We start from the raw sequence: 56,107 nt of genomic DNA, 5'->3' as shown, positions 1-56,107 counted from the left end.
GAGTTCCTCGAGCTCCGCAGGACCGCCCCCGTGCACTGGGTCGAGCAGGCGCCCGAGGCGCGTGCCGGCTTCCTGGACACCGGGTTCTGGGCGATCACCAAGCACGCCGACATCCTGGCGGTCTCGAAGAACTCCAAGGAGTTCTCGGCCAACGAGAACGGCGTCATCATCCGGTTCGGCCCGGACATGACCCGTGAGCAGGTCGAGCTGCAGGGTGTGATGCTGGTCAACCAGGACCCGCCGGACCACACCAAGCTGCGCCAGATCATCAGCCGCGGCTTCACTCCGCGCTCGATCAACGCGCTGCACGAGGTCCTGATCGAGCGGGCCAACAAGATCGTCGACGACGCGCTGGCGAAGGGTGCGGGCGACTTCGTCTTCGAGGTCGCCGCCGAGCTGCCGCTGCAGGCGATCGCCGAGCTCCTCGGCGTCCCGCAGGAGGACCGGCGCAAGCTGTTCGACTGGTCGAACCAGATGCTTGCGTACGACGACCCGGAGTACAACGCCGACCCGGAGACCGCCGCCGCGGAGATCCTCGGCTACTCGATGGCCCTGGCCGAGCAGCGCAAGGCCGACCCCAAGGACGACATCATCTCCAAGCTCGTCACCGCGGGTGAGGACGGCGAGGGCCTGACCGACGACGAGTTCGGCTTCTTCGTGATCCTGCTCGCCGTGGCCGGTAACGAGACCACCCGGAACGCGATCACCCACGGGATGCACGCGTTCTTCCAGAACCCCGAGCAGTGGGACACCTGGAAGAAGGAGCGCCCGAGCACGATGGTCGACGAGGTCATCCGCTGGGCGACCCCGGTGACCGTCTTCCAGCGCACCGCCCTGAACGACGTCGAGATCAGCGGCCAGCTGATCAAGAAGGGCGAGCGGGTCGCGTTGTACTACGCCTCCGGCAACCACGACGAGGACGTCTTCGCCGACGCCGGCACGTTCGACATCAAGCGCGACCCGAACCCGCACCTCGCGTTCGGCGGCCACGGTGCGCACTACTGCATCGGCGCCAACCTGGCCCGCCTCGAGGTCGACGTGATGTTCAACGTCATCGCCGACCGGATGCCGAACATCAAGCAGGCGGGGGAGCCGCGCCGGCTCCGGCACGCCTGGATCAACGGCATCAAGGAACTTCCCGTCAAATATTCCTGATCGGGACTCGTACCGGAGCCGCCGTCACCTCACGAGGGTGTCGGCGGCTCCGTCAGTTTCCGGGACGGCTCAGCGCGCGGTGAGCACCAGCGGCCCGTCGGGGGTGATCGCGATGGTGTGCTCGCTGTGCGCCCCGCGCGAGCCGTCGGCGCTGCGCAACGTCCACCCGTCCGGGTCGGTGTAGATCTCGTCGGTGCCGTGCATGAACCACGGCTCGATCGCGATCACCAGGCCCGCCTTGAGCGGCAGGCCGCGACCGGGGCGCCCGTCGTTCGAGACGTGCGGGTCGCCGTGCATCGTCCGGCCGACGCCGTGCCCGCCGAACTGGAGGTTGACCGAGAGCCCGGCGGCGCGCGCGACATCGCCGATCGCGGCGCTGATGTCGCCCATCTTGTTGCCGACCACCGCGGCGGCGATCCCGGCCTCCAGGGCGACCTCCGTCGTACGGATCAGAGCCAGGTCCTCGGGGCGAGCGGTCCCGACCGCGACCGAGGTCGCCGAGTCCGCCACCCAGCCGTCCACCGAGCACGCGAAGTCGACCGACAGCAGGTCCCCGTTGGCCAGCACGTAGTCGTAGGGGAGTCCGTGCAGCACGGCGTCGTTCACGGATGTGCAGAGCACCTTCCCGAACGGCATCGCCCCGAACGAGGGGTGGTAGTCGACGTAGCAGGACGTGGCTCCGCGCTCGGCGATCATCTTCGCCGCGAGCGCGTCGAGCTCGAGCAGGTTGACGCCGACGCCGGCCGCGGCGCGCAGCGCGGTCAGGACCTCGCCGACGAAGACGCCGGCCGGCCGCATCGCGTCGATCTCGCGGTCGTTGAAGAGCTCGATCATGGGAACAGCCTAGGTGCGAAAGTCAGGGCGCCTCGACAAGCCCACCGTCCGGGGTCGGACGTCGAGCTCGTCGAGACGCGGCGCGACTCAGTTGCCGGGCTTCTCCGAGCCGACGATCCACATCGCGAAGAACTGCGAACCGCCGCCGTACGCGTGACCGAGGGCCTTGCGGGCTCCGTCGACCTGGTGCTCGCCGGCGGCGCCGCGGACCTGGAGGGCCGCTTCGCCGAAGCGGAGCATGCCGCTCGCGCCGATCGGGTTGGAGGAGAGCACGCCGCCGCTCATGTTGATCGGCAGCTTGCCGCCGATCGCGGTGTCACCGGCCTCGGTCAGCTTCCAGCCGTCGCCCTGCGGCGCGAAGCCGAGGTTCTCGATCCACATCGGCTCGAACCAGGAGAACGGCACGTAGATCTCCGCGCAGTCGATCTCCTCGAGCGGGTTGGTGATCCCGGCCTGCTTGTAGAGCGCGGCCGAGGCGTCCCGGCCGGCCTGCGGGTTCACCTGGTCGCGCTCGGACGCCGTGGTCGGCTCCGACCGCATCTGGGTGCCGTGGATCCACGCCGGGTTCTTGACCCCGGACTTCGCGACGGCGTCCTCCGAGGCGATCACCAGAGCGCAGGCGCCGTCCGAGGACGGGCAGGTCTCGTCGAACCGGATCGGGTCCCAGAGCATCGTCGAGGCGAGCACCGACTCGACGGTGGTGCCCTCGTTCTGCAGGTGCGCGTACGGGTTCTTCAGCGCGTTGTTGCGGTCCTTGGCGGCCACCATCGCGCCGATGTGGCCCGGGGCGCCGGAGCGCCGGATGTAGGACCGCACGTGCGGCGCGAAGTAGCCGCCCGCGCCGGCGTGCACCGGCATGATGAACGGCACCGGGATCGAGAGCGCCCACATCGCGTTGGACTCGGACTGCTTCTCGAACGCGACGGTCAGCACCCGCTCGTGCACGCCGGACTGCACCAGCGAGGCCGCGACGATCGCGGTGGAGCCGCCGACCGAGCCGGCCGTGTGCACCCGGAGCAACGGCTTGCCGGCGGCCCCCAGCGCGTCGGCAAGGTAGAGCTCGGGCATCATCACGCCCTCGAAGAGGTCAGGAGCCTTGCCGACGACGACGGCGTCGATGTCGGCAAAGGTCATCCCGGCGTCCTCGAGCGCCCGGTCGACGGCCTCACGGAGCAGGCCGGCCATGGAGACGTCCTCGCGGACGGCCCGGTGGTGGGTCTGTCCGACCCCGATCACTGCTGCGGGAACCTTCGCCATCTCAGCGTCCCTCCATCGTGCACACGAGATTCTGCTGGAGCACCGGACCGGAGGTCGCGTGCGCCAGCGCCTTGTCGGAGTCGCCGGCCCAGATCGCCCGGGCGGCTTCGCCGATCCGGTTCAGGCCGGCGGAGAACATCGGGTTGGCGGTCAATGCGCCCCCCGAGGGGTTGACCCGTACGTCGTCCGCGAGCCCGAGCGAGGAGCGCAGGATGAGCTCCTGGTGCGAGAACGGAGCGTGCAGCTCGGCCAGGTCCACGCCGGCGGTACCGGCCGCGGTACCGGCGGCAGCGGTCGAGCTCGACTCCACGAGCGAGCGCGCGTTCAGCGCGATCGGCTCGATCCGGTGCTCGAACCCGGTGATCCAGGCCGGCCGCTGCCGCGCCTGCAGCGCCTTGTCGCCAGCGGCGATCACGATCGCGGCGGCACCGTCGGACACCGGCGCGCAGTCCCACCGGCGCAGCGGGTCGGCGTACAGCGGCTGCGCGAGCACGTCCTCGACGGACGTCGCCCCGCGACGGATGGCCCACTCGTTGGAAGCAGCGTCGGACATCGACCGGGCGACGACCGAGGCCATCGCGGCCTCGTCCCAGAGGCCCTTCTCCAGACCCTCGCGCGCCTGGATGCCGGCCAGCGACACCGTGTCGGGCCACAACGGCTGGGCCGTGTACGGGTCGAGCTGCAGCGCCAGGATCCGGCGCAGGATTCCGGCCGAGGACTTGCCGAAGCCGTACACCACCGCGGTGTCGACCTCGCCGGTCTGGATCTTGACCCAGGCCTCGTACATCGCCCAGGCGGCGTCCATCTCGACGTGCGACTCCATCACCGGCGGCAGGGTGCCGATGGCGTCGACGGCCGAGACGAACGAGAACGACCGTCCGGCCAGGTAGTCGCTCGACCCCGAGCACCAGAAGTCGATGTCGGACTTGGTCCAGCCGGTCTGCTCGTACAGGTCCGCGAGGATCGGGACCAGGATCTCCAGACAGGTCGGCGACCCGTCGAGCTCCTTCATCTGTCGCTGGGCAAAACCCACGACGGCAACGTCACGCATGCGTCTCGCCCTTCAGAGGTGGTGCTTGTAGGTGTCGAAGTCCGCGTCCGGCTCGCCGGTGGGACGGAAGTACTTGATGTTGTCGAGGCTGGTCGTCCACTCCTCGCGGGGCTTCCAGACCGCCTCGACCCGCATGCCCATCCGGACGTCGGCCGCGTCGATGTCCAGGATCAGGTGCAGGAACGCGATGTCCGCACCGTCGAGGAGCACGTACGCCGAGACGTAGGGGATCGGGATGGTCTGGCCCTGGAACGGCACGTTCACGACGCAGTACGTCGTCAGGGTGCCGCGGTCCGGGAGCTCGACCTCGTCGGTGGTGGGGACCCCGTCGACCGGGCAGGCGCCGCGCGGCGGCACGTAGACCTTCTCGCACTTGGGGCAGCGCTGGCCGTAGATCTTGCCCTCGGCCAGGCCGCGGAAGAACTTGGTCTCCTCGGGCGAGGCGGCGTAGTCGTAGGCCAGCCTGACCGGGCTGGTCATGCCGGTGACCTCGGGCGCGCCGAACTCCATCGAGGCCGAGCCCTCGGTGACGGCGTCGCCGGCGGGCTCGAACCAGGCGATGTCGCGGATGGTCCCGGTCGGCTGCTCGGCCCAGCGCACCCGGACGCGCATGCCGGTCGAGATGTCGGCCGGCGAGTCGACCGCGACGGCGTGCAGCAGCGGGGCGTCGGCACCGTCGAGCAGGATCTGGGCGAACGCGAACGGCTTCTCCAGCGGCTGCTGGGCGACCGGCTCGGCCACCCAGGACCAGCTCTGCACGACGCCGAAGTCCGAGACCGGGACGAGCTCGGTCACCGCGGCGTGGGTGACCGGGTCGTACTCGGGCGGCGGCACCACGACGCGGCCGTCGGCGAGGACGCCGCCGAGGATCGAGTGCTGCTTGAGTGCGGACATGAACTGGGAGAGCACGCTGCCGAGCGACCGGGTGTAGTCGAACTCGACCTTCATCGGAGCGTGCAGAACTCGCGATTCCGTAGAGGGGGCCATGGCACAGAAGTGAAACACGTTCTAGTATTCGGATCAAGAACATCCGCGACGCGAGGAGTGACATGAAGCTCGGATTGCAGCTCGGCTACTGGCAGGCCGGACCCCCGACGAACCACGCCGAGCTCGTGGCTGCAGCGGAGGAAGCCGGCTTCGACGCGATCTTCACCGCTGAGGCTTGGGGCTCGGACGCCTTCACGCCGCTCGCCTGGTGGGGCCGCGAGACCAGCAAGGTCCGGCTCGGCACCAGCATCGTGCAGATGTCGGGCCGGACGCCGACCAGCATCGCGATGCACGCCCTGACGCTCGACCACCTGAGCAACGGCCGCCTCGTCCTGGGCATGGGCGTCAGCGGACCCCAGGTCGTCGAGGGCTGGTACGGCCAGCCGTTCTCGAAGCCGCTGGCCCGCACCCGCGAGGTCGTCGACATCATCCGCCAGGTGCTGGACCGCAAGGGTCCGGTCACCAATGACGGCCCGCACTACCCGCTGCCGTACAACGGCCCGGGCGCGATGGGCCTGGGCAAGCCGCTGAAGCCGATCACGCACCCGCTGCGTGCCGACATCCCGATCTGGCTCGGGGCCGAGGGGCCCAAGAACGTCGCCCAGACCGCGGAGATCGCCGACGGCTGGATCCCGATCTTCTACACCCCGAAGTCCGCCGGGATGTACCAGCCCTGGCTCGACGAGGGCTTCGCCCGCGCGGGTGCCCGCCGGACCCGGGAGACCTTCGAGATCGCCGCCACCTGCCACCTCGAGATCACCGCCGACAACGGCCCGGCCCGCCAGGCCGTGATCGACGGCATGAAGCCGATCGTGGCGCTGTACATGGGCGGCATGGGCGCCAAGGAGATGAACTTCCACCACCAGGTCTTCACCCGGATGGGGTACGGCGAGCTGGCCGACGAGGTGCAGAGCCTGTTCCTCTCCGGCCGCAAGGACGAGGCCACCGCGTTGATCCCGGACGACCTCGTCAACGACATGCACATCATCGGCGACGCGGGCTACGTCAAGGAGCGCGTCGCCGAGTGGGAGTCGACCGGCGTGACGACGCTGCTGCTCAGTGCTCGCAGTGCCGACGAGATCCGGACGGTCGCGGAGCTGCTCGCCTGATCCTCAGCGCGGGACCCGGACGGCGATCGCCTTCGCCGTCCCGGTCCCAGCTGCCGTCACGGCGCGGACGGAGATCCGGTGCTTGCCGGCCTTGACACCCTTGAAAACCGTGCGCAGGGTTGCCGCGGAGACGATGCGGGTCTTGGTGTCGATCTTCACCAGGTAGCGCAGCACCGTGCGGCCGTTGCCGTCCGGAGCGGTCCAGGTGACGATGACCTTCCTGCCCTGGCGCTTCGTCCTCGGAGTGACGGTGCCCGGCTTTCCGGCCGGGACGACGGTGTTGCTGAAGGTGCTGGGCTGACCAACTCCGTAGGCGTCGGTGGCGGTCACCGTGAACCGGTAGGCGACTCCGTTCCGAAGGCCCGTGACCTCGGCCGACCGTGCTGAGCCGTCAACCAGGACGCTGCGCCCACCCGGCTGGACGGTGACCTGGTAGCCCGAGACGGGCGCCAGGTTCGCCGGGGTTCCCGCCCAGGTGACCCGCGCACCCCGGTCGCCGTACGACGAGCGCACGCCGGTGACCTGCCGGGCGCCGATCTCCGGATTGCCGGCCGCCCAGCTCAGGTCGACCTTGCGAACCTGGTAGGACTTGTCGCGGTAGACGGCACGCGAAGTGCTAGCGCCGTCCCAGCGAAGCATCTGGTTGTAGGACGCATCGATGGGGCCGTACGCGCGAGTTTCACCGGTGGTCAGCGAGCGGACCTTGAACGCCACCATCTGGCTGCCCGCATTCTCCGGGTCGTCCACGACTGCGTCCCAGATGGCGTAGCCGTAGCCGAGGCCCGCAGTTCCACGGGTGCGGGGCAGGGTGAATTTCGGAAGCTGCCCAGCCACGTCAACGACCACGAACCCACCGTCGCAGCCGAACAGAAGCCACCGTCCACGGACGTCGTTGAGGTTGGCGCTAGCTGTGCATGGGTCGGCAATCCTGACCGTGTGGGTCGGGCCGCCGGCGAGGTCGTCGGCCACCAGAGTGCTGGTGCCGGCTTGGGTCCAGGCGCGACGTCCGTCGACGATCGGAAAGCTTGGGTACGGACCACCGACGACAGCGCCGGTGCGGGTGTTGTCGACGTACCAGCGGTTGCTGTTCCCAGGACCACGGACGGTGTAGGTGCCACCGCGGGCGAGGTAGGTGTCGCCGGTACCGAGTGGGACTGTCCGCTGTCCGCCGGCGAATGTGTAGGTCTTCGGGACGAGGTAGTTGCCATACGTGGTGCCGAGGACACCTCCGCTGAACTCGAAGGGATCGCGGTTGCCGAGTGGATAGAGCGCGTCGCCGTAGGTCTTGGTCCAGGTTCCCCCCACCCAGGGGCGTGTCCAGACGCCAGGAAGCCCACCCCAACTCGCAGCGATCGTGTCGCCGGAGATCCCGAGGTTGTCGACCGCGGGACCGGGACCGTCGCTGGCCGGGACCAGCTCGCCGGCGAGAACAGGGTCGTCGGCGGCCTGGGACGGGACGGCGGTGAGCAGGGTGGCGACCAAGGCAGCCCCGAGCAGGGCAGCCAGAGGATGCGTTCGGTTGCGGCGCACGGTGCGCTCCACCTCCTCGTGTTGAGGTGGCGATGGTACCGACACTCGCTGGTGCTGGAATGCTGGGTGCTAGCCGAGTCGCCGTCGCCCTACCGGGAGGATGCCACCGACCTGATCGATGCCTCTGGGGATCACGATGCGCTTACCGGCACCCTAGTCCAGAGTTGAACATGTTCGAATCGATTGATGATCGTTGCGACGACTTAGAACACGTTCTAGTCTGACGGCATGAGCACCGTCAGCGAGATCGCGAACGCCGGAGACCTGCGCACCGGGACCCACAACGGCCACCTGATGGTCGCGGCGCTGCGCCGGCACCACAACCGCCCGATCATCCACCTCGGCGACGTCACGTTGACGGGGCAGCAGGTCGCGGACCGGATCAGCACCTACATCCAGGCGTTCGAGTCCCTCAACGCCGGTTTCGGTACGGCGGGAGCGTTGCTCGCGCTCAACCGTCCGGAGGTGCTGTTCATCCTCGGTGCCGGCCAGACCCAGGGCTACCGTCGTACGTCGCTGCACCCGCTGGGCTCGGCCGACGACCACGCCTACGTGATCAACGACGCCGCCATCACCACGCTGATCATCGACCCGTACTTCACCGAGCGTGCGCTGGCGCTGCTCGAGAAGTGCCCGGGCCTGACGCAGGTGCTGACGATCGGCGCGGTCCCGGACGAGATCGCCAAGGCGGCCGCCGACAGCGGCCGCACCACGGCCAACCTCATCGAGGCGGCCGAGGGATTCGCGCCCGAACCGCTGGAGGCAAGGCGCCTCCCCGGCGACCACGTCGTGTCCATCACCTACACCGGCGGCACCACCGGCAAGCCCAAGGGCGTCATCGGGATGAGCCAGACGATGAACACGATGACGAGCATCCAGCTCGCCGAGTGGGAGTGGCCGGCCGAGCCCCGCTTCCTGATGTGCACCCCGCTCTCGCACGCCGGCGCCGCCTTCTTCGTCCCCGTGGTCATCAAGGGCGGCACGCTCTTCGTGACGAGCACGTTCAACCCGGCCGAGGTGCTGGCCACCATCGAGGAGAAGAAGATCAACTCCCTGATGCTGGTGCCGACGATGCTCTACGCGCTGATGGACCACCCGGACAGCCGCACCCGCGACCTCTCGTCCCTGGAGACCGTCTACTACGGCGCCAGCGCGATGAACCCGGTCCGCCTCAAGGAGGCCATCGAGCGGTTCGGCCCGATCTTCGCCCAGTACTACGGCCAGTCCGAGGCGCCGATGGTGATCACCTACTTCAACAAGGGTGACCACGTGAACGCCGACGGCACCCCCGCCGAGCACCGCCTGACCTCCTGCGGCCGCCCCACCGCCCTGGCCCGCACGGCCCTCCTCGGCGAGGACGGCCAGCCGGTCGCCCAGGGCGAGCCCGGCGAGATCTGCGTGGCCGGCCCGCTGCTCTCCGGCGGCTACTGGCAGCTGCCCGAGCAGACCGCCGAGACCTGGAAGGACGGCTGGATGCACACCGGCGACGTCGCCCGGGAGGACGAGGACGGCTTCTGGTACATCGTCGACCGGACCAAGGACATGATCGTCACGGGCGGCTTCAACGTCTTCCCGCGCGAGGTCGAGGACGTCGTCGCCGAGCACCCGGCGGTGGCCCAGGTCGGCGTGATCGGCATCCCGCACGAGAAGTTCGGCGAGTCCGTCGCCGCCATCGTGGTGATGCGCGAGGGCCACGAGCTGACCGACGCGGTGATCGCCGAGATCCAGGACATGGTCAAGGAGAAGAAGGGCTCGGTCCAGGCGCCGAAGCAGGTCATCGCGATCGACGCGCTGCCGCTTACCGGACTCGGCAAGCCCGACAAGAAGGCACTGCGGGCGACGTACTGGACGGGCGAGCGCAGCGTCGGCTGAGCCCAGCCTGTTGGGACCTAGGCGCGGTCTCCGGGGAGCAGCGACCAGCTCTGCATGTCGACCCGGTCGCCGTTGCGGTGGTGCAGCGACCGGAGCACGCCCTCGAAGGAGTAGCCCGCCTTCTCGGCGACCCGCTGGGAGGCCGGGTTCTCGACCGAGATCAGCAGGCTGAGCCGCAGCATGCCCTGCTCGAGCGCCCAGTCCGAGAGCAGCCGCAGGGCGTCGGCGGCCACGCCGTGCCCGCGTGCCCACGGCGCGACGGCGTAGCCGAGCTCGACCTCGGCCGCCTCGCGATCCATCCCGAACGCCACGGCGTACCCGACGAACTCGTCGCCCTGCACGATCGCGAAGTTCTCCCGGGTCTCGTCCGCGGCGAACCCGGTCCGCCACGTCGTGATCCAGTCCGGCGGGGTCGGCACCGGCGTCCCGGTGAACCGAAGCACGTCCGGGTCCCGCAGGGTGCGCCCCATCGGCTCGACGTGCTCGTCCCCGAACGGCACCAGTCGAATCACGCGGCCGCTCAAGGGGCCACCCGCGGGACCTGCCGGACGGCGGCGTCGGTGATCTCGAAGAAGTCCCGGGGCTCGAAGTTCCAGATCGACGCGACGAGGTTCGACGGGATGGTCGCGACCCGGGTGTTGTAGGCGCCGACGTTGAGGTTGTAGAACCGCCGCGCCGCCGCGATCCGGTCCTCGGTGTTGGTCAGCTCGGTCTGGAGCTGCAGGAAGTTCGTGCTCGCCTTGAGCTCCGGGTACGCCTCGACCCGGGCGAGAACGGTGGCCAGCTGCCGGGTGACCTGCTCCTCCAGCGCCTGCCGCGGACCGGGCGCGTCGGCCTTGTGCGCCGAGGCAGCCTCCCGGGCGGCGGCGAGCGCGGCGAGCACGTCCTTCTCGTGCGCGGCGTACCCCTGGACGGTCGCGACCAGGTTGGGGATCAGCTCGTGCCGCCGGGTCAGCTCGACGTCGACGCCGCCCCAGGAGGAGTCGATCAGGGTGCGCTGCCGGACGAACCGGTTGTACATCACCACCACGGAGAGCAGCGGCAGCAGGACCAGGGCGACGACGACCGCGATCACGATTTCCATGGCGGTCAATCTAGGCCGAGCTGCTGCCGGACGAACGGCGGGATCCGGTCGAGGATCCCGTCGATCGCGGTCAGCGTCGCGTCCAGCGAGGCCATCGAGTGCTGGCCGGAGGTGATCGCGACCAGGCCGCCGTCGCGGAACGACCAGCTCAGGTCGGGCACCGTGAGCAGGTACTCCATCATCAGCGGGTGCAGCACGTCGGTCGCGAACTTCCGGTCCGGGCAGTGCACCGTGAAGGCGCGGTTGAACTGCTCGGACTCGAGCTCGATGTCGTTGTTGATCAGCCGGCCGACCAGGCGGCCGAAGAAGCCTTCCGGGGAGACCGACAGCTCCGGCAGCGCGACGCCGACGTCCAGCGCGATCACCGAGAACGGGTGGGTGACGGTGCGGGTGCTGGTGCGCCCCTGGGCGTCGGTCGAGGTCTCGGTGGTGGTGTAGCTGTAGTCGAACGCGACCATCGGGCGGCCGTCGTACGGGCCGGTGACGACGTTGAGCGCCTTGCGGTCGTCCCCGGTGCCGAACGGGGACCCGCTGAACCGGTCGACGAAGCGGTCGTCGCGCTCGACCCAGGTCCAGCCGCGGGCGGCCGCCATCGCCGAGAACTCCTCCCGGCGCTTCTTGGCCGCGAGGTAGCCGAAGTAGCCGACGAGCGCGACGACGACCAGGCCGATCAGGAAGATGCCGAAGACCACCACCATGGGGGGCAGCCTACGGTGGATCAGCGACCGGTGAAGTTCGCCGGCCGCTTCTCCAGGAACGCCCGCGGGCCCTCCTTGGCGTCGTCGGACTTGAAGACCTCGGCGCCGACCTTGGCGTCGTCGGCCCAGCAGTCGTCCTCGTGCTTGCCCTCGGAGTCGCGCATCGTCTTCAGGATCGCCTGAACCGCCAGCGGACCGTTGGCGCAGATCATGTCGGCGAGCTCGTGAGCCTTCGCCAGCGCCGACCCGTCCGGCACCACGTGCCCGATCAGGCCGAGCTCCTTGGCCTCGGGCGCCAGCAGCGTCCGGCCGGTCAGCAGCAGCTCGGCAGCCACGGTGTACGGGATCTGCCGGGGGAGCCGTACGGCGGAGCCGCCGAGCGGGTAGAGCGACCAGCGGGCCTCCGCCACGCCGAACTTGGCCGACTCGCCGGCGATCCGGATGTCGGTGCCCTGGAGGATCTCGGTGCCCCCGGCGATCGCGGGGCCCTCGACGGCGGCGATCAGCGGCTTGGTCAGCCGGAAGCCCTTGAGCAGGCCCTTGAGGATGGTCGGGTCGAACTCGCCGGACTCGAAGCTGTCGCCCGGCGGCTTCTCGTTCGCGGTGCTCAGGTCCATGCCGGCGCAGAAGTAGCCGCCGGCGCCGGTGAGGATGCAGACCCGGATCTCGGGGTCGGAATTCACCCGGTCCCAGGCGTCCTCCATGATCCGCAGCATCTCCGAGGAGAGTGCGTTGCGGCGCTCGGGCCGGTTCATGGTCACGACCAGCTTGTGGCCGTCGAGTTCTACGAGGCAGTCCGTCATGCGAGGAATGCTAGCCGTAAACGAGAACGTGTTCTAGTATCGCGCCATGGCCTTGAACATCGCTGACCTCTTCGAGCACGCCGTCGACGCGGCCCCCGACAACCCCGCCGTGAAGGTGGGTGAGCGGACGGTGACGTACGCCGAGCTGGAGGCCGAGTCGAACAAGCTCGCGCACTACCTCCAGGCCCAGGGCGTCCAGCCGGGCCAGCACGTCGCCGTCTACGCGAAGAACAGCATCGAGCACGTCGTCGCCGTGCTCGCGATCGTGAAGATCCGCGCGGTCAACATCAACGTCAACTACCGGTACGTCGAGGGCGAGCTCAACTACCTCTTCGAGAACGCCGACGTGGTCGCGCTGATCGTCGAGCGCACCTACGCCCCGCTGGTCGCCAAGACCAAGCCGAACCACCCGAAGCTCCAGACCGTGGTCGTCGTCCCGGACGTGATCGAGCCCGACGACCAGTCGGACATCAGCGCCTTCGACGGCGTCCTGTACGCCGACGCGATCGCGGGCCAGAGTGCCGAGCGCGACTTCGCCGAGCGCAGCGCCGACGACCTGCACATCATCTACACCGGCGGCACCACCGGCTTCCCCAAGGGCGTCATGTGGCGCCACGAGGACTTCTGGCGGACCCTCGGCGGCGGCATCGACTTCTACACCGGCGAGAAGCTGGACGAGTTCGACCAGTCGAAGCAGGCGGCGCAGGACGGCCGGATGACGACGTTCCCGCTCAGCCCGCTGATGCACGGCGGGGCCCAGGCCGGCCTGCTGATGCACCTGTTCGCCGGCCACCTGACGATCCTGGAGCCGAAGTTCGACGCGCAGCGCACCTGGGAGATCATCGACGAGAACGGCGTGATGCTGATCTTCATGACCGGTGACGCGATGGCCCGTCCGCTGATCGAGGAGTTCGAGCGCAAGGCCGCCACCGACGCGCCGTACACGGGCGCCAGCCTGTTCGCGGTCTCCAGCAGCGCCGCGATCTTCTCCCCGGAGGTCAAGGAGCGCTGGATCGAGGCGCTTCCGAACCCGGTCTACACCGACTCGGTCGGCGCCAGTGAGACCGGCTTCCAGGGCATGGGCATGCAGGACAAGGCGCACATCTCCAGCGACGGCCCGGTCGTCGGCCTCGGCCCCAACAGCGTCGTCCTGGACGAGCAGAACAACATCCTCGACCTGGCCACCAACGTCGGCAAGGTCGGTCGCCTGGGTCGCGGCGGCTCGGTGCCGATCGGCTACTACAAGGACGAGAAGAAGTCCGCGGAGACGTTCCTGATCGTCGACGGCACCCGGATCTCGGTGCCCGGCGACTTCGCGCGGATCGAGGAGGAGGGCCGGGTCACGCTGCTCGGTCGCGGCTCCAACTGCGTGAACACCGGCGGCGAGAAGGTGTACCCCGAGGAGGTCGAGATGGCGATCAAGCGCCACCCGGCCGTGTACGACGTCCTCGTCGTCGGCATCCCGGACGAGAAGTTCGGCCAGGCCGTCGCCGCGGTGATCCAGCCGCGCGAGGGCGAGACCGTCGAGCTGGGGGAGCTGCGCGACTTCCTGCGCGAGTTCCTCTCCGGCTACAAGCTGCCGCGGACCATCACCCTGGTCCCGGAGATCCCGCGCAACGCCACCGGCAAGGCGCAGTACCCGCGTGCCAAGGAACTCCTGCTGGCCGCCCAGAACGAAGGAGCCGCGCTCTGATGCGCACCGAACTCTGCGAACGGCTCGGTATCGAGTACCCGATCTTCGCGTTCACACCGTCCGAGAAGGTCGCTGCGGCCGTGTCGCGCGCCGGGGGTCTGGGGGTCCTCGGAGCGGTCCGGTTCAACGACGCCAGCGAGCTCGACGAGACGCTGACCTGGATGGACGAGAACACCGACGGGAAGCCGTACGGGGTCGACATCGTGATGCCGATGAAGATCCCCACCGAGGGCAAGTCGGTGGACCTCAAGGCGATGATTCCCGAGGACCACATCTCGTTCGTGGAGCAGACCCTGCTCAAGCTCGGTGTCCCGCCGCTCCCGGAGGGCGAGGGCCGCGAGGGCGTGCTCGGCTGGCTGCACAGCACCGCCCGGAGCCACGTGGACGTGGCGCTCAACCACCGCCCGGTGCTGATCGCCAACGCCCTCGGCACCCCGCCGAACGACGTGATCGAGCAGGCCCACGAGCACGGTGTCCTGGTCGCCGCGCTGGCAGGCGCCGCGAAGCACGCCGCGAGCCACGTCGCCAACGGCGTCGACATCATCGTGTCCCAGGGCTACGAGGCGGGCGGCCACACCGGCGAGATCGCCAGCATGGTGCTGACCCCCGAGATCGTGGACGCGGTCGACGTACCGGTCCTCGCTGCCGGCGGTATCGGTTGCGGCCGTCAGGTCGCGGCGTCGCTGGCGCTCGGCGCCCAGGGCGTCTGGACCGGCAGCCTGTGGCTGACCGTCGAGGAGTACGACCTCGGCCAGAGCGACGCCATCCAGCGTGCGCTGCTGAAGGCCAGCTCGGCCGACACCGTCCGCAGCCGCGTCTACACCGGCAAGCCGGCCCGGCTGCTCAAGAACAAGTGGACCAACGCGTGGGAGGAGGAGGGTGCTCCGGCGCCGCTCCCGATGCCGCTGCAGAACCTGCTGGTCTCCGACGCGCACAACCGGATGAGCAACGCCGACGACCCGGACGTGGTCGCGATGCCCGCCGGTCAGATCATCGGCCGGACCAACGAGGTGAAGCCGGTCGCCCAGGTGATGGCCGAGCTGATCTCCGAGTACGAGGAAACTGTGGCGCGCCTGGAGAAGATCCGGGGTTAACCTTCTCGGGTGCTGGTCTCGTTCCTCGCCTTCGCCGGCGCCGCGACCCTGATCGTCCTGCTCCCCGGGCCGGACACCCTGGTCGTGGTGCGCAGCATCCTGCGCGGGGGACGCCGGCAGGGCATCTTGACTGCGCTCGGCAACCTGGTCGGCCTGACCATCTGGGTGACCGCGGCGGCGGCCGGGATCGCGGCGCTGCTGCGGGCCAGCGAGATCGGCTACTCGGCGCTGCGGATCGTCGGTGCCTGCTACCTGGTCTACCTGGGCATCCAGGCCTGGCGGACCCGCGGGACCACGACGCAGACCGAGGGGAAGGCCCTCCTGGGCAGCGGCTTCAAGGCCGGCATCCTGACCAACCTGCTCAACCCCAAGGTGGGCGTCTTCTTCGTGACGTTCCTGCCCGGGTTCGTGCCGGCGGGTGCCTCGGTGGGGCTGATGACGATCGCCTTCGGCGCGATCTTCGTGGCGATCACCGCGTTGTACTGGCTGATCCTGCTCGCGCTCGCGGGCAAGGTCACCGCGTGGATGAACACGCCGAAGATCCGCCGCCGCCTCGACGTCGCCACGGCTGGTGTCCTGGTCGCGTTCGGGGTCCGCCTCGCCACGGAGTGAGACGCGGACAAAAGGCGACGTTCTGCCCTACAGTCCCCTCATGGTCCTCCCGAACGCCTCCGCTCAGCGCGCTGCCGCCGTACGCCGCCTCCTCGCCGTAGCCGCGGTACTGCTCGCCCTGGTCGGCGGCTGGGCGATGAGCGGCAGCGCGGCCCCCGCCCTGTCCACGGCGCCGGTCCCGAAGGCCAAGTGCGGCCCGGGCTCGCTGCCCGAGACCTCGACGCAGGGCCGGGTGCCGACCGCGGACTACCGGTCCGGCCGGGTGAAGAAGGGCTACCTCTGCAACACCCGGCAGATCGGGCACCAGGGCAGCTCGGGCGGGTTCAAGACGCTGCGCTACACCGACTCGAAGGGACGCACCTGCGCGTTCTACGACTCGACGCTGACGGTCCCGCGCGACGTCGTCTCGAACACACTCTCCGGTGACGGCCTCGGCGTCGTCGTCCTGGACATGACCAACCCGGCGAAGCCGAAGAAGACCGCGAACCTGGTCTCGGTCGGCATGCTGAGCCCGCACGAGTCGCTGCTGGTCAACCAGAAGCGCGGCCTGCTGGTGGGCGTGATGGGCACCGCGGTGACGGCGCCCGGCATCCTCGACGTGTACGACGTCAAGACCGACTGCCGCAAGCCGCGCCTGCTCTCGAGCTCGCTGAGCGGCATCCTCGGCCACGAGAGCGGCTTCTCGCCGGACGGGAAGACCTACTACGTCGCAGGCGTCCTGGGCACCTTCACCGCCGTCGACCTGACCAACCCGAAGAAGCCGAAGGTCGTCTACAAGACCGGTGGCGTCGTCTACCACGGCCTCCGGCTCTCCGACGACGGCCGGACCATGTACGTCGCTAACATCGGCCAGGTCGGACCGGCGGGGATCAGCGGTGCCGGGCTGCGGATCATCGACGTCAGTCAGATCCAGGACCGCAAGCCGAACCCGAAGGCGCGGATCCTCTCGACGATCACCTGGCCCAACGCCTCGATCCCGCAGGTGGCCGAGCCGTTCGTGAGCAAGGGCCACAAGTACGTGTTCGAGGTCGACGAGTTCGTCGACCTGTTCAGCTTCAAGGGGCTCTCCAACCTGGTGCACTCGCCGGTCGGCGCCGCCCGGATCATCAACGTCGACGACCCGAAGCACCCGCGGGTGGTCAGCAACATCCGGTTGAAGGTGCACGAGCCGGACCAGCGCGGGGGAGCGCAGAAGAACGACCCGATGGCCTGGTTCCCCGCGCAGGGGTACGCCGCGCACTACTGCGGGATGCCGACGCGGAACAACCCGAAGATCGCCGGCTGCTCGATGATCCTGTCGGGCCTGCGGCTCTTCGACATCCGCGACGTGAAGCGCCCGAAGGAGGTCGGCTACTTCAACAAGCCGGTCCCCAGGATCAACAAGGCCGCCCTGGTGCCCGCGATCGGTGCCTACGCGATGTCCCAGCCCGCCTGGGACCTGAAGCGCAACGAGGTCTGGTACACCGACACCAACTCGGGCTTCTACGTCGTCCGGCTGACCAACGGGATCCAGAAGCTGCTGCACTAGACGTAGCGCGGTCAGGCGTGGGTCGTTGAACCGGCATGCGCCGACTGATCCTCGTCCTGACCGCCTGCCTGGCCCTCGGCACCGGGTGGGCGCTCACCGGCACCTCCACGGCCGCGGAGGACGACGTCCCGACTGCGGCCGTCCCGGTCGCCGACTGCGGTCCCGGCTCACGCCCCGAGACCGGCATCCAGGGACGGGTTCCGAGAGCCGACTACGACTCCGGCCGCGCCCTGCAGGGCTACACCTGCAACACCGAGCAGACGGCCCACCAGGGCAAGAACGGCGGCTTCAAGACGCTGCGCTACACGGACTCCCAGGGTCAGACCTGCGCGTTCTACGACTCCTCGGCGCTGACCTCGCCGGACGCGCTGCTGGCGAACACCTTCAACGGCGCCGGCAACGGTGTGGTCGTCCTGGACATGACCGACCCCGCGCACCCGGTGAAGACCGCGAACCTGATCTCGCTGGCGATGCTCAACCCGCACGAGTCGCTGCTGGTCAACCAGGAGCGGGGTCTGCTCGTCGGAGTCCTGGGCACCGCGGCGACCGCGCCCGGCGTCCTGGACGTGTACGACGTGAAGACGAACTGCCGCAAGCCCAAGCTGCTCAGCAGCACGCTGACCGGCATCCTCGGCCACGAGACCGGGTTCGCGCCCGACGGCAAGACCCTCTACGTCTCCAGCACCGTCTTCACGCTGGTCGCGATCGACCTGACCAACCCGAAGCTGCCGAAGACGATCTTCGTCCAGCCCAACGTCCAGTACCACGGGATGCGGCTCTCCGCCGACGGCCGGACCCTGTACGCCGCCCACATCGGCGTCCCGAGCACGGGTCTGATCACCGGCGGCGGGCTCCGCATCCTCGACGTCAGCCAGATCCAGGACCGGGTCCGGAACCCGAAGGCTCCGGTGCTGGCCACGATGACCTGGCGGGGCTCGTCGATCCCGCAGGTGGCCGAGCCGTTCACCCGGGACGGACACCAGTACCTGCTGGAGATCGACGAGTTCGTCGACATCTTCTCGTTCAAGGGCCTGCTCGACCTGAAGAACTCCCCGGTCGGCGCCGCCCGGATCATCAACGTCGACGACCCGCAGCACCCGTACCTGGTCTCCAACATCCGGCTCAAGGTGCACGAGCCCGCCGTGCACTCCGGTGAGGCGAGCAAGGACCCGGGGACGGCCAGCCCGCTCGGCGGGTACGCCGGCCACTACTGCTCGATGCCGACCCGGGACAACCCGGACATCGCCGGCTGCTCGATGATCCTGTCCGGCCTGAGGCTCTTCGACATCCGCGACGTCGAGCACCCGAAGGAGGTCGGCTACTTCAACATGCCGACCAAGTCCGGCGGGTCGGCCTTCTCGCAGCCCGCCTGGGACCCCGCGAACGACGCGGTCTGGTACACCGACACCGGATCAGGGTTCTACAACGTGCGCCTCAAGAACGGGATCGAGAACCTGCTCCCTCAGGAGTAGGTCCGACCGCGCGGGTCCCGGGTCCACGTCGGCTCCAGCGGCCGGTCCTGCAACGAGCGCTTGAGCACCTTGTTGGTGGCGGTCCGAGGAAGCTCGGGGAGCACCTGGACGAACCGGGGCCAGGCCTTCGTCCCGAGGTCACTCTGAGCCTCCAGGAACTCCGAGAACGCCGCCGGCGTGAGCGGCCCGGAAACCACCAGAGCAGCAACCAGCTGGTCCCCGGACGAGGGATCCGGTACGGCGTACACGGCCGCTTCCGAGATCAGCGGGTGCCGCAGCAGGATCCGCTCGATCGGGGCCGCTGCCAGGTTCTCCCCGTCCACCCGCAACCAGTCCGCGGTCCGTCCGGCGAAGTACACCCAGCCGTCGGCGTCCCGGTAGGCGAGGTCGCCGCTCCAGTACATCCCGCCGCGCATCCGCTCGGCGGTCGCGGCCTCGTCGTTGTAGTAGCCGGCGAACTGCCCCATGCCCTGGGTGTTCACCAGCTCACCCACGCACTCCTCCAGATTGGTCACGACGCCGGACGCATCGAACACGGCCGGCGGGCACTCGACCCCGGTCGAGGACGAGTAGACGGCCACCCCGGGCCCCGGCTGGCCGAGCGACCCCGGGGGAGTGCCCTCCACCCGGCTGACCACGACGGCGTTCTCGGTGGATCCGAACCCGTCGACCACCCGGCACCCGAAGCGTTCCGAGAAGGCTGCCGTGTCCCGATCCCCGGCCTCGTTCCCGAACACGAGCCGCAGCGGGTTGACGGCGTCATCCGGCAAGGCCGGCGTGGCCAGGATGTAGGCCAGCGGCTTCCCGACGTAGTTCGCGTACGTCGCGCCGTACCGCCGTACGTCGTCCAGGAAGCCGGACGCCGAGAAGCGAGCCAGCGCGACGCAGGCCCCGGTCGTCAGTGCCGGCCCCCAGCCCGCCATCACCGAGTTCGAGTGGAACAGCGGCATCGACACGTAGTGCACGTCGGAGCCGACCAGCCCGAGCTTCTCGGTGAGGTACTGACCGGGGAAGGTGATCTTCGCGTGCGTGATCCGGACGGCCTTCGGCTCGCCGCTGGTGCCGGAGGTGAAGATCAGCATGAAGAGCGACTCGGGAGTCGGAACGGTCGTGACGGTTTCGGAAGGACCGGAGGACCAGTCGTAGGACGACGCGGAGATGACGGTCACGCCGTCCAGCGCCAGCCCGTCGAGCAACCCGGCGAACGCGTCCTCGACCACGATCACCTGGACGTCCGCCCGCCGGATGTCGGCGAGCAGCGCGTCCCCGCGCCGGGTCGTGTTCAACCCGACGACGACGTGCCCGCCCAGACCGGCGGCGGCCAGCTGGAACGCCATCTCCGGCGTGTTCTCCAGCAGCACCCCGACGTGCGGCGGTCGAGCGGGATCCAGCACCCCGCGAAGCGCGGCGGCGCGAGACCGGGCGACGGCGACGTACTCCCGCCACGACCAGCGGCGGTCGCCCGCGGCCAGCCCGGGGGAGTCGTCCTCCGCCCGGGCTTCGAGCAGCGTGCGAACCGTGGGTTCGGACAAGGTCACACAGGCGAGGCGGCCAGCAGCGCGCCGATCCGCCGCGCCTGGTCCGTCGTACCGCCGAGCAGGAACTCGCCGAGCTTGCCGGTGGTGAAGTACCGGTGCGCCTCGCCGTCCATGTCGATGCCGACGCCACCGTGCACGTGCACGGTGGTGTGCGCGATCTTGTGGCCGGTGTCGGCCGCCCAGAGCTTCGCGCTGGCGATCTCGGTCGCCGCGTCGAGGCCCTCCTCGAGCCGCCAGGCGGCCTGCCAGAGCATCAGATCGCTACCGAGGACGTCGATGTAGCCGTCCGCGAGCCGCTGCGAGACGGCCTGGAACGTGCCGATCGGGCGGCCGAACTGCTCCCGGGTCTTCGCGTACGCCGCGGTCAGGTCGAGCGCGCCGCGCACCACCCCGAGCTCGTACGCCGAAGCGGCGAGCGTGAGCCGCTGCTCCAGCCACTCGGCAACCCCGGTTCCGACCGAACCGAGCAAGGTGCCGGCAGCGTCAGCGAGCTCGAGCCGGGCGACCTGCGCCCCGTCGCTCACCTTCTGCGGCGTGACCGTGACACCGGCAGTACCGGGCTCGACCAGGAACACGCCGACGCCGTCGGCGGTGCTCGCCGGTACCAGGAACAGCGAGGCGACGGTCCCGGACGGAACCACGCTCTTCACGCCCGTCAGGGTCCACCCGTCACCGGCAGCGGTGGCCACGGTCGACGGCGAGGCCGGCACGTGCTCGCGCTCCTCCGCGACCGCGGCGGTCAGCACCAGCGAGCCGGAGACGGCGCCGGGCAGCCATGCCCCCTGGACCTCGGCCGAGCCGAACTCGGCCAGCGCCAGCGCGGACGGCAGGTGCGAGGTCAGCGGCACCGGCGCGACCAGGCGTCCGGCCTCGACCAGCACCGAGCAGAGCTCGAGCAGGCCCAAGCCGGCTCCGCCCGCGGACTCGGGAAGCGAGAGCCCGAGCAGCCCCGCGTCGCCGAGCTTGCTCCACAGCTCCTGGTCGAACCGGCCCCGGTCGGCGACCTTGAGCCGCTCCGGGGTGCATTCGTTCTTGAAGATCGAGGCGGCGAGGTCCGCGGCGTCGGTCTGGGTCTCGGTGAAGGAGAAGTCCATGTCTGTGTCCTTAGCGCTTGGCGGCCGGAAGGCCGAGCCCGACGTAGCCGATGATGTCGCGCTGGATCTCGTTGGTGCCGCCACCGAACGTCATCACCAGCGCGGACCGGAAGAACCGCTCGAGCCGACCGCGGAGGATCGCGCCGGCCGAGTCGCCGTTGACGATCGCGTCCGGTCCGACGATCTCCATCAGGGACCGGTAGACCTCGGTGGCGAGCTCGGAGCCGTAGATCTTGGTCGCCGACGCGTGCGCCGGGGACAGGTCGTCGGCGGAGGTCGCGAGCTTCCAGTTGAGCAGCTTGAGCATGTCGACCCGGGCGTGCGCCCGGCCGAGCAGCACCTGCACCCACTGCGCGTCGATGACCCGAGTGCCGTCCGGGTTCTTGGTGTTCTGGGCCCACTCGCGCACCTGCGCCACCGAGTGCATCAGCGGCGCGGCCGAGGTCAGCGCGACCCGCTCGTGGTTGAGCTGGTTGGTCATCAGCGCCCAGCCGCCGTTGAGCCCGCCGACGAGGTTCTCCTCGGGGACGCGGACGTCCTCGTAGTAGGTCGCCGACGTGCCGACGCCGGCAACGGTGTGCACCGGCGTGTAGGAGAAGCCCTTGGCATCCGCGGGCACCAGGATCATCGACAGGCCCTTGTGCCGGGGCAGGTCGGGATCGGTGCGGGCCGCGAGCCAGATGTAGTCGGCGTACTGGATCAGCGACGTCCACATCTTCTGGCCGTTGATCACCCACTCGCCGTTCTCCAGCCGGGCCTTCGTCTGGAGCGACGCCAGGTCGGTCCCGGAGCCCGGCTCCGAGTAGCCGATCGAGAAGTGCATCTCACCGCGAAGGATCTTCGGGAGGATCTCCTCCTTCTGGGCGTCGGTGCCGAAGCGCATGATCGTCGGTCCGACCGTGTTCAGCGTCAGGTAGGGGATCGGGACGCCGGCGATGGCGGCCTCGTCGGTGAAGATCAGCTGCTCGATCATCGAGCGGTTCTGGCCGCCGTACTCCTCGGGCCAGCCGATTCCGAGCCAGCCGTCGTGGCCGATCTGCTTGATCACGTCCTTGTAGACGGTGGCGTCGCCGAACTCGCCCATCACGTCGCCGGTCTCCTTGAACTCGCTGGTCGCGACGGAGAGACCGGCCCGCACCTTGTCGGTCACGAGCTGGGCGAAGTAGTCGCGCAGCTCGGCGCGCAGCGCCTCGTGCTCCTCATTGAGTGCGATCTTCATGAAGACATCCCCATACTGGTCGGAAGGACTGGATTAGCTGCGGCCAAAACTATAACCTGTTCTTGTTTTACGCCAGAGATCGCCGCACAACCGCCGGAGGTTCACCATGAGCACTGCTACCGATACCCGCGCTCTCGACCAGGGTGTCGCCCCCAGCCGGTACGCCCGCGGGTGGCACTGCCTGGGCCTCGCGGACTCGTTCCGGGACGGCAAGCCGCACGCGGTCCGCGCGTTCGAGGGCAAGATCGTCGTCTGGCAGGACAGCCAGGGGAACCTGAACGCCCTCGACGGCTACTGCCGGCACATGGGCGGCGACCTCACCCAGGGCGAGGTCAAGGGCGACGAGATCGCCTGCCCGTTCCACGACTGGCGCTGGGGCGGCGACGGCAAGTGCAAGGCGATCCCGTACGCGCGCCGGATCCCGCTGCGCGCGAAGACCCAGCGCTACGAGACCGCGATCCGCAACGACGCGCTCTTCATCTGGTTCGACCCCGAGGGCTCGCCGGCCGACCACTCGATCCTCCCGTACGAGCTCCCCGGCCTGGCCGACGGCGAGTACAGCGACTGGAGCTGGAACGTCACCGAGATCGAGGGCTCCAACTGCCGCGAGCTGATCGACAACGTCGTGGACATGGCGCACTTCTACTACGTGCACTTCTCGTTCCCGACCAGCTTCCGCAACGTCTTCGAGGGCCACATCGCGACCCAGTACATGGAGTCGACCGGGCGTCCCGACAAGGCGGAGGGCTACGGCACCGGTGACAACGACCTGTTCCTGAAGTCGGAGGCCACCTACTACGGGCCGTCGTACATGATCAACTGGCTCTGGGTCGACTACAAGGGCTTCAAGACCGAGGTCATCCTGATCAACACCCACATCGCGACCGGCCCGGACTCGTTCACGCTGTCCTACGGCCTGACCGTCAAGAAGCCCGAGGGCCTCGACGACAAGACGATCGCGTTCATCGCCGAGAAGTACACGAAGATGTTCGGCGAGGGCTTCCTCCAGGACGTGCACATCTGGAAGAACAAGGTTCCCGTCCAGAACCCGCTGCTCTGCGAGGAGGACGGCCCGGTCTACCAGCTGCGCCGGTGGTACGAGCAGTTCTACGTCGACCAGGCCGACATCGCGCCGGAGATGGTGGAGCGGTTCGAGTTCGAGGTCGACACCACCAAGGCCAACGAGTTCTGGCACGAGGAGGTCGCCGAGAACCTCGCCAAGAAGGCCGAGGCCGACGCGGCTGCCGGGCACCCGGCGCACCACTGATGGTCAGCTTCGCCCCGACGTCGCCCGACACGATCGAGGACCAGCGGCTCTACACCCAGGCGCGGCTGACCGAGGTCGCCTGCCTGGACTGCCTCGCCAAGGTCCGGGTCAAGAAGAACAGCGACCACCACACGTCGATCCAGTGGGACGCCGAGTCCCTGGGCCACTGCGCCGAGTTCAATCGCGCCGCGTCCCAACCCGAGGGACGGCCCGTGCGGGCCGGTTGCTCACGACTACGCTCCTCCATCGAGCAGGCCGTCAAGGACGGCGTCATCGAGGTCGGGGCAGAGGATGGCTACTGAACATGGCAGTTGAGTCGTACGTGCTCAAGGTCGCCGAGGTCATCGAGGAGACGAACGACGCCAAGTCGGTCGCCTTCGAGGTGCCCGACGACCTTCAGGAGCGCTTCGCCTACACCCCGGGGCAGTTCCTGACGGTGGCGGTTCCGAGCGACCAGACCGGCCTGGCAGCCCGTTGCTACTCGCTCTCCAGCAGCCCGCACAGCGGTCGCCACCAGATCACCGTGAAGCGGACCGCCGATGGCTACGCGTCCAACTGGATCTGCGACAACCTCAAGGCCGGCGACACGATGCGGCTGCTGCCGCCGAGCGGGATCTTCACGCCGAAGGACATCAACGCCGACCTGCTCCTGTGGGGCGGCGGCTCCGGGATCACCCCGGTGATCTCGATCGCCCGTACGGCGCTGGAGAAGGGCTCCGGCAAGGTCGTGCTCTTCTACGCCAACCGGGACGAGACCTCGGTGATCTTCGCCGCCGAGCTGCGCGAGCTGGTCGCCGAGCACCCTGACCGGTTCACGGTCGTGCACTGGCTCGAAAGCGTCCAGGGCCTGCCGACCCAGGAGGGCCTGAAGCAGTTCGCGACCTACTTCGCGGACTACACCAGCTTCTGCTGCGGACCGGCGCCGTTCATGAAGGCGGTCGCCACCGCGCTCAAGGAGCTGGAGATCCCGCGGGACCGCCGGCACCAGGAGAAGTTCGTCTCCCTCGGCGGCAACCCGTTCGGTGACGTCGAGGAGGTCCTCGCCGCCCAGAAGATCCTGGCCGAGGCCGACGACGGTGAGGAAGCCGGCGAAGCCGCCTTTGCGGGACCGGTCAGTATCGAGGTCGAGCTGGACGGCAACCACTACGCCTTCGACGACTGGGACGGCAAGCAGGTGCTGCTCGAGTTCCTGGAGAGCAAGGGCGTCGACGCGCCGTTCAGCTGCCGCGAGGGCAACTGCAGCTCGTGCGCCTGCATCGTGCTCGATGGCGACATCTCGATGAAGCACAACGACGTCCTGGACGCCGAGGACCTCGCTGACGGCATCCGGCTGACCTGCCAGGCGCTGCCGCTGACCGAGACGCTGAAGATCAGCTACAACGGCTGACAGTCGTCGTCGACGTCGGAGTCGACATCGCTGTCGACGTCCGGGTCGGTGTCCGAGTCGTCGTGCAGCGGCAGGAACACCGACTGCTGCTTGACCCGCGGCGGCGCCACCGAGTCGGGGCCGAAGATGCGGCGCCGCAGTGGCGCGGTGATCACGCCGAACGGCGCGGTCAGCACGTACGAGTACGCGACCACCAGCATCGTCGCGGCCGGCACGAAGGCCAGCCCAGCGAGGAACGCCACCACGATCACGCCGGTGACGACCCGCGCCTGCTGGGTCTGCGGGGAGACCAGGTTGCGGAACGAGCGGAACCGGACGGTGCTCACCATCAGCAGTGCCGGGACGACGCTGATCACGACCGGGAGCAGCAGGGACGGGCCGACGCTGTCCTCGCGCAGGTCGAGTGCGAAGACGGTGGCGATCACCACGGCCGCAGCACCCGGACTCGGCATCCCGATGAAGTAGCGCTTGTCCGCGTGCGGGTCGATGGTGAAGTTGAAGCGCGCCAGCCGGAACGCCGCACAGGCCAACCAGAAGTACGCCGCCACCCAGGCGATCACCGGCCACTCGGGGAGCACCCAGGTGTAGACCAGCACGGCCGGGGCCAGGCCGAAGGAGATCAGGTCGGCGAGCGAGTCCAGCTGGACGCCGAACGGGGACGTGGCGCCGACCAGGCGGGCGACCGCGCCGTCGGCGACATCCATGAAGATCGCCACCGTCATCAGGATCGCGGCCCAGTGGCTGTGGTCGTTGAAGGCCAGCGGTACGGCGGAGAAGCCGCACGCCATGTTGGCGGCCGTGAAGATGCTCGGTGCGGTGACGCGCAGTCGTTCCTTGGCGGGCAGCTGACGCAGCGAGACGACCTCGGCGCCGGAGTGCGAGGCGATCCGGAAGCGTCGCCGCCGGAGGAGCCGGCGGCGAGGCCTGCCCGCCGAAGGTTGGTGAGCGCTCATCGCCATCGTCCGAGGACGGTCTCCCCGGCCACGGTCCGGTCACCGGCCTTGACCGCGAGCTCCACCCCGGGCGGCACGAAGACGTCCATCCGGGACCCGAACTTCATCAGCCCGATCCGGTCGCCGGTACGCAGCACGTCCCCGGCCTTGACCCGGGTCACCACCCGGCGGGCCACCAGCCCGACGATCTGCCGGAAGATCACCGACCGGGTCTCGCCGCCGACGGTGTGCGACAGCGTGATGTCCGAGCGCTCGTTCTCGAAGGCGCTCTCGAACTTGTACGCCGCGTGCCACTTGCCTGGGCGGTACGTCACGTCGGTGACGGTGCCGCTGTACGGCGTCCGGTTGATGTGCACGTCGAAGACGGACAGGAAGATGCTGATCTGCTGCCAGTCACCCGGAGGGGCGACGCCGTCCTGCCCGGGCCCGGCGTGCATCACCTTGCCGTCGGCAGGCGCGAGCACCAGGTCGTCGGCGACCGGCGTGCTGTCGATCGGGCGGACAGGGTCGCGGAAGAACGCGACGATCCCCACTGGCAGCGCGGCGAGCGCGAGCGCCGTACGACGACGGCCGGTGAGCGCAGCCAGCAGGGCCGGAACGGCTCCGACTGCGGCCGCGGGCCAGGCTTCGCGATCAATGGTTACCGGCATGGGACCCCACGATGTCAGCAGCACCGGCGCGGCGCTGGGCGGCGGCGTTGAGGCCGGGAGCGAGCGATCCGAGTCGAGCGCCGATCCGGAGCTCGATCGGCGCGACCAGGACCTCGCCCTTGTTCTTGGTGATCGCGCGGGCGACGCCGGCCGCGACCTTCTCCGGGGTGACGGTCCGGGTGCCCGCGGGGAGCACCATGCCGCTGTCGACGAACATGCCGGCGTCGCTGACGAAGCCCGGCTCGATGTTCGAGACGCCGACGCCGGTGCCGTGCAGGTCCTGGCGCAGGGCCGCGGTGAAGCCGCGCACGCCGAACTTGGTGGCGTTGTAGAGCGCACTGCCCGGGGAGGCGACCACGCCGGAGAGCGAGCCGATGAAGGCGAGGTGGCCGGACTTCCGCTCGACGAGCTGGGGGAGCAGCGCCTTGGCGAGCATGATCGGGGCGCGCAGGTTGACGTCCAGGTTGGCGTCGATCCGCTCGACGCTCATGTCGGCGAGCAGTCCGGTGCCCGGGAGTGCGGCGTTCGCGACCAGTACGTCGATCCGGCCGGCCTCCTCGAGCAGGCGGTCCAGCGCGGCGGCGTCACCGAGGTCGGCAACGATGCTCCGAGCTCCGAGCTCCGCGGCCAGGGGCGCCAGCACGTCGGCCTTGCGCCCGGTGAGGATCAGCTGCGCCCCGTCGGCCTTGAGACGACGAGCGATGGCGTGCCCGATCCCGCCGGTGGCGCCGGTCAGCAAGACCGTCGCTCCGTTGAGCTTCACGTGGTCTCCGTTCAGTCAGCGCGCCTTGCAGGCGTGGATTTCTCCGCCTGAACCTATCCGAAGAACGCGTCCCGGGTGGCCCAGACGTACTCGTCCAAGACCGCGTCCACGGACTGGTCGTCCTCGAGGTCGGCGAAGACCGAGTCGAGGTCGCGGAAGTCGTCCGAGGGGTCGCGGTCGACGGCAGCCGAGATGAGCACCTGCCAGGCGTGCCCGATCAGCGACGCCGCGGCTTGCGCGTCGAGGGCTCTGTCGCGGCCGACGTTGCCCAGGTAGCCACCGAAACCGTCGGCACTCACGTCGCGGCGCAGCGTCCCGAGTGCGAGCACGATGTGCTGGTCCGGGGACAGTGCGTCGTACGACGACGGCTCGGCGGCGATGGTCGTCGCCAGGTGCTCGAACACGTACCGGAACGAGCCGGTCGCGGAGGCAGGCGCGGGGAGGAGGAAGGGGTCCACCCGGTCATCTTCGCTCATCTCGGGCGTTAGGCGAGGTTGCCGCGTACCTCGAAGCCGACGTCGTGCTCCCGGTACGGGTCGCCCCGGCACGCGAACCGGACGAGCCGGACGAGTGGGACGAGAGTGGCACGCATTCGGGACCCGGACGGCCCCCGCACACCGTTGCCGTCGCAGCTGGCGACGTGTGACGGTTGGGGCATGAAGCGATCACTGATCCTGGTGGCGGCTCTGGTCCTCACCTCCTTGCAGCTGATGACCGCGCAGCCCGGATCGGCAGCGGCGGGCGGCGACGCCGTGGTCGTGGTGAAGACCTTGACGATCGGGACCGGGAACCTCCAGGGGATGACCACGGTGATGTGCCCCGCCGGGATGCGGGCGACCGGCGGTGGTGCCGCACCGGCACCGCCCGAGTCCCTGACGGTCGACCTGTACCGAGTGTTCTACTCCGCGCCCGTGGACGCGACCGGTACTGCCTCGGCGACCGACGCTGGCGACCTGCCGAGGGGGTGGCAGGTGACCGTGGCGAACTACGGCTCGCAGCCGCAGGGGTTCAAGGCGTTCGTGATCTGCTCGGCGAACTCCGACGCCGTTCTCGCATCGGCGCAGCCGGGTGGCACCGGCACGCTGAGCGTCGCGGTCCCGTGCCCGGCCGGGTCGCGCGCGATCGGTGGTGGGGTCGGCAAGATCAGTGACGACTTGATTCCGGGAAACACGGTCCCCGGCGCGCTCTACCAGACCGGTCCGGTCGATGCGACGCTCGGCTTCGCCGAGACCCAGAACGGCGACGTGGCGATCGGGTGGCGGACCGTGGTGGAATCGACCTCCGCGTACGGCGACAGATTCTTCGCGGTCTGTTCCGCTCGTTCGGACGGCGTCGTCCGTGCTGTCAGCTACACCCTGCCGATGGTCGACAACGCAGCCGGTGGCGCCGCCGTGGCGTGTCCAGCCGGACGGCGGGCGCTCTCGGGTGGGCAGGGCACCGACGGAGCCCATGACCCGCAGGACCGGGTCGCCCTGATGGGCCCGTTCACCTCGCCCGCCGACCTCAACGCGGTCGCCTCCGGTCGCGTGGCTCGCGGGTGGTCGGCGTACGGGCAGACGTCGAGCGCCCAGGTGCGCACGAACCGGGTCTTCGCGATCTGCGCCTCCGACACCGTGATTGCTCCCAAGACGCCGCCCGGCACCAAGATCACCTCGGCGAAGGTACGACGCGCGAAGCACCAGGCTCGGTTCACGTTCCGCGGGCTCGGCGCGACCACCCGTTTCCAGTGCAAGCTGGTGAAGGGGAACCGGGCCGCGGCGTTCAAGGCCTGCGCGTCGGGCAAGACCTACAAGCACCTGGGTCGCGGCAAGTACAAGTTCTACGTACGGGCCATCGGCCCCGGCGGTACTGACCGGACGCCTGCCACCTACCGGTTCCGGATCTGAGCCTAGGGAACCAGCATCGACCGGCTGGCGTCAGACCGATGACTAGGACCTTGACGCAACCGGAGTCGCGAGATGAGAACTGCCTGCTGGTGGGCGATCCTGCCGCTCCTCCTGCTGACAGGGTGTAGTCGGGGTGTCGGGCCTGGTGATCCCTCGGGAACGGGGAGCGTGATCCGGGAGACGCTGTTGCTCGCGTGGACCGACGCGGCGGTCAGTGCTGATGGTCGCTCGGTGTCCGTGGACTACCTGGGCGGAGCCTGTGAGGAGAGTTCGCGAACGATCCTCGACGAACAACCCGCCTCGGTGGCCCTGACCGTTGTCGTCGTCAACTCCTACAAGTCCGACCGCCCGTGCACCGCGGTGGGCATCACGCGAACGATCTCAGCGACGCTCCGTGCCCCGCTCAGCGACCGGCAACTGACCGACGGACGATGCGATCACCGGGAGCTTGGAACCGTCGTCGACTCCGCCACCTGCTGAACTCGCTGGATGCGCCTGCAAACGGAGGTCTGCGCGCGTCTCATTCGCTGTCGAAACCCGAGTTCGTGGCTGACGACTACGGAGGCACGTACTCGGTGTTGGTTGTGCTGAACTCCCGACAGAACACTGACTATGCGGGATCCTCAACCATGGACAACGAACTGCGCCAGACCATCGAACGGCTCGAAGCTGAAATCGAAGCGCTGAAGAGCGACCGCATCCCCACGGTCGATCGGGCATCCAAGCGGCGCGACAGACGTCAAATCGTCGCTGGGTTGGCGCTCTTCGTCGTCGCGGTCATGGTCGGCGGAACCGTGTCAGCATCTGCCCTGTCCGGTATCAACACCGTCGACTCGGGCGACATCAAGAACGGCCAAGTCAAGTCCGCCGACATCGGCACCGAACAGGTCTACGGCAATGACATCAAGAACGGGGCAGTTGCGTCCGCCGACGTCGCCGACAACTCCCTGACCGGAACTGACATCAAGGAAAGTGCCCTGTCCATACCTGGCAGCGCCATCATCGACAACGCAATCACCGGCGCGAGGGTCGCGGATGGTTCGTTGACCGGCGCCGACCTTGGTGCAGGGACGGTGACCTCCAGCGAACTGGGAACCATCACCACGCGCAACGGCACCGCTACCGTCATTACCGGAAACTCCAACACCGCTTACGCATTGTGCTTGAGCGGAGAAACAGCGATCGGCGGAGGATTCCAGAACAACGCCTACGGAGGTTTGCACGCGGCAGCGTCGCACATGATGGTCGGCGCCAACGGTTGGCAAGCCACCGCTTACAACGCCTCTCAGAACGCCACGGGCATCACCGCTTACGTCTACTGCCTGGCGCCCTGACCAGCACCCTCGCGTCACCACATCCCCCGAGGTCTGATCGGAGACCTCGGAATCTGGGGTTACGCAGGACATGCGTCCGGATCTGCCGCGATCCGAGCGCAAGTCCGAACAGTTCTTACCAGCCGCGCTCGCGCCACTCCGCGAGCTGAGGCCGCTCGACGCCGAGCGTCGAGTCGTTCCCGTGCCCCGGGTAGAACCAGGTTTCGTCCGGCAGCGTGCCGAAGATCTTGGCCTCGACGTCGTTGATCAGGCTCACGAAGGCGTCGGCGTCTCCGAAGGTGTTGCCCACTCCGCCCGGGAAGAGGCTGTCTCCGGTCCAAAGGTGCGGCGTTCCGTCCGGGTCGTCGTACTTGAGCGCGATGGAGCCAGGAGTGTGGCCGACGATGTGGATGACCTCGAGGCGGATCTCGCCGAACTCCACGACGTCCCCCTGGCGGACCGCGTCGTCGACCTGGGTGCCGGTCTGCTCGGTGATCGCGGCGGCGTCGGGCTCGCCGGCAACGGTGACGGCTCCCGTGGCGGCGACGACGTCGCTGAGAGCGCGGTGGTGGTCCCAGTGCTGGTGGGTGGTGATCACCTTGGTCGCGCCGGCCGGGCCGAGGAGCGCGAGCAGGGTGGGGGCGTCATCGGCCGCGTCGATCAGCACCTGCTCGTCCGTTGCCCGGCAGCGCAGCACGTAGCAGTTGTTCGACATCGTGTCGTCGACCGCGACCTTGGTGATGATCAGGCGGCTGAGCTCGCGGACCTCGGGGGTGCCGCCGGGGGTCACGTTGCCGGTGTACGTCGTCATGGGGTCAGCCTAGGTCGGGCAGGTCGCCGGTGAGGCCCTCGCCCCGACCCCGGCCGGTCAGCCACCAGCCCAGGTCGGCCGCGGTCCCCTGGGTGGTCGGTGTCCCGGATCCCCAGGTGCGGCCCAGGTCGGTCGCCAGTACGGCGAACGCGCGATCCTTGATCGCGTGGTCGAGGAGCGCTTCGCAGAAGTCGCTCGGCCAGTCCTGCCGGGTGTAGGCGAGACCCAGGTCGGCGTGGTGGATCTCGACCTCGCGCCGCCGGGCCCCCACCAGGAACCGGGCCGGCCACTCCGGGCCCTCGGGAACGCGCAGCACGGTTCCCTCCCAGATCTCGTCAGGAAGTTCCTCGGCGACGTTGCGGAAGTGCTGGGTGGCGGCGAAGAAGCGCTCCCGGATGACACCGTGGTCCTGGACCGCCAACTCCTCGATGCCGGCGTCCCGGGCTTCCTCGGAGGGGTAGATCGGGCGCGGCTCACCCTCGGCGAGGGCTTCGAGCGCACCGGCGAAGCCTTCGGCGTTCAGCGCCAGGTGGGCGACGACGTGCGCCCGGGTCCAGCCGGGGAGGAGGGACGCACCGGCCCATTCGGCGTCGGTGAGGGAATCGACCGTGCGTACGACGCGTTGGTCGGAGCGGTGCAGGGCCTCGAGTTCGTCAGGCATGGCCCCAGTCTGCCCCCGGTCCGCGCGGAATGCTGTCGGTGCGGCGTGCCATCCTTGTGCGGCGGTACCCGCCGGGGTTAACTGATGCGAACAGATGTTCGAAAGATGGGAATTTCGTGATCGACCAGCTCGTCATCCGTGGCGCACGTGAGCACAACCTCAAAGACGTCTCGCTCGACCTCCCGCGCGATGCCCTGATCGTGTTCACCGGCCTGTCCGGCTCCGGCAAGTCCTCGCTCGCGTTCGACACCATCTTCGCCGAGGGCCAACGCCGGTACGTCGAGTCGCTGTCGGCGTACGCGCGCCAGTTCCTGGGCCAGATGGACAAGCCCGACGTCGACTTCATCGAAGGTCTCTCGCCGGCGGTCTCGATCGACCAGAAGTCCACCTCGAAGAACCCGCGCTCGACCGTCGGCACGATCACCGAGGTCTACGACTACCTCCGGTTGCTCTACGCCCGGGCGGGTCGCCCGCACTGCCCCGTCTGCGGTTCGGCGATCGAGCGGCAGACGCCGCAGCAGATCGTCGACCGGATCCTGCAGCTCGAGGAGGGCACCCGGTTCCAGGTGCTCGCGCCGGTCATCCGGGGGCGCAAGGGCGAGTACATCGAACTCTTCCGCTCCCTGCAGTCCCAGGGATTCTCGCGGGCCCGGGTGAACGGCGAGACGTACCAGCTGGACGAGCCTCCCAAGCTCGACAAGCAGAAGAAGCACACCATCGAGGTGGTCGTGGACCGGTTGGCCGCGAAGGCTTCGTCGAAGCGACGGCTCACCGACTCCGTGGAGACGGCACTGAGCCTCGCGTCGGGGCTGGTCGTGTTCGACTTCGTCGATCTCGACGCCAAGGACCCCGGTCGGGAGATGAAGTTCTCCGAGCGGATGGCCTGCCCGAACGAGCACGACATCGACACCGACGAGCTCGAGCCGCGCTCGTTCTCGTTCAACTCGCCGTTCGGCGCCTGCCCGACCTGCAGCGGTCTGGGCACCCGGATGGAGGTCGACCCGGAGCTGATCATCGCGGACCCGGACGCTTCGCTCGGCGAGGGCGTGATCGGCCCCTGGTCGGGCGCGCACGTCGCGGACTACTTCTCGCGGCTGCTGGAGGCGCTCGGGCTGGAGCTCGGCTTCACCATGGAGACGCCGTGGAAGAAGATCCCGAAGAAGGCGCAGGCCGCGATCCTCGACGGGCACCCGACCAAGGTGCACGTCAAGCACGTCAACCGGTACGGACGCGAGCGCTCCTACTACACGAACTTCGAGGGTGTCCGGCCGTACATCGAGCGCCGGCACAAGGAAGCCGAGTCCGACACGAGCCGGGAGCGCTTCGAGGGCTTCATGCGCGAGGTGCCGTGCCCCGCGTGCTCCGGGTCGCGGCTCAAGCCGGTGTCGATGTCGGTGACGCTGGGCGACCGCGACGCCGGCGGCAAGAACATCGCGCAGGTCTGTGCGCTGCCGATCAACGAGGCGGCCGACTTCCTCAACGCGGTCCAGCTCTCGGTGCGGGAGAAGCAGATCGCCGAGCGGGTGCTCAAGGAGATCCAGGAGCGGCTCCGGTTCCTGCTGGACGTCGGTCTCGACTACCTGTCGCTGGACCGGCCGTCGGGGACGTTGTCGGGCGGCGAGGCGCAGCGGATCCGGCTGGCCACCCAGATCGGCGCCGGCCTGGTCGGCGTCCTCTACGTCCTCGACGAGCCGAGCATCGGCCTGCACCAGCGGGACAACCAGCGGCTGATCGAGACCCTCGTCCGGCTCAAGGACCTCGGCAACACCCTGATCGTCGTGGAGCACGACGAGGACACCATCATGACCGCGGACTGGGTCGTCGACATCGGTCCCGGAGCCGGCGAGCACGGGGGACAGGTGGTGCACTCCGGCACCGTCAAGCAGCTCCTCAAGCACCGCGACTCCGAGACCGGGATGTACCTGTCGGGCCGCAAGGCGATCCCGTTGCCCGAGGTGCGCCGCCCGCGCACCAAGGGCCGCTCGCTGGTCGTGCACGGCGCCCGGGAGAACAACCTGAAGGACATCGACGTGGAGTTCCCGCTGGGGCTCTTCGTGGCGGTCACCGGTGTCTCCGGTTCGGGCAAGTCGACCCTGGTCAACGACATCCTCTACACGTCGCTCTCCAAGCAGATCTACAACGCCCGCACGGTTCCCGGCCGGCACACCAAGATCACCGGCACCGAGCACGTCGACAAGGTCATCCACGTCGACCAGTCCCCGATCGGGCGGACGCCGCGGTCCAATCCGGCGACGTACACCGGCGTCTTCGACCACGTCCGCAAGCTGTTCGCGTCGACGCCCGAGGCGAAGATGCGCGGCTACCTCCAGGGCCGGTTCTCGTTCAACGTCAAGGGCGGCCGCTGCGAAGCGTGCGCCGGTGACGGCACCATCAAGATCGAGATGAACTTCCTGCCGGACGTCTACGTGCCGTGCGAGGTCTGCCACGGGGCGCGGTACAACCGCGAGACCCTCGAGGTGCACTACAAGGGCAAGACCATCGCCGACGTGCTGGACATGCCGATCGAGGAGGCCGTCGAGTTCTTCGCGGCGATCCCCGCGATCAGCCGGCACCTCAAGACCCTCCTCGAGGTCGGACTCGGCTACGTGCGGCTCGGCCAGCCGGCGACGACGCTCTCGGGCGGTGAGGCGCAGCGGGTCAAGCTGGCCTCCGAGCTGCAGAAGCGGTCGACCGGGCGCACCGTGTACGTCCTGGACGAGCCCACCACCGGTCTGCACTTCGAGGACATCCGCAAGCTGCTGCTGGTCCTCGGGCGGCTGGTCGACCAGGGCAACACCGTGCTGGTGATCGAGCACAATCTCGACGTGATCAAGACCTCGGACTGGATCGTCGACATGGGGCCCTCGGGCGGCAACCGGGGCGGGACGGTCGTGGCGACCGGCACCCCCGAGGACGTGGCCGGAGTGAAGGAGAGCTTCACCGGGGAGTTCCTGAAGCCGTTGCTCGAGGGTCGCCGCCGGTAGCCTCGCAATTTTGCTTTCAACTACTACCCTGGTCGGCATGGAGATCGAGACCAGTCGCAGAAATGTCCTGTACGGCGTCGCGGCTGCCGGATTTGCCGTTCCGCTCGTCGCCGCTTGCGGGTCCGGGGACGACGGTTCCGGGCCGGTGGGCGTCCCTGCCTCCGATCCGCCGACCTCCGGCGGGACCACGCCTGCGGGTGAGTCGATCCCGACCTCGGACATCCCGGTCGGCGGCGGCGCGATCTACCCGGAGGAGAAGCTGGTCGTGACCCAGCCGACCGCGGGGGAGTTCAAGGCGTTCTCCGCGGTCTGCACCCACCAGCAGTGCCTGGTCACCAAGGTCGAGGACGGGAAGATCGACTGCACCTGCCACGGCAGCGAGTACTCGATCACGGACGGTTCCGTGGAGCGCGGCCCGGCCTCGAAGCCGCTGGCGGAGAAGACCGTCACCGTGAGTGCCGCCGGGGACTCGCTGACCGTCAGCTGATCGTCGCGTCGCGCCACCACTGGTCGCGGCGGCAGTGCCTGCGGTCGAGGCGGTCGTCGATCAGGGCGCGCGCTTCGTCGTACCGGCCGGCGCGGAGCAGCGCCGTCACCAGGGTCTCCTCGACGACCTCGCGCTGGGCGTCGCTGCCACCCACCCGCCATACCTGCGGGTTGATCCGGATCAGCTCGTCGGCGCACGCGGACGGCTGGTCCAGCACCAGCAGGCTCAGCGCGTTCGCGAGCGGGGCGACGACGGCGCGTTGGACCGGGTTCTCGTGGGCCTCGGCCCAGCAGGCGAGGCTGCGGAGGCCGCTGGCGTCGTCGGCTGCGGCCAGGGCGACGGCGGCGTGCAGGCCGACGAAGGGGGTCGTGGGGCGCAGCAGGGTGCTCGCCGGGACGTCGGTGCCGTCCTGGACGGACGGGACGTCGTGCGCTCCCGGGGTCAGGCTCCACCGCCAGAGCAGGGAGCCGGTGTCGACCAGGGAGCGGCAGCCGGAGACGTGGTCGGGGGCGAGCTGGGCCCGGTAGCGGGCGTCGACCGCCGTCAGGTCCCCGTCGCTCAGCTCGTGGAGGGCCGCGTGCCAGGCGTAGTGGGCGAGGTTGTCGGTCTGCCGCCCGTCCCCTTCCATCCAGGTGTCCAGCCAGGTGAGACCGGCGGCGTGGTCGCCGGTCTCGTAGTGCGCGTGCGCCCTGGCGTGCGCGGCGTGCCCGGAGCTCGGCTCGGCGGCCAGGGAGAGGTTCGCGAGGTGCATCGCGTCGTCGAAGCGGCCCTGTTCCTGGCGCACGAAGGCGAGCAGGCCGTCGTGGAACCAGGTCCCCGACAGGGCCCTCGTACACGACTCCACGATCTGCCAGGCGTCCTCGGGCACCTCGGTCACGCCCGCGAACGCGATCGTCGGTACGGCGACCGAGAGCAGCACGGCGTCGTCCGGGTGCCGGTCGAGGTGCTGGACGATGGCGCGCCGGTCGCCGCGGAGGTGCTGCCTGACGGCGTGGATGTGGCTGCGCTCCTGGTCGGTGGCGCGTCCGGCGTGCAGGGCGGCTGCTGCCACCCTGGCCTCGGCGTCGACCGGTGCGCACCACTCGTGGCCCATCAGGGCGAGCGCGGCGTGCGCCATCGCGAAGGTGGGGTCCAGGGTGATGGCGGTGGCGAAGTGCCCGACCGCACCCTGACGGAGCTGGAGCAGCGCATCGACGCCCTCGCGGTAGGCCTGCTCGGCCTCGGGGGAGGTGGTCAGCCGGCGGTCCAGAACTCCGGTTCTCATGAAAGTAGAGTAAAGCACTAGACAAAAGATGCAAGCATCGCTGTCGGCGTGCACCACTAAAGTTCTCCTCGTGGCGGACCCGACGACGTACAAGCCGAAACCGGGCTCGATCCCGACCCGGCCCGGGGTCTACCGGTTCCGGGACAAGGACGGCCGGGTCGTGTACGTCGGCAAGGCCAAGAACCTGCGGGCCCGGCTGTCGTCGTACTTCCAGGACATCGCCGGTCTGCACCAACGGACCGCGACCATGGTCACCACGGCGGCGAGCGTCGAGTGGACCGTTGTCGGCACCGAGGTCGAGGCGCTTCAGCTGGAGTACTCCTGGATCAAGGAGTACGACCCGCGGTTCAACGTGAAGTACCGCGACGACAAGTCCTACCCGTGGCTGGCGATCACCCTCAACGAGGAGTACCCGCGGGTGATGGTCGGGCGCGGCGCCAAGAAGAAGGGCGTCAAGTACTTCGGCCCGTACTCGCACGCCTGGGCGATCCGGGACACCGTCGACACCCTGCTCCGGGTCTTCCCGATGCGTTCGTGCAGCAACGGCGTCTTCAAGCGCTCCGCGCAGATCGGCAGGCCGTGCCTGCTCGGCTACATCGACAAGTGCGCGGCTCCGTGCGTCGGGAAGATCTCCGCGGAGGAGCACCGAGAGATCTCGCTGGATCTCGCCGACTTCCTGGGTGGGCGGACCGACGCCTTCGTGCGGCGGATCGAGCGCGAGATGTACGCCGCCTCGGAGGCGCAGGACTACGAGAAGGCTGCTCGGCTGCGGGACGACCTCGGGGCGCTGAACAAGGCGTTGGAGAAGCAGGCGGTCGTGTTCGGCGACGGCACTGACGCCGACGTGATCGCGCTGGCGGAGGATCCGCTCGAGGTGGCGGTGCAGATCTTCCACGTCCGGTCCGGCCGGATCCGCGGTCAGCGCGGCTGGGTGGCGGACCGGGTCGAGGACCTGGACACCGCCGGCCTGGTCTCGGAGTTCCTGCTCCAGCTGTACGCCGGCGAGGAGGGCGAGTCGCTGCCCCGGGAGATCCTGGTGCCGGTGCTGCCGCCCGACTCCGGGGTCTTCGAGGAGATGCTCAGCGAGGCCCGGGGGAGCCGGGTCACGGTGCGGGTGCCGCAGCGCGGCGACAAGCGGATCCTCCAGGAGACCGTCGCCCAGAACGCCGCGCAGTCGCTGGCGCTGCACAAGACCCGCCGGGCCAGTGACCTCACCGCGCGCAACCAGGCGCTCGAGGAGATCCAGAAGGCGCTGGACCTGCCGACCGCGCCGCTGCGGATCGAGTGCTACGACATCTCCAACCTGCAGGGCACGGAGGTGGTCGCCTCGATGGTGGTCTTCGAGGACGGGCTCGCCCGGAAGAGCGAGTACCGCCGGTTCGTGATCCGCGGGGTCGACGGGCAGAACGACGTCGCGTCGATGCACGAGGTGATCACCCGGCGGTTCCGGCGGCTGCTGGACGAGCGGATCGAGACGCCTGACCTGGTCAACGGCGAGGTCGATCCCGATGCCGGGCCGATGCTGATCGACCCGGACACCGGCAAGGCCCGGAAGTTCTCCTACGTTCCCGGCCTCGTGGTGGTCGACGGCGGCCCGCCGCAGGTGGCTGCAGCCCAGCGGGCGCTGGACGAGCTCGGCATCGACGACGTGCCGGTCTGCGGACTGGCGAAGCGGCTGGAGGAGGTCTGGCTGCCGTCCGACCCCGATCCGGTGATCATGGCGCGCTCGAGCGAGGGGCTCTACCTGCTGCAGCGGATCCGGGACGAGGCGCACCGGTTCGCGATCACCCACCACCGGTCGCGGCGCTCGAAGTCGATGGTGGAGTCGCTGCTCGACGACGTCCCCGGGCTCGGCGAGGTGCGCCGCAAGTCCCTGATCAAGCACTTCGGTTCGCTGAAGAAGCTGCGCTCGGCGTCCGCTGCCGAGATCGCGCTGGTGCCGGGGATCGGGCCGGCGACCGCGGACGCGATCGTGCGTGCGGTCGCGTCCGACGCCGAGTCCGGCAAGACTGTCTCCGTGAACACCGCTACCGGCGAGATCGTGGAGAGCTGAGATGACCGAGGACACCGGCGAGATCCCGGTCGTCTCCGACCCGGGGGAGCTCGTCGTGGTCACCGGGATGACCGGGGCCGGCCGCAGCACCGCGGCCAAGGAGCTCGAGGACCTCGGCTTCTTCGTCGTCGACAACCTGCCGCCCGAGCTCGTCACCGAGGTGGTGCGACTGGTCGACGAGAAGATGGGCCGCGCCCAGCCGATCGCCGTGGTCGTCGACGTGCGGGGCGGCACCGAGTTCGGATCGCTGCGCGAGCAGATCACCCTGCACCTGCCGACCCGGAGGGCCTCGGTGCTGTTCCTCGAGGCCGACGACGACATCCTCGTACGCCGCCAGGAGGCCGCCCGGCGCCCGCACCCGCTGCAGGGCGGCGGCCGGCTCCTCGACGGGATCCACCGCGAGCGCGAGGTGATGACCCAGCTCCGCGGCGACGCCGAGGTGGTTATCGACACCACCCCGCTCAACGTGCACCAGCTCAAGGACAAGGTCGCTGCGGCGTACGGGTCGCCGGAGGCCGTCGGGCTCAAGGTCACCGTGGTCTCCTTCGGCTTCAAGTACGGCGTCCCGGTCGACGCCGACCTGCTCGCGGACATGCGTTTCCTGCCCAACCCGTTCTGGGTGCCCGAGCTCAAGGAGCTCACCGGGCAGGACCCGTCGGTCGCGGCGTTCGTGAAGGAGCGCGTGGACGCGCAGGCGTTCCTGGAGCGGTACCTGCCGGTGATCGAGACCGTCGGCGAGGGCTACCTGCGGGAGGGCAAGCGGTTCATGACGGTGGCGATCGGCTGCACCGGGGGCAAGCACCGCAGCGTGGCGATGTCCGAGGAGATCGCCTCCCGGCTGCGCGCGCTCGGCATCGACGCCGAGGCCACGCACCGGGATCTCGGGCGCGAGTGATGCCGTGGTCCGACGACCCGGCCGTGGTGGCGCTGGGCGGTGGCCACGGGCTGTCCGCCTCGCTGGCCGCCCTGCGCCGGCTGACCTCCGACCTGACCGCGGTGGTGACCGTGGCCGACAACGGCGGCTCCTCGGGACGGTTGCGCGAGGAGTTCGGGGTGCTGCCGCCCGGTGACCTGCGGATGGCGCTGGCCTCCCTGTGCGGCGACGACCGGTGGGGCCAGACCTGGGCGAAGGTGCTCCAGCACCGGTTCTCCTCGGACGGGTCGATGGATGGGCACGCGGTCGGGAACCTGCTGATCGTGGCGCTGTGGGAGCTGCTCGACGACCAGGTCGCCGGCCTCGACTGGGTCGGCGGACTGCTCGGCGCCCGTGGGCGGGTGCTGCCGATGGCGCTGACGCCGCTGGACATCGCCGCCGAGGTGCGCGACGCCTCGGGCGAGGTCGCCGTCGTCCGGGGGCAGGTGGCGGTGGCGACCGCGGCCGGCAAGGTGCTCGACGTACGGCTGGAGCCGGCTGCTCCCGAGGCCTGCCCCGAGGCCGTGCAGGCGATCGCCGAGGCCGACTGGGTCGTGATCGGGCCGGGGTCCTGGTACTCGTCGGTGATCCCGCACCTGCTGGTGCCCGGTCTGCGGACCGCCCTCGGAGCGACGTCGGCGCGCGTCGTCGTCAACCTCAACCTGGTCGCGCAGGCGGGGGAGACCGACGGGTACACGCCTGCGGACCACCTGGCCGCGCTGCACCGCCATGCTCCCGATCTGCGGGTGTCGGTCGTGCTCGCGGACGCCGGGTCGGTCGGCGAGGAAGCCTCGCTCCGCTCGGCCTGTGCCGCTCTCGGGGCGGAGCTGGTGCTGGCGGACGTCGCCCTGGCGGGGAGCGACGGGCAGCATGATCCTGAGAAACTTGCCCGCGCCTATGCGGCGATACTCGGAGCGAACTAAGGTGGCGCGCATGGCGATGACGGCACAGGTGAAGGCAGAGCTGGCCAACACGGCGGTCACCAAGACATGTTGCCGGAAGTCCGAGGTCTCCTCGATGCTCCGGTTCGCTGACTCGCTGCACCTGGTCAACGGCGGCATCGTGGTCGAGGCCGAGCTGGACACCGGTGCCGCGGCTCGTCGGCTGCGCAAGGACATCCACGAGGTCTTCGGGCACGACTCCGAGGTCGTGATGCTCAAGGGCAACGGCTTGCGGCGCGGCACCCACTACATCGTCCGGGTCGCCAAGGAGGGTGAGTCCCTCGCGCGGCAGACCGGCCTGATCGACCAGCGCAACCGACCGGTGCGCGGGCTTCCGCCGCAGGTGGTGTCGGGGTCGGGATGCGACGCCGTCGCCGCGTGGCGCGGTGCGTTCCTGGCGCACGGGTCGCTGACCGAGCCAGGGCGCTCGTCCTCGCTGGAGGTCACCTGCCCCGGTCCTGAGGCCGCCCTCGCCCTGGTGGGTTCCGCTCGTCGGCTGGGGATCTCGGCGAAGGCGCGCGAGGTCCGCGGTGTCGACCGGGTGGTCATCCGGGACGGGGACGCGATCGGTCAGCTGCTGACCCGGCTCGGCGCCCACGAGTCGCTCCTGGCCTGGGAGGAGCGCCGGATGCGCCGCGAGGTGCGGGCCACCGCGAACCGGCTCGCGAACTTCGACGACGCGAACCTGCGCCGGTCGGCGCGCGCCGCAGTAGCAGCCGGTGCCCGGGTGGACCGGGCGCTGGAGATCCTCGGCGAGGACATCCCCGACCACCTCGCGCTCGCCGGTCAGCTCCGGCTCGAGCACAAGCAGGCCTCGCTCGAGGAGCTCGGTCAGCTGCACGACCCGGTGCTGACCAAGGACGCGATCGCCGGCCGGATCCGGCGGTTGCTGGCGATGGCGGACAAGAAGGCAGAGGAACTCGGCATCCCGGACACCGAGGCGTCGCTGACGCCGGAGATGCTCGCCGAAGAGGCCTGAGATAGGGTCGAACGGACCCCTTCTTCCCGCATGCCCCCAGGAGTAGATCGCTGTGACTGTTCGCGTCGGAATCAATGGCTTCGGCCGCATTGGCCGCAACTTCTTCCGTGCCGTCCGTGCGTCCGGCGCTGACATCGAGATCGTCGGTGTCAACGACCTGACCGACCCGAAGGCGCTGGCGCACCTGCTGAAGTACGACTCGATCCTCGGTCGCCTGGACGCGGACGTCTCCGTCGACGGCTCGACGATCGTGGTCGGTTCGCAGCGGATCGCAGTCTCCGCCGAGCGCGACCCGGCCGCCCTGAAGTGGGCCGACCTGGGTGTCGACGTGGTCGTCGAGTCCACCGGCTTCTTCACCGACGCGACCAAGGCGAAGGCGCACGTCGACGCCGGTGCCAAGAAGGTCATCATCTCCGCGCCCGCCTCCAACGAGGACATCACCGTCGTGATGGGCGTCAACCACGAGCTCTACGACCCGGCCGCGCACACGGTGATCTCGAACGCGTCGTGCACGACCAACTGCCTCGCGCCGATGGCGAAGGCGCTCAACGACGGCCTGGGCATCAACAAGGGCCTGATGACCACGATCCACGCGTACACCGCGGACCAGAACCTGCAGGACAACATCCACAGCGACCTGCGCCGTGCCCGCGCCGCCGCGATCAACATCGTCCCGACCGGCACCGGTGCGGCCAAGGCCATCGGCCTGGTGCTGCCCGAGCTCAAGGGCAAGCTCGACGGCTACGCCCTGCGTGTCCCGACCCCGACCGGCTCGCTCACCGACCTGTCGTTCGAGGCCGCGCGCGAGACCTCGGTCGAGGAGGTCAACGAGATCGTGAAGGCTGCCGCCGACGGCAAGTTCCTCAAGTACTCGACCGACCCGATCGTCTCCTCGGACATCGTCACCGACCCGGCCTCGTGCATCTTCGACGCGCCGCTGACCAAGGTCATCGGCAACCAGGTCAAGGTCGCCGGCTGGTACGACAACGAGTGGGGCTACTCGAACCGACTCGCTGACCTGATCACGTACGTCGGCGCCTCGCTCTGATATGTCGTCGCTCGCTGAGCTCGGCGACCTCCGTGGTCGCCGGGTCCTGGTCCGCTCTGACCTGAACGTGCCGCTGGACGGCGACCGGATCACCGACGACGGGCGGATCCGGGCCTCGTTGCCGACGATCTCCGCGTTGTCGGCGGCCGGGGCACGGGTCGTGGTGATGGCGCACCTCGGCCGGCCTTCCGGTGCGCCCGATGCTGCCTACTCGCTGGCTCCCGTGGCTGCTCGGCTGGGGGAGCTGCTCGGCTCCGCCGTCGCGTTCGCGTCCGACACGGTCGGGCCTTCGGCCCAGTCGGTCGTCGCTGGTCTTGCAGACGGACAGGTGGCGCTGCTGGAGAACGTCCGGTTCAACGCCGGCGAGACGTCGAAGGACGACGCCGTGCGCGGTGCGTTCGCCGACGAGCTCGCCGCGCTCGGCGACGCGTTCGTGAGCGACGGGTTCGGCGTGGTGCACCGCAAGCAGGCGTCGGTCTACGACATCGCGACGCGGTTGCCGTCGGCCATGGGCGGGCTGGTCGCCGCGGAGCTGTCGGTGCTGCGCCGGCTGACCGAGGAGCCGGAGCGTCCGTACGTCGTGGTGCTCGGCGGCTCGAAGGTCTCCGACAAGCTGGGCGTCATCGACAACCTGCTCGGAAAGGCCGACAAGCTGCTCATCGGCGGCGGGATGCTGTTCACCTTCCTGAAGGCGCAGGGCCACGAGATCGGCACCTCGCTGCTGGAGGAGGACCAGATCCCGGTGTGCCTGGACTACCTGGCCCGGGCGAAGGAGGCCGGCGTCGAGCTGTTGCTGCCGGTCGACGTGGTGGTCGCCGACGCGTTCGGCGACGAGGCGTCCGCCCAGGTCGTTGCCGCCGACGCGATCCCGGCCGGAAAGGTCGGGCTCGACATCGGGCCCGAGTCCTCCCGGTTGTTCGCCGCCGCGCTCGCGGACGCGCGCACCGTGTTCTGGAACGGCCCGATGGGCGTGTTCGAGCAGGCTGCGTTCGCCGAGGGCACCCGTGCCGTGGCAGCCGCCCTGACGACGGTTCCCGGGCTCTCGGTGGTGGGTGGCGGCGACTCCGCGGCCGCCGTACGGCAGCTCGGGTTCGCCGACGACCAGTTCGGCCACATCTCCACCGGTGGCGGCGCTTCGCTGGAGTACCTGGAGGGCAAAGCGCTCCCCGGGATCGACGTACTGAGCTGAGGAACGAGATGGCCAAGACTGCCTCCGGGCGCACCCCGCTGATGGCGGGCAACTGGAAGATGAACTGCAACCACCACGAAGCGGTTCACCTGGTCCAGAAGCTCGCCCTGGGCCTCGCCGACAAGAAGCACGACTTCGGCAAGGTCGAGGTGGTCGTCGTCCCGCCGTTCACCGACATCCGCTCGGTGCAGACCACCGTCGACGGCGGCCAGCTCCAGATCCGGTACGGCGCCCAGGACATCTCGGTGCACGACGACGGCGCCTACACCGGCGAGGTCTCCGCATCGATGCTCGCCAAGCTCGGCTGCTCCTACGTGGTGGTGGGGCACTCCGAGCGCCGCGAGTACCACGCCGAGGACGACGCCCTGGTCAACGCCAAGGCGCACAAGGCGCTCGCTGCCGGGATGACCCCGATCGTCTGCGTCGGCGAGGGCCTCGAGGTCCGCAAGGCCGGCGAGCACGTCGCGTACACGGTCGCTCAGCTGGACGGGTCGCTCGCCGGGTTCACGGCCGAGCAGATCGCCTCCCTGGTGGTCGCCTACGAGCCGGTCTGGGCGATCGGCACCGGCGAGGTCGCCACCCCCGAGGACGCGCAGGAGGTCTGCGCCGCGCTCCGCGCCCGCGTGGCCGAGTCCTTCGGCGACGACGCCGCCGCCGGAGTGCGGTTGCTGTACGGCGGCTCGGTGAAGGCCTCGAACGTCGCCGGCATCATGGCGAAGCCCGACGTGGACGGCGCCCTGGTCGGCGGTGCGAGCCTGCAGGCCGACGAGTTCGGCGGGATTTGCCGCTTCTACGACATGCCGATCCTGTGATCGTCGCCCGCGTCAGTTAGGATTCCAGCCGTGATCACCGTCTTCCAGATTCTGCTCGTCGTCTCGAGCCTGCTCATGATCCTCCTGGTGCTGCTGCACAAGGGGCGTGGTGGCGGGTTGTCCGACATGTTCGGTGGCGGCGTCTCCAGCGGTCTCGGCGGCTCCTCCGTCGCCGAGCGCAACCTGGACCGGATCACGGTCGGGATCGGCCTGGTCTGGTTCGCCTGCGTCATCGGTCTGGGACTCCTGCTGAAGTCCAACAGCTGACATGGCCGGCGGAGGAAGCGCCATTCGTGGCAGCCGCGTCGGCGCGGGCCCGATGGGCGAAGCCGAGCGCGGCGAGGCCGCACCGCGGCAGAACGTCACCTACTTCTGCTCCCAGGAGCACCGCACGCTGATCGCGTTCGCCGTCGAGGCGCAGGTCCCGGAGTCGTGGGACTGCCCGAAGTGCGGGCTGCCGTCCAGTGTCGACTCCGACAACCCGCCGCCGCCGAAGAAGGTGGAGCCGTACAAGACCCACCTGGCGTACGTGAAGGAGCGCCGCTCCGACGCGGAGGCGAAGGACATCCTCGAAGAGGCCCTTCAGACGCTGCGGACGAAGCGGAAGAACGGCGAAGTCATCTTCTGATGGCCGACCCGGTCGAGAAGCCGACCGATCGGCGCGCCGTCGCGGCCGCCGGAGTGCTCGTCCTGGTCGTCGGCATCGTGGTGCTCGCCACGGTCGAGGAGACCATGCACGGCCTCCAGCGGATGTTCCTCGTCGGCGGCATCGCGCTGGCCGGTTGCTGGGCGATGCTGGCCGCAGTCACCACCGAGGCGGGCCGGGCGACCGTGCGCGGGCTCACCCTCGGGGTCGTCCTCGGATTGCTGCCGGTGGGGTTCATCGGCATGGTGATCAGTCTGATCGACTGAGGCCGGCCGCCGCCTGGTCGACGTACCAGGTGATCGACGGGCCGGAGATGCCGCGCGCCGGGGTCTCGGCGACGGTGCCCTCGAACGCCCAGGCGCGGGCGGTCGCAGCCGCCTTCTCCGCGCCGGTGACCAGGAACCAGACGGCGCGGCTGCGGTTGAGCGCGTCGAAGGTCAGGGTGACCCGCTCCGGCGGTGGTTTCGGGGAGTCGGTGACCGGAGCCGCGATGTGGTCGTGGTCGGTGAGCGTGGCGGCACCGGGGAAGAGCGAGGCGACGTGGCCGTCAGGGCCCATCCCGAGCATCACCAGGTCGAACTCGCCGCTGCCCTCGCTACGGAGGCTCGCGGAGTAGGCGTCGGCGGCCTCCGCGGCGCTCCCGGCCTGGTCGCTGGCGGGGACCTCGTTGACGCGGGTGGCGCCGACGGCATCGAGGAGGTCCGCGCGGGCCTGGTCGGCGTTGCGCTCCGGGCTGTCGGCGGCCACGAACCGCTCGTCTCCGAACCAGAAGGTGATCCGGGTCCAGTCCACGGCGTGCTCGGGCGCGAGCTCGGCGATCCGCCGGTGGACCAGCCGGGCGACAGTGCCGCCGGTCAGGGCTACGTCGGGGTTCTCGCCGCGTGCCTGCGCCTCCGCCATCCGTTCGAGGAAGCGCCGGGCCACCTCGTCGGCGACGGACGCCGGGTCGTGTCGAGCTACGACGTCGCGCACGCTCGGTCAGGCCTTGGAGTGCAGCTTGAGCAGGCGCTTCGCGGTCGCCTGGTAGACGTCGTCCTCGTCGAGCCGGCGCAGCTCCTCGGCGAGCAGGTCCGGGAGCTCGCGACGCCGGAGCGCCACCGGCCGGTCCGGACGGTCGGGGGAGCTGAAGGTCGCCAGCCGACCGTCCTTGCGGCTGATCCGGATCGGCCCTTCCCTGGTCTCCAGGACGGCCTCGGTGATGCCGGGGCCCGCCGAGTTCTTGCGGTCCACCGGGACCTTGAGGCGGTCGCTGAGCCAGGCCTGGAGCAGGTCGGCGCTCGGGCTGATCCGCTCCGCGGTCACGCTCGCCCGGCGAACCTTCAGGGGCTGCTGGTCCAGGGCCGCGGCCAGCAGGGCGCGCCACGGGGTGATCCTGGTCCAGGCCAGGTCGGTGTTGCCCTTGGTGTAGCTCGCGCACTGCGTGCTCATTGCCCTGGTCTTGGACTTCGTGGCCGCGGCGGCGTCGGTGATCCGGCGCTGGGCGAGCCGGCCGAGCGGGTCCGCCGCCGGGTCCGCGGGGGAGTCGGCGGGCCACCAGATCGCGACCGGGGAGTCCGGGAGCAGCAGCGGGAGCACCACCGACTCCGGGTGCCGGACGACCTCGCCGGAGAGCCGGATCATCGCGGTCTCGCCGGTCCAGTTGTCGCCGATGCCGACCTGGGCGTTGACCGCGGGCTTGCCGCGGGCGTCACCCAGGATGACGCCGAGCACGCGCGCCGGGTGCTCGCGCGAGGCCTTGCGGGCCGCCTGGAGGGCCTCTTGGGAGGCGTCCTCGTCGACGACGATGACCAGCGTCATCACCATGCCCATGGCGGGACTGCCCGACTTGGTCCGCGCCCGGACGAACTCGGCGGCGATCGCGCTCGCGTTGGTGTCGAGGAGTTCTCTCATGGCCGCCTCCACGCTCTGCCGTCACGTGCCAGCATCTTGTCCGCGCCGGCCGGTCCCCAGCCGCCGGAGGCGTAGGGCTCCGGCCTGCCCTTGGCGGCCCAGTGCGCCAGGATCGGGTCGAGGATCTTCCAGGAGAGCTCGACCTCCTCGTGCCGCGGGAACAGCGGTGGATCACCGAGGAGCACGTCGAGGATCAGCCGCTCGTAGGCCTCGGGGGAAGCCTCGGTGAAGGACCCGCCGTACGCGAAGTCCATGTTCACGTCCCGGATCTCCATCGCCGTCCCGGGCACCTTGGAGCCGAACCGGATGGTCATGCCCTCGTCGGGCTGCACCCGAATCACGATGGCGTTCTGGCCCAGTTCCTCGGTGGCGGTGGCGCTGAACGGCTGGTGCGGTGCCTTCTTGAAGACGATCGCGACCTCGGTGACCCGGCGGCCCAGGCGCTTGCCGGTGCGCAGGTAGAAGGGAACGCCGCCCCAACGCCGGGTCTCGACATTCAGCGTCACGGCCGCGTAGGTCTCGGTCGCCGAATCCTTCGCGATGCCGTCCTCCTCGCAGAACCCGATCACCTGCTGGCCGCCCGCCCAGCCGGCGGCGTACTGACCACGTGCGGTGGACAGGTCGAGGCGCTTGGGGAGCGTGATCGAGCTGAGCACCTTGAGCTTCTCGACCCGCAAGCTCTCGGCGTCGAACGCGGTCGGCTCCTCCATCGCGACCAGTGCCATCAGCTGGAGAAGGTGGTTCTGGATGACGTCGCGGGCGGCGCCGACGCCGTCGTAGTAGCCGGCCCGGCCGCCGATACCGACGTCCTCGGCCATGGTGATCTGGACGTGGTCGACGTAGTTGGAGTTCCAGACGGGTTCGAAGAGGTTGTTCGCGAACCGCATCGCCAGGATGTTCTGGACGGTCTCCTTGCCGAGGTAGTGGTCGATCCGGAAGATCGAGCCGGAGTCGAAGACCTGGCCGAGGATGTCGTTCAGCTCCCGCGCCGACGCGAGGTCGTGGCCGAAGGGCTTCTCGACGACCACCCGGCGCCACTGGCCGGGGTTCGGCTCGGCGAGGCCGTGCTCCTTGAGCTGGGCCGCGACCGCGCCGAAGAAGGTCGGCGGAATCGCCAGGTAGAAGGCGTGGTTGCCGCGGGTACCGCGGGCCTGGTCGAGCTCCTCGATCGTACGGCGGAGCTGGTCGAACGCCACGTCGTCGTCGAAATCGCCCTGGACGAACCGGAACCCCTCGGCCAGCTGGTTCCAGACCTCCTCGCGGAACTCGGTGCGGGAGTGCTCGCGGACGGCGTCGTGCACGATCTGCGCGAAGTCCTCGTCGGCCCAGTCGCGGCGGGCGAACCCGACCAGGCTGAACCCCGGCGGCAGCAGGCCGCGGTTGGCCAGGTCGTAGATCGCCGGCATCACCTTCTTGCGGGACAGGTCGCCGGTGACGCCGAAGAGCACCATTCCGCACGGGCCGGCGATCCTCGGGAGCCGGCGGTCAGCCGGGTCCCGGAGCGGGTTGACCGGCTGGTCGGTCATCGCAGCGCCTCGCGGAGGACGTCCAGGCCCTGGCGCTGGTCGGTCAGGTGCAGCCGGAGGACCGGACGACCGTGGTCGGCGAGCACGCGCGCGTCCCCGATCGCCTGGGCGCGGATGAACTCGCCGAAGGTGAACGGCCGGTCCGGGATCGGCAGATCCGCGACCGGGGCGCCGGTGATCTGCAGGAAGACCCCGGTCGGGGCGCCGCCCTTGTGGTACTGCCCGGTCGAGTGCAAGAACCGGGGTCCCCAGCCGAAGGTCGTCGGCCGTCCGGTGCGCAGCGCGAGGTGCTCGCGCAGGTGTGCGAGGTGGGCGTGCCGCTTGCGGTCCAGGTAGGCCATCACCGCCAGGTAGCCCCGGTCCGGGTCGATCCGGTCGAAGAGCGCGTGCACCGCGTCGGCGACGGTGCTCGACCCCTCCAGCAGACCGTCGGAGGCGTAGACCTCGACGCCGCGGTCGACGAACGCCGGCTTCGCGGGCGCGCCGGCACCGTCGAGCATCTCCCGGGCGGCCTTCTTGGCGCTCTCCACGTCGGGCTGGTCGAACGGGTCGATGCCGATCAGCCGGCCGGCGATCGCGACGGCGTACTCCCAGAGCAGCATCTCGGCGCCGAGCGGGGCTCGGACCGTCGCCGCGTAGCCGGACGCCGGCTTCGCCTCGTCGGACGGGGTGCCGACGGTGACGAGGAGGCTGTCCGGCGTGCTCGGGGTGAAGTTCGGTGCCGAGACGGCCGGTACGACGACCGGCAGGATGCCCTTGCGGTCCTTCCCGGTGGACTCGGCGATCAGCTGCTCGGCCCAGTCGCCGAAGCCGGTCGTGCGCTCGCCGTGCTCGGCGATGACGATCTTGTCGACGCCGTTCCGGTTCGCCGCGCCCAGCAGGGCTCCTAGACGGAGACCCGGATTCGCCGCGTCGTCGGCCTCGAGGGCCGGTCGGATCGCTTCGGCCTCGTCGAGCAGGGCGCCGATGTCGGCGCCGGCCAGTCCGCTGGGCACCAGGCCGAAGGCGGTCAGCGCCGAGTAGCGGCCGCCGACGTCCGGGTCGGCGTGGAAGACCCGGTAGCCGTCCGCGGTGGCGGCGACGTCAAGCGGGGAACCGGGGTCGGTGACGATCACCAGGTGGTCGACGGGGTTGCGCCCCGCCTCGCGGAACGCCTGCTCGTAGGCCCGCTTCTGGCTGTCGGTCTCGACGGTGCTGCCGGACTTGCTGGAGACGACCACGATGCTGCGTTCCAGGCGGTCCGCGAGGGCGCTGCGGACGTAGTCCGGGTCGGAGGAGTCCAGGACCGTCAGCTCGACGCCGGCCGCCGCAGCGATCACCTCGGGCGCGAGCGAGGATCCGCCCATGCCGCAGAGGACGACGTGGTCCTGGCCCTGTGCTGCCCGCTCCTGGCGCAGCTGCTCGATCTCGCTCACCAGGGGCCGGGACTCGGCGGCGAGGCCGACCCAGGCGAGGCGCTTGGCGGATTCGGCCTCGGCAGCCGGTCCCCACAGGGTGGGGACCCGAGCCGCGATCTGCGAGGCGACCTCGTCCGCGACCAGGTCGGCGACGACCGCGTCGTAGGCGGCCCGGTCGGGGTGCGTGACGTCCAGCTCGACCGCGTGCCCCAGGTCGGCGCCCCCGCTCATCGGGCCGCGGCCTCCAGGCTCGCCTGGACCGTCCCGAGGAGGTCCTGCCAGGCCGTGACGAACTTCTCGACGCCCTCGCGGGTCAGCACGTCGATCACGTCGTCGTAGTCGATGCCGGCGGCGGCGAGCTGCTGCAGGGTTGCGCGGGCGTCGTCGTAGAAGGGCCGGACCCGGTCGCCGGCGACCACGCCGTGGTCGGCGACGGCCTGCATGGTCTTCTCCGGCATCGTGTTCACGGTGTCCTCGACGACCAGGTCGACGACGTACATCGTGTCGTCGTACTGCGGGTTCTTGACGCCCGTGGAGGCCCAGAGCGGGCGCTGCCGGCGGGCGCCGCTCGCCTCAAGCGCGGCCCAGCGGTCGGTGGCGTAGAACGTCTCGAAGGCCTCGAAGGCGAGACGGGCGTTGGCGACGCCTGCTCGGCCCTGGAGAGCCGCGTCGGCCCCCGTCTTCTCCAGCCGGCTGTCGATCTCGGTGTCGACGCGGGAGACGAAGAAGCTTGCCACCGAGTGGATCGTGGCGAGGTCGTGGCCGTTCGCCGCCGCCTGCTCGAGGCCGGCGACATGGGCCTCCATCACGTCGGCGTACTGGTCGAGCCCGAAGATCAGGGTGACGTTGACGCTGATCCCAGCGGCCAGGGTCGCGGTGATCGCCGGGCATCCCGCTGCGGTGCCGGGGATCTTGATCAGCAGGTTCTCGCGGCCGACGGCGTCCCAGAGCTTCCGGGCCTCGGCGATGGTGCCCGCGGTGTCGTCGGCGAGGTCGGGGGAGACCTCGATCGAGACCCGGCCGTCCACGCCGCCGGTGGCGGCCCAGACGTCGTGGAGCACGTCGCAGGCGTTCCGCACGTCGGTGGTGGTGAGCTCGAAGACGGTGCGGTTCACGTCGGCGCCGTCGGCGGCCAGCTGCCGGACCTGGTCGTCGTACCGTTCGCCGTCGGCGAGCGCCGCGGCGAAGATCGACGGGTTCGTGGTGACCCCGACGACCGAGGAGGACTTGACCAGCTCGGCCAGGTTGCCGGTCTCCAGGCGTTCGCGGGACAGGTCGTCGAGCCAGATGGACACGCCGGCATCGGACAGCTGCTTCAGACGATCGGACATGTGACCTTCTCCTCTAGCGTGCGGTGGCCTCCACGGCCTTGATGCTCTCCTCGGCTGCCAGGACGACGGCCTCGGCGGTGATCCCGAACTCGGCGTACAGCGTCTTGAAGTCCGCAGAGCCGCCGAAGTGCTCCAGCGAGACGCTGCGACCGCTGTCGCCCACGATGTCACGCCACCCCTGGGCGATACCGGCCTCGACGCTGACCCGGGCCTTGACGTTCCGGGGCAGGACGGTGGTGCGGTAGGCCTCGTCCTGGGCGTCGAACCACTCGCGGCACGGCATCGAGACGACCCGGGCCTGGACGCCCTTCGCGGCGAGCTGCTCGCGGGCGGCGACCGCCAGCTGGACCTCGGAACCGGTGCCGATCAGGATCACATCGGGCTCGCCGTCGGCGTCGATCAGGGTGTAGGCGCCACGGGCGACACCCTCGGTGGTCGCGTAGCCGTCCGTGCCGCGCGGGACCGTCGGGACGTTCTGGCGGGTCAGCGCGAGGGCGACCGGGCGGTCGGTGATCGCGAGGGTGGCCGCCCAGGCGGCGACGGTCTCGTTGCCGTCCGCCGGCCGGACCACGTCCAGGCCGGGGATCGCCCGCAGGCTGGCGACGTGCTCGACCGGCTGGTGGGTCGGGCCGTCCTCGCCGAGGCCGATGCTGTCGTGGGTCCAGACGTAGATGGTCGGGAGCTTCATCAGCGCGGCGAGCCGGACCGCCGGGCGCATGTAGTCGGAGAAGACCAGGAACGTGCCGCCGAAGATCCGGGTGCCGCCGTGCAGCGTGACGCCGTTCATGATCGAGCCCATCGCGTGCTCGCGAATGCCGAAGTGCAGGACGCGGCCGTACGGGTTGCCGGTCCAGTCGTGGTTCTGGAACTCGGTGGGCGTCACGCTGGGGGCGCCCTTGATCGTGGTGTTGTTCGAGCCGGCGAGGTCGGCCGAGCCGCCCCAGAGCTCGGGCAGGTGCGCCGCGACCGCGTTGATCACCTCGCCGGAGGCGACCCGGGTGGCCACGCCCTTGGCATCGGCGGGGTACGTCGGCAGGTCGGCGTCCCAGCCGGCCGGGAGCGACCGGGTCTTCAGCCGTTCCAGGGTGGCGTTGCGCTCGGGGTTGGCCTCGGCCCAGGCCTGGAACTGCTGGTCCCACTCCTTGACGGCCGCGGCGCCCCGGTCGAGCAGGCCGCGGGTGTGCGCGAGGACCTCCTCGGGCACCTCGAAGGTCTGCTCCGGGTCGAAGCCGAGGACCCGCTTGGTGGCCGCGATCTCCTCGTCGCCCAGCGCGGACCCGTGCGAGGCCTCGGTGTTCTGGGCCTTCGGCGCCGGCCAGGCGATGATCGTGTTCAGCACGATCAGGCTGGGCCGGTCGGTGACGTCCTCGGCGGCGTTCAGCGCGTCCCAGAGCGCCGGCACGTCCTCGAAGTAGTTCTCGCCGTCGGTGTGGTCGCCGCCGTGGGTCCAGTCGACGTGCTGGACGTGCCAGCCGTAGGCCTCGTAGCGCTTCGCGACGTCCTCGGTGAAGGCGATGTGGGTGTCGCCCTCGATCGAGATCCGGTTGGCGTCGTAGATCAACGTCAGGTTGCCGAGCTGCTGGTGGCCGGCGATGGAGGAGGCCTCCGCGCTGACGCCCTCCTCCAGGTCGCCGTCGGAGCAGATCGCGTAGACGTGGTGGTCGAAGGGGCCGTCCACGCCGTCCGGGTCGAACATGCCCTTCTCGCGCCTGGCAGCGAGCGCCATGCCGACGGCGTTGGCGACGCCTTGTCCCAGGGGGCCGGTGGTGGTCTCGACCCCCGCCGTGTGGCCGTGCTCGGGGTGGCCCGGCGTCAGGCTGCCCCAGGTGCGCAGCGCCTTCAGGTCGTCCAGCTCGAGGCCGAAGCCGCCGAGGAAGAGCTGCGTGTACAGCGTGATCGAGGAGTGCCCGCAGGAGAGCACGAACCGGTCCCGGTTAGCCCAGGTCGGATCGGCGGGGTGGTGCCGCATCCGCTTCTGGAAGAGCAGGTACGCCGCCGGCGCCAGGCTCATCGCGGTGCCCGGGTGCCCATTTCCGACCTTCTGGACGGCGTCCATCGCCAGGCAGCGAGCGGTGTCCACGGCCCGCTTGTCGAGGTCTGACCATTCAAGCGGGGTGCGTGCGGGGCTCATGTGGACGAGCCTACCCACGCCGGTTCGCCCCCCGAAACCCGGCACCGATAGACTGCGTGGCGTTGTCCATTCGATGAAGGCGAGGCCTGCGTGACCGCGGTCGACTCCCACGCGTCCGTCACCGGACAGACGCCTGGTGGAGCCTCCCTGCGGGACGTGGTGGCGGCGTACGTCGGGCTGACCAAGCCCCGGGTCATCGAGTTGCTGCTGCTCACCACGGTGCCGGTGATGTTCTTCGCGCACCGCGGCGTGCCCTCGCTCGGTCTGGTCGTCGCGACCGTGATCGGCGGAGCGCTGTCGGCCGGCGGTGCAAGTGCGCTGAACTGCGTCTACGACCGCGACATCGACGAGCAGATGCGACGGACCCGTCGTCGTGCGCTGCCGCGGCACATCGTCTCGCCCAAGGCGGCGCTCGTCTTCGGTGTCGCGCTGATCGCGATCTCGACGCTGGTCCTCGGGTTCTTCGTCAACTGGCTCTCGGCCGGGTTGTCGGTCGGGGCCGGGGCTTTCTACCTCTTCGTGTACACGATGCTGCTCAAGCGGCGGACGACTCAGAACATCGTCTGGGGCGGCCTGGCCGGCTGCTTCCCGGCACTGATCGGCTGGACGGCCGTGACCAACGAGCTGGCCTGGGCGCCGGTGGTGCTCTTCCTGGTGGTGTTCTTCTGGACGCCTCCGCACACCTGGGCCCTGGCGATGCGGTACCGCGAGGACTACGCCGCTGTCGACGTCCCGATGCTGCCGGTGGTGCGCTCAGGCGTGGACGTGGCGAAGCAGATCGTCGCCTACTCCTGGGTGATGGTGGCGGTCTCGCTGCTGCTCTGGCCGGTGGCGGACACCGGTCTGGTCTACCCGATCGCCGCGGTCGTGCTCGGCGCGACGTTCCTGGTCGAGGCGCACCTGATGTGGCTGCGGGCCCGGAAGAGCGACGAGCTCACCGACATCCGGCCGATGCGGCTCTTCCACTGGTCGAACCTGTACCTGTCACTGCTATTCGTCGCCGTCGCGCTGGATCCCCTGCTGACCCGCTGAACCGCGGACCTGGTGGTCGACGACCGCCCCGGTGAGCACGATCCCCACCGCCAGCACGCCCGGCCCGACATGGTGGCTCGCGTTGGTGGCGACCAGCGCTGCGGCGTAGAGGAGTGCGGTCACCACCAGCGGTGCCCGGAGCGGGCGCAGGCTTCCCTCGCCGAACGCGTGGATCACGCCGAGTCCGAGCACGTAGACGGCGACCGCGGTCGCCAGCGCCAGGACGGCGCCCTGGTGACTGAGCCCGTGCGCCTCGTGCTCGACCAGGTCGACGTTCGCAGCAAGGGCGGCTCCGACGGCCGCGACCGCGCCGAGCAGGAAGTAGTGCGCGTAGCCGAACAGGAACCCGTTGCGCCCGTGGATGCACTCGATCAGCGACCGCTTGAAGTAGATCCACCACAGCGACAGCACCAGCAGCAGCCCGCCGGCGATCACCATGGTCAGGTCCGCCGACAGCCCGTGCCCGTCCAGCGTGGCCGAGATCGCCTGGGTGGTCGCCAGGATCACCTCGCCGAGGACGATGATCGTGAACAGCTGGAACCGCTCGACGATGTGCTCGACGTGCCAGGGGGTCGACGCGTCGCCGGTCATCTCGGCCCAGTACGGGATCGCCATCTCGGTCACCGCGAGCGCGACGAAGGTGATCAGCATCCAGTGGTCCTCGTGGATCCAGAGGCGCCCGACCCAGAACACCTGGACCACGACGATGCCCGCGGCGTAGCGCAGCGCGACGTTGCGGACGCGCGGGTCGTCGCGGGCGACCCGCAACCACATCGGGACCAGGGCCGCGCGCATGATCAGGTAGCCGATCACCACGATCGTGAAGTCCGGCTCGTCCTTGAAGATGTCCTGGATCCCGGCGGCGAGCACCAGGACGCCGGCTAGGACGGTGAACGTCATCAGCCGGAAGGTCACGTCGCCGGTGTCGTAGGCGCTCGCGAACCAGCTGTAGTTCAGCCAGGCCCACCAGATCGCGAAGAACACCATCGCGTAGCCGACCAGGCCGTCGAAGTGACCGGCGCTCAGCTCGTGGTGCAGCGAGGCGGCGGCCGCCGCCACCGCGACGACGAAGCTCAGGTCGAAGAGCAGCTCCAGCGGGGTGGAGGCGCGGTGCTCCTCGTCCGGATCGCGTCCGGTCAGCGGGGCACGCCAGGGGATGGAGG

Annotated in this window: 53 protein-coding genes (1 of these 53 cut by a window edge); 27 read left to right on the top strand and 26 right to left on the bottom strand. The window is 69.6% G+C overall.

Annotated features, from left to right (window positions below):
• Window positions 1-1,155, top strand: the 3' portion of a protein-coding gene (locus EFK50_RS21580; protein ID WP_123229682.1) for a cytochrome P450. Its footprint begins 78 nt before the window's first position; the window shows 1,155 of its 1,233 coding nt (coding positions 79-1,233); its start codon lies beyond the left edge, outside the window; the stop codon is at window positions 1,153-1,155.
• 69 nt (window positions 1,156-1,224) lie between these two features.
• Here the strand turns inward: EFK50_RS21580 and map are convergent, their stop codons facing one another.
• From map to EFK50_RS21560, 4 genes are all read right to left on the bottom strand, one after another.
• The gene (gene map, locus EFK50_RS21575; RefSeq protein ID WP_123229681.1) at window positions 1,225-1,989 is read right to left on the bottom strand and encodes a type I methionyl aminopeptidase; all 765 of its coding nucleotides are present in this window, start codon (window positions 1,987-1,989) and stop codon (window positions 1,225-1,227) included.
• Between the two features lie 87 nt (window positions 1,990-2,076).
• Window positions 2,077-3,246 (bottom strand): thiolase domain-containing protein, encoded by a 1,170-nt coding sequence (locus tag EFK50_RS21570; protein ID WP_123229680.1) that lies wholly within the window; start codon window positions 3,244-3,246, stop codon window positions 2,077-2,079.
• Window position 3,247: 1 nt separating this feature from the next.
• Entirely contained in the window at window positions 3,248-4,297 is a 1,050-nt protein-coding gene (locus EFK50_RS21565) for a thiolase domain-containing protein (RefSeq protein WP_123229679.1), read from the bottom strand.
• Window positions 4,298-4,309: 12 nt separating this feature from the next.
• Window positions 4,310-5,245 carry a Zn-ribbon domain-containing OB-fold protein gene (locus EFK50_RS21560; protein WP_246004280.1) on the bottom strand — a complete coding sequence of 312 codons (936 nt, stop codon included), beginning with the start codon at window positions 5,243-5,245 and terminating at the stop codon, window positions 4,310-4,312.
• A gap of 101 nt (window positions 5,246-5,346) precedes the next feature.
• Between EFK50_RS21560 and EFK50_RS21555 the strand changes: the two genes are divergently transcribed.
• Complete coding sequence (locus EFK50_RS21555) at window positions 5,347-6,393, top strand: LLM class F420-dependent oxidoreductase (protein WP_123229677.1); 1,047 nt, start codon at window positions 5,347-5,349, stop codon at window positions 6,391-6,393.
• A gap of 3 nt (window positions 6,394-6,396) precedes the next feature.
• Here the strand turns inward: EFK50_RS21555 and EFK50_RS21550 are convergent, their stop codons facing one another.
• Window positions 6,397-7,923: a fibronectin type III domain-containing protein gene (locus EFK50_RS21550; protein WP_148046257.1), complete on the bottom strand. Its 1,527-nt coding sequence runs from the start codon at window positions 7,921-7,923 to the stop codon at window positions 6,397-6,399.
• Window positions 7,924-8,151: 228 nt separating this feature from the next.
• Here EFK50_RS21550 and fadD8 point away from each other — a divergent pair, with 228 nt between their 5' ends.
• Window positions 8,152-9,795: a fatty-acid--CoA ligase FadD8 gene (gene fadD8 / locus EFK50_RS21545; RefSeq protein ID WP_123229675.1), complete on the top strand. Its 1,644-nt coding sequence runs from the start codon at window positions 8,152-8,154 to the stop codon at window positions 9,793-9,795.
• A gap of 17 nt (window positions 9,796-9,812) precedes the next feature.
• Here fadD8 and EFK50_RS21540 read toward each other — a convergent pair whose 3' ends face one another.
• From EFK50_RS21540 to EFK50_RS21525, 4 genes are read right to left on the bottom strand one after another with little or no spacing between them, the layout of a single operon-like run.
• Entirely contained in the window at window positions 9,813-10,319 is a 507-nt protein-coding gene (locus tag EFK50_RS21540) for a GNAT family N-acetyltransferase (RefSeq protein WP_148046256.1), read from the bottom strand.
• Window positions 10,316-10,879 carry a LemA family protein gene (locus tag EFK50_RS21535; protein WP_221177520.1) on the bottom strand — a complete coding sequence of 188 codons (564 nt, stop codon included), beginning with the start codon at window positions 10,877-10,879 and terminating at the stop codon, window positions 10,316-10,318. The genes EFK50_RS21540 and EFK50_RS21535 overlap by 4 nt, the downstream gene beginning before the upstream one ends.
• Before the next feature lie 5 nt (window positions 10,880-10,884).
• Window positions 10,885-11,577 carry a DUF3137 domain-containing protein gene (locus EFK50_RS21530; RefSeq protein ID WP_123229672.1) on the bottom strand — a complete coding sequence of 231 codons (693 nt, stop codon included), beginning with the start codon at window positions 11,575-11,577 and terminating at the stop codon, window positions 10,885-10,887.
• Between the two features lie 20 nt (window positions 11,578-11,597).
• Entirely contained in the window at window positions 11,598-12,380 is a 783-nt protein-coding gene (locus EFK50_RS21525) for a crotonase/enoyl-CoA hydratase family protein (RefSeq protein WP_123229671.1), read from the bottom strand.
• A 46-nt stretch (window positions 12,381-12,426) separates the two neighbouring features.
• Between EFK50_RS21525 and EFK50_RS21520 the strand changes: the two genes are divergently transcribed.
• From EFK50_RS21520 to EFK50_RS21500, 5 genes are read left to right on the top strand one after another with little or no spacing between them, the layout of a single operon-like run.
• Complete coding sequence (locus EFK50_RS21520) at window positions 12,427-14,073, top strand: acyl-CoA synthetase (RefSeq protein ID WP_123229670.1); 1,647 nt, start codon at window positions 12,427-12,429, stop codon at window positions 14,071-14,073.
• A complete protein-coding gene (locus EFK50_RS21515; RefSeq protein WP_123229669.1) occupies window positions 14,073-15,167 on the top strand; it encodes an NAD(P)H-dependent flavin oxidoreductase in 1,095 nt (364 codons plus the stop codon). The genes EFK50_RS21520 and EFK50_RS21515 overlap by 1 nt, the downstream gene beginning before the upstream one ends.
• A 9-nt stretch (window positions 15,168-15,176) precedes the next feature.
• Entirely contained in the window at window positions 15,177-15,779 is a 603-nt protein-coding gene (locus EFK50_RS21510; RefSeq protein ID WP_123229668.1) for a LysE family translocator, read from the top strand.
• A 40-nt stretch (window positions 15,780-15,819) separates the two neighbouring features.
• Window positions 15,820-17,307, top strand: coding sequence for an LVIVD repeat-containing protein (locus EFK50_RS21505; RefSeq protein ID WP_123229667.1), 1,488 nt, complete (start codon window positions 15,820-15,822; stop codon window positions 17,305-17,307).
• A 35-nt stretch (window positions 17,308-17,342) separates the two neighbouring features.
• On the top strand, window positions 17,343-18,779 hold the full coding sequence (locus EFK50_RS21500) for an LVIVD repeat-containing protein (protein ID WP_123229666.1): 1,437 nt from the start codon (window positions 17,343-17,345) through the stop codon (window positions 18,777-18,779).
• Here EFK50_RS21500 and EFK50_RS21495 read toward each other — a convergent pair.
• Genes EFK50_RS21495 through EFK50_RS21485 form a run of 3 tightly spaced genes read right to left on the bottom strand, consistent with a single transcriptional unit; the run spans window position 18,770 to window position 22,630 of the window.
• Window positions 18,770-20,317 (bottom strand): AMP-binding protein, encoded by a 1,548-nt coding sequence (locus EFK50_RS21495; protein WP_246004279.1) that lies wholly within the window; start codon window positions 20,315-20,317, stop codon window positions 18,770-18,772. The genes EFK50_RS21500 and EFK50_RS21495 overlap by 10 nt on opposite strands.
• A complete protein-coding gene (locus EFK50_RS21490) occupies window positions 20,314-21,411 on the bottom strand; it encodes an acyl-CoA dehydrogenase family protein (RefSeq protein ID WP_123229664.1) in 1,098 nt (365 codons plus the stop codon). Before EFK50_RS21490 ends, EFK50_RS21495 begins: the two co-directional genes overlap by 4 nt.
• A gap of 10 nt (window positions 21,412-21,421) precedes the next feature.
• The gene (locus EFK50_RS21485; RefSeq protein WP_123229663.1) at window positions 21,422-22,630 is read right to left on the bottom strand and encodes an acyl-CoA dehydrogenase family protein; all 1,209 of its coding nucleotides are present in this window, start codon (window positions 22,628-22,630) and stop codon (window positions 21,422-21,424) included.
• A 106-nt stretch (window positions 22,631-22,736) separates the two neighbouring features.
• On the opposite strand from EFK50_RS21485, the gene EFK50_RS21480 reads away from it, so the two are divergent.
• The 3 genes from EFK50_RS21480 to EFK50_RS21470 are packed head-to-tail and all read left to right on the top strand — an operon-like array spanning window position 22,737 to window position 25,284.
• Window positions 22,737-23,897 (top strand): 3-ketosteroid-9-alpha-monooxygenase, oxygenase component, encoded by a 1,161-nt coding sequence (locus EFK50_RS21480; protein ID WP_123229662.1) that lies wholly within the window; start codon window positions 22,737-22,739, stop codon window positions 23,895-23,897.
• Complete coding sequence (locus tag EFK50_RS21475) at window positions 23,897-24,199, top strand: hypothetical protein (protein ID WP_123229661.1); 303 nt, start codon at window positions 23,897-23,899, stop codon at window positions 24,197-24,199. The genes EFK50_RS21480 and EFK50_RS21475 overlap by 1 nt, the downstream gene beginning before the upstream one ends.
• A gap of 2 nt (window positions 24,200-24,201) precedes the next feature.
• Window positions 24,202-25,284: a ferredoxin--NADP reductase gene (locus EFK50_RS21470; protein WP_123229660.1), complete on the top strand. Its 1,083-nt coding sequence runs from the start codon at window positions 24,202-24,204 to the stop codon at window positions 25,282-25,284.
• Here EFK50_RS21470 and pssA read toward each other — a convergent pair.
• The 4 genes from pssA to EFK50_RS21450 are packed head-to-tail and all read right to left on the bottom strand — an operon-like array spanning window position 25,272 to window position 28,126.
• A complete protein-coding gene (gene pssA / locus EFK50_RS21465) occupies window positions 25,272-26,237 on the bottom strand; it encodes a CDP-diacylglycerol--serine O-phosphatidyltransferase (protein WP_123229659.1) in 966 nt (321 codons plus the stop codon). The two genes, EFK50_RS21470 and pssA, sit on opposite strands and share 13 nt — an antisense overlap.
• Window positions 26,234-26,887, bottom strand: a complete 654-nt coding sequence (locus EFK50_RS21460) for a phosphatidylserine decarboxylase (protein ID WP_123229658.1) — start codon at window positions 26,885-26,887, stop codon at window positions 26,234-26,236. The genes pssA and EFK50_RS21460 overlap by 4 nt, the downstream gene beginning before the upstream one ends.
• Window positions 26,871-27,650, bottom strand: a complete 780-nt coding sequence (locus EFK50_RS21455; protein ID WP_123229657.1) for an SDR family NAD(P)-dependent oxidoreductase — start codon at window positions 27,648-27,650, stop codon at window positions 26,871-26,873. The genes EFK50_RS21460 and EFK50_RS21455 overlap by 17 nt, the downstream gene beginning before the upstream one ends.
• Before the next feature lie 53 nt (window positions 27,651-27,703).
• Window positions 27,704-28,126 (bottom strand): DMP19 family protein, encoded by a 423-nt coding sequence (locus tag EFK50_RS21450; protein ID WP_183407953.1) that lies wholly within the window; start codon window positions 28,124-28,126, stop codon window positions 27,704-27,706.
• A gap of 180 nt (window positions 28,127-28,306) precedes the next feature.
• Here EFK50_RS21450 and EFK50_RS21445 point away from each other — a divergent pair, with 180 nt between their 5' ends.
• The 3 genes from EFK50_RS21445 to EFK50_RS21435 all read left to right on the top strand — a co-directional run bounded on the left by EFK50_RS21445 (window position 28,307) and on the right by EFK50_RS21435 (window position 30,870).
• Complete coding sequence (locus EFK50_RS21445; protein WP_123229655.1) at window positions 28,307-29,536, top strand: hypothetical protein; 1,230 nt, start codon at window positions 28,307-28,309, stop codon at window positions 29,534-29,536.
• Between the two features lie 168 nt (window positions 29,537-29,704).
• Window positions 29,705-30,016, top strand: coding sequence for a hypothetical protein (locus tag EFK50_RS21440; RefSeq protein ID WP_123229654.1), 312 nt, complete (start codon window positions 29,705-29,707; stop codon window positions 30,014-30,016).
• Window positions 30,017-30,165: 149 nt separating this feature from the next.
• Complete coding sequence (locus EFK50_RS21435) at window positions 30,166-30,870, top strand: hypothetical protein (protein ID WP_148046254.1); 705 nt, start codon at window positions 30,166-30,168, stop codon at window positions 30,868-30,870.
• Between the two features lie 115 nt (window positions 30,871-30,985).
• On the opposite strand, the gene EFK50_RS21430 is transcribed toward EFK50_RS21435, so the two are convergent.
• Both EFK50_RS21430 and EFK50_RS21425 read right to left on the bottom strand, forming a co-directional pair.
• A complete protein-coding gene (locus EFK50_RS21430) occupies window positions 30,986-31,660 on the bottom strand; it encodes an MBL fold metallo-hydrolase (protein ID WP_123229652.1) in 675 nt (224 codons plus the stop codon).
• A 4-nt stretch (window positions 31,661-31,664) separates the two neighbouring features.
• Complete coding sequence (locus EFK50_RS21425; protein ID WP_123229651.1) at window positions 31,665-32,321, bottom strand: maleylpyruvate isomerase family mycothiol-dependent enzyme; 657 nt, start codon at window positions 32,319-32,321, stop codon at window positions 31,665-31,667.
• 116 nt (window positions 32,322-32,437) lie between these two features.
• Between EFK50_RS21425 and uvrA the strand changes: the two genes are divergently transcribed.
• Both uvrA and EFK50_RS21415 read left to right on the top strand, forming a co-directional pair.
• A complete protein-coding gene (gene uvrA / locus EFK50_RS21420) occupies window positions 32,438-35,305 on the top strand; it encodes an excinuclease ABC subunit UvrA (RefSeq protein ID WP_123229650.1) in 2,868 nt (955 codons plus the stop codon).
• A 37-nt stretch (window positions 35,306-35,342) separates the two neighbouring features.
• Window positions 35,343-35,792: a Rieske (2Fe-2S) protein gene (locus EFK50_RS21415; protein WP_123229649.1), complete on the top strand. Its 450-nt coding sequence runs from the start codon at window positions 35,343-35,345 to the stop codon at window positions 35,790-35,792.
• Here the strand turns inward: EFK50_RS21415 and EFK50_RS21410 are convergent.
• A complete protein-coding gene (locus EFK50_RS21410; protein ID WP_123229648.1) occupies window positions 35,785-37,056 on the bottom strand; it encodes a tetratricopeptide repeat protein in 1,272 nt (423 codons plus the stop codon). The genes EFK50_RS21415 and EFK50_RS21410 overlap by 8 nt on opposite strands.
• A 70-nt stretch (window positions 37,057-37,126) precedes the next feature.
• On the opposite strand from EFK50_RS21410, the gene uvrC reads away from it, so the two are divergent.
• The 10 genes from uvrC to EFK50_RS21360 are packed head-to-tail and all read left to right on the top strand — an operon-like array spanning window position 37,127 to window position 45,903.
• Window positions 37,127-39,109 (top strand): excinuclease ABC subunit UvrC, encoded by a 1,983-nt coding sequence (uvrC, locus tag EFK50_RS21405; protein ID WP_246004278.1) that lies wholly within the window; start codon window positions 37,127-37,129, stop codon window positions 39,107-39,109.
• Between the two features lies 1 nt (window position 39,110).
• Window positions 39,111-40,004: an RNase adapter RapZ gene (rapZ, locus tag EFK50_RS21400; protein WP_123229646.1), complete on the top strand. Its 894-nt coding sequence runs from the start codon at window positions 39,111-39,113 to the stop codon at window positions 40,002-40,004.
• Window positions 40,004-40,945: a gluconeogenesis factor YvcK family protein gene (locus EFK50_RS21395; RefSeq protein WP_123229645.1), complete on the top strand. Its 942-nt coding sequence runs from the start codon at window positions 40,004-40,006 to the stop codon at window positions 40,943-40,945. Before rapZ ends, EFK50_RS21395 begins: the two co-directional genes overlap by 1 nt.
• 10 nt (window positions 40,946-40,955) lie before the next feature.
• A complete protein-coding gene (whiA, locus tag EFK50_RS21390) occupies window positions 40,956-41,942 on the top strand; it encodes a DNA-binding protein WhiA (protein ID WP_123229644.1) in 987 nt (328 codons plus the stop codon).
• A 52-nt stretch (window positions 41,943-41,994) separates the two neighbouring features.
• Window positions 41,995-42,990 carry a type I glyceraldehyde-3-phosphate dehydrogenase gene (gene gap, locus EFK50_RS21385; RefSeq protein ID WP_123229643.1) on the top strand — a complete coding sequence of 332 codons (996 nt, stop codon included), beginning with the start codon at window positions 41,995-41,997 and terminating at the stop codon, window positions 42,988-42,990.
• Between the two features lies 1 nt (window position 42,991).
• Window positions 42,992-44,179, top strand: a complete 1,188-nt coding sequence (locus EFK50_RS21380; protein WP_123229642.1) for a phosphoglycerate kinase — start codon at window positions 42,992-42,994, stop codon at window positions 44,177-44,179.
• Window positions 44,180-44,187: 8 nt separating this feature from the next.
• Window positions 44,188-44,991 carry a triose-phosphate isomerase gene (gene tpiA / locus EFK50_RS21375; protein WP_123229641.1) on the top strand — a complete coding sequence of 268 codons (804 nt, stop codon included), beginning with the start codon at window positions 44,188-44,190 and terminating at the stop codon, window positions 44,989-44,991.
• Between the two features lie 30 nt (window positions 44,992-45,021).
• Window positions 45,022-45,258 (top strand): preprotein translocase subunit SecG, encoded by a 237-nt coding sequence (secG, locus tag EFK50_RS21370; RefSeq protein ID WP_123229640.1) that lies wholly within the window; start codon window positions 45,022-45,024, stop codon window positions 45,256-45,258.
• 1 nt (window position 45,259) lies between these two features.
• Window positions 45,260-45,619, top strand: a complete 360-nt coding sequence (locus tag EFK50_RS21365) for an RNA polymerase-binding protein RbpA (RefSeq protein WP_123229639.1) — start codon at window positions 45,260-45,262, stop codon at window positions 45,617-45,619.
• A complete protein-coding gene (locus tag EFK50_RS21360; RefSeq protein ID WP_123229638.1) occupies window positions 45,619-45,903 on the top strand; it encodes a hypothetical protein in 285 nt (94 codons plus the stop codon). The genes EFK50_RS21365 and EFK50_RS21360 overlap by 1 nt, the downstream gene beginning before the upstream one ends.
• Here EFK50_RS21360 and pgl read toward each other — a convergent pair.
• Genes pgl through tkt form a run of 6 tightly spaced genes read right to left on the bottom strand, consistent with a single transcriptional unit; the run spans window position 45,887 to window position 53,912 of the window.
• Complete coding sequence (pgl, locus tag EFK50_RS21355; RefSeq protein ID WP_123229637.1) at window positions 45,887-46,609, bottom strand: 6-phosphogluconolactonase; 723 nt, start codon at window positions 46,607-46,609, stop codon at window positions 45,887-45,889. The two genes, EFK50_RS21360 and pgl, sit on opposite strands and share 17 nt — an antisense overlap.
• Before the next feature lie 6 nt (window positions 46,610-46,615).
• Window positions 46,616-47,527: a glucose-6-phosphate dehydrogenase assembly protein OpcA gene (locus EFK50_RS21350; protein ID WP_123229716.1), complete on the bottom strand. Its 912-nt coding sequence runs from the start codon at window positions 47,525-47,527 to the stop codon at window positions 46,616-46,618.
• Complete coding sequence (zwf, locus tag EFK50_RS21345; protein WP_123229636.1) at window positions 47,524-49,053, bottom strand: glucose-6-phosphate dehydrogenase; 1,530 nt, start codon at window positions 49,051-49,053, stop codon at window positions 47,524-47,526. Before zwf ends, EFK50_RS21350 begins: the two co-directional genes overlap by 4 nt.
• Window positions 49,050-50,681 carry a glucose-6-phosphate isomerase gene (locus tag EFK50_RS21340; RefSeq protein WP_123229635.1) on the bottom strand — a complete coding sequence of 544 codons (1,632 nt, stop codon included), beginning with the start codon at window positions 50,679-50,681 and terminating at the stop codon, window positions 49,050-49,052. The genes zwf and EFK50_RS21340 overlap by 4 nt, the downstream gene beginning before the upstream one ends.
• The gene (gene tal, locus EFK50_RS21335) at window positions 50,678-51,781 is read right to left on the bottom strand and encodes a transaldolase (protein WP_123229634.1); all 1,104 of its coding nucleotides are present in this window, start codon (window positions 51,779-51,781) and stop codon (window positions 50,678-50,680) included. Before tal ends, EFK50_RS21340 begins: the two co-directional genes overlap by 4 nt.
• A gap of 13 nt (window positions 51,782-51,794) precedes the next feature.
• Window positions 51,795-53,912, bottom strand: coding sequence for a transketolase (tkt, locus tag EFK50_RS21330; protein ID WP_123229633.1), 2,118 nt, complete (start codon window positions 53,910-53,912; stop codon window positions 51,795-51,797).
• A gap of 90 nt (window positions 53,913-54,002) precedes the next feature.
• Here tkt and EFK50_RS21325 point away from each other — a divergent pair, with 90 nt between their 5' ends.
• Window positions 54,003-54,944, top strand: a complete 942-nt coding sequence (locus EFK50_RS21325; protein WP_123229632.1) for a heme o synthase — start codon at window positions 54,003-54,005, stop codon at window positions 54,942-54,944.
• Here EFK50_RS21325 and EFK50_RS21320 read toward each other — a convergent pair.
• The coding region (locus tag EFK50_RS21320) for a low temperature requirement protein A (RefSeq protein ID WP_246004277.1) at window positions 54,903-56,107 on the bottom strand (1,205 nt) is incomplete at its 5' end. The two genes, EFK50_RS21325 and EFK50_RS21320, sit on opposite strands and share 42 nt — an antisense overlap.

The organism is Nocardioides marmoriginsengisoli (assembly GCF_003725695.1).
GTDB lineage: Bacteria > Actinomycetota > Actinomycetes > Propionibacteriales > Nocardioidaceae > Marmoricola > Marmoricola marmoriginsengisoli.
This window is presented reverse-complemented; position numbering and strand designations above follow the sequence as displayed.

Excerpts from the sequence above, each read along its gene's own strand:
- map (WP_123229681.1), bottom strand. The coding sequence starts at position 1,989 with ATGATCGAGCTCTTCAACGACCGCGAGATCGACGCGATGCGGCCGGCC.
- EFK50_RS21570 (WP_123229680.1), bottom strand. The coding sequence starts at position 3,246 with ATGGCGAAGGTTCCCGCAGCAGTGATCGGGGTCGGACAGACCCACCAC.
- EFK50_RS21565 (WP_123229679.1), bottom strand. The coding sequence starts at position 4,297 with ATGCGTGACGTTGCCGTCGTGGGTTTTGCCCAGCGACAGATGAAGGAG.
- EFK50_RS21560 (WP_246004280.1), bottom strand. The coding sequence starts at position 5,245 with ATGAAGGTCGAGTTCGACTACACCCGGTCGCTCGGCAGCGTGCTCTCC.
- EFK50_RS21555 (WP_123229677.1), top strand. The coding sequence starts at position 5,347 with ATGAAGCTCGGATTGCAGCTCGGCTACTGGCAGGCCGGACCCCCGACG.
- fadD8 (WP_123229675.1), top strand. The coding sequence starts at position 8,152 with ATGAGCACCGTCAGCGAGATCGCGAACGCCGGAGACCTGCGCACCGGG.
- EFK50_RS21535 (WP_221177520.1), bottom strand. The coding sequence starts at position 10,879 with ATGGAAATCGTGATCGCGGTCGTCGTCGCCCTGGTCCTGCTGCCGCTG.
- EFK50_RS21530 (WP_123229672.1), bottom strand. The coding sequence starts at position 11,577 with ATGGTGGTGGTCTTCGGCATCTTCCTGATCGGCCTGGTCGTCGTCGCG.
- EFK50_RS21525 (WP_123229671.1), bottom strand. The coding sequence starts at position 12,380 with ATGACGGACTGCCTCGTAGAACTCGACGGCCACAAGCTGGTCGTGACC.
- EFK50_RS21520 (WP_123229670.1), top strand. The coding sequence starts at position 12,427 with ATGGCCTTGAACATCGCTGACCTCTTCGAGCACGCCGTCGACGCGGCC.
- EFK50_RS21515 (WP_123229669.1), top strand. The coding sequence starts at position 14,073 with ATGCGCACCGAACTCTGCGAACGGCTCGGTATCGAGTACCCGATCTTC.
- EFK50_RS21505 (WP_123229667.1), top strand. The coding sequence starts at position 15,820 with ATGGTCCTCCCGAACGCCTCCGCTCAGCGCGCTGCCGCCGTACGCCGC.
- EFK50_RS21500 (WP_123229666.1), top strand. The coding sequence starts at position 17,343 with ATGCGCCGACTGATCCTCGTCCTGACCGCCTGCCTGGCCCTCGGCACC.
- EFK50_RS21490 (WP_123229664.1), bottom strand. The coding sequence starts at position 21,411 with ATGGACTTCTCCTTCACCGAGACCCAGACCGACGCCGCGGACCTCGCC.
- EFK50_RS21485 (WP_123229663.1), bottom strand. The coding sequence starts at position 22,630 with ATGAAGATCGCACTCAATGAGGAGCACGAGGCGCTGCGCGCCGAGCTG.
- EFK50_RS21480 (WP_123229662.1), top strand. The coding sequence starts at position 22,737 with ATGAGCACTGCTACCGATACCCGCGCTCTCGACCAGGGTGTCGCCCCC.
- EFK50_RS21475 (WP_123229661.1), top strand. The coding sequence starts at position 23,897 with ATGGTCAGCTTCGCCCCGACGTCGCCCGACACGATCGAGGACCAGCGG.
- EFK50_RS21470 (WP_123229660.1), top strand. The coding sequence starts at position 24,202 with ATGGCAGTTGAGTCGTACGTGCTCAAGGTCGCCGAGGTCATCGAGGAG.
- pssA (WP_123229659.1), bottom strand. The coding sequence starts at position 26,237 with ATGAGCGCTCACCAACCTTCGGCGGGCAGGCCTCGCCGCCGGCTCCTC.
- EFK50_RS21460 (WP_123229658.1), bottom strand. The coding sequence starts at position 26,887 with ATGCCGGTAACCATTGATCGCGAAGCCTGGCCCGCGGCCGCAGTCGGA.
- EFK50_RS21450 (WP_183407953.1), bottom strand. The coding sequence starts at position 28,126 with ATGAGCGAAGATGACCGGGTGGACCCCTTCCTCCTCCCCGCGCCTGCC.
- EFK50_RS21445 (WP_123229655.1), top strand. The coding sequence starts at position 28,307 with ATGAAGCGATCACTGATCCTGGTGGCGGCTCTGGTCCTCACCTCCTTG.
- EFK50_RS21435 (WP_148046254.1), top strand. The coding sequence starts at position 30,166 with ATGGACAACGAACTGCGCCAGACCATCGAACGGCTCGAAGCTGAAATC.
- EFK50_RS21430 (WP_123229652.1), bottom strand. The coding sequence starts at position 31,660 with ATGACGACGTACACCGGCAACGTGACCCCCGGCGGCACCCCCGAGGTC.
- EFK50_RS21425 (WP_123229651.1), bottom strand. The coding sequence starts at position 32,321 with ATGCCTGACGAACTCGAGGCCCTGCACCGCTCCGACCAACGCGTCGTA.
- EFK50_RS21415 (WP_123229649.1), top strand. The coding sequence starts at position 35,343 with ATGGAGATCGAGACCAGTCGCAGAAATGTCCTGTACGGCGTCGCGGCT.
- EFK50_RS21410 (WP_123229648.1), bottom strand. The coding sequence starts at position 37,056 with ATGAGAACCGGAGTTCTGGACCGCCGGCTGACCACCTCCCCCGAGGCC.
- rapZ (WP_123229646.1), top strand. The coding sequence starts at position 39,111 with ATGACCGAGGACACCGGCGAGATCCCGGTCGTCTCCGACCCGGGGGAG.
- EFK50_RS21395 (WP_123229645.1), top strand. The coding sequence starts at position 40,004 with ATGCCGTGGTCCGACGACCCGGCCGTGGTGGCGCTGGGCGGTGGCCAC.
- whiA (WP_123229644.1), top strand. The coding sequence starts at position 40,956 with ATGGCGATGACGGCACAGGTGAAGGCAGAGCTGGCCAACACGGCGGTC.
- EFK50_RS21380 (WP_123229642.1), top strand. The coding sequence starts at position 42,992 with ATGTCGTCGCTCGCTGAGCTCGGCGACCTCCGTGGTCGCCGGGTCCTG.
- tpiA (WP_123229641.1), top strand. The coding sequence starts at position 44,188 with ATGGCCAAGACTGCCTCCGGGCGCACCCCGCTGATGGCGGGCAACTGG.
- EFK50_RS21365 (WP_123229639.1), top strand. The coding sequence starts at position 45,260 with ATGGCCGGCGGAGGAAGCGCCATTCGTGGCAGCCGCGTCGGCGCGGGC.
- EFK50_RS21360 (WP_123229638.1), top strand. The coding sequence starts at position 45,619 with ATGGCCGACCCGGTCGAGAAGCCGACCGATCGGCGCGCCGTCGCGGCC.
- EFK50_RS21350 (WP_123229716.1), bottom strand. The coding sequence starts at position 47,527 with ATGAGAGAACTCCTCGACACCAACGCGAGCGCGATCGCCGCCGAGTTC.
- zwf (WP_123229636.1), bottom strand. The coding sequence starts at position 49,053 with ATGACCGACCAGCCGGTCAACCCGCTCCGGGACCCGGCTGACCGCCGG.
- EFK50_RS21340 (WP_123229635.1), bottom strand. The coding sequence starts at position 50,681 with ATGAGCGGGGGCGCCGACCTGGGGCACGCGGTCGAGCTGGACGTCACG.
- tal (WP_123229634.1), bottom strand. The coding sequence starts at position 51,781 with ATGTCCGATCGTCTGAAGCAGCTGTCCGATGCCGGCGTGTCCATCTGG.
- tkt (WP_123229633.1), bottom strand. The coding sequence starts at position 53,912 with ATGAGCCCCGCACGCACCCCGCTTGAATGGTCAGACCTCGACAAGCGG.